This window comes from Streptomyces sp. NPDC001153 (genome assembly GCF_053598315.1).
In genome coordinates this window covers 1-56,274 of the sequence record NZ_JBSFJZ010000050.1, presented here as the reverse complement: position 1 = coordinate 56,274, position 56,274 = coordinate 1, and the positions used below count along the sequence as shown (strand labels likewise).

50 protein-coding genes, 2 pseudogenes and 1 riboswitch (1 of these 53 only partly in view) are annotated in these 56,274 nt (G+C 72.1%); of the genes and pseudogenes, 10 read left to right on the top strand and 42 right to left on the bottom strand.

The window, feature by feature from the left end:
• The 3 genes in view from ACWDEN_RS39870 to ACWDEN_RS39860 are tightly spaced (each overlapping or abutting the next) and all read right to left on the bottom strand, a layout consistent with a single transcriptional unit that may run on beyond the window.
• Nucleotides 1-1,102 carry the 5' portion of a bifunctional 3,4-dihydroxy-2-butanone-4-phosphate synthase/GTP cyclohydrolase II gene (locus ACWDEN_RS39870; RefSeq protein ID WP_351609229.1) on the bottom strand. It extends 203 nt beyond the left edge of the window, so 1,102 of the gene's 1,305 nt are visible here — the first part of the coding sequence; the start codon lies at nt 1,100-1,102; its stop codon lies off the left edge, out of view.
• Nucleotides 1,099-1,740, bottom strand: coding sequence for a nicotinamide riboside transporter PnuC (gene pnuC, locus ACWDEN_RS39865; protein WP_351609232.1), 642 nt, complete (start codon nt 1,738-1,740; stop codon nt 1,099-1,101). Before pnuC ends, ACWDEN_RS39870 begins: the two co-directional genes overlap by 4 nt.
• Complete coding sequence (locus ACWDEN_RS39860; protein WP_351609234.1) at nt 1,737-2,345, bottom strand: riboflavin synthase; 609 nt, start codon at nt 2,343-2,345, stop codon at nt 1,737-1,739. The genes pnuC and ACWDEN_RS39860 overlap by 4 nt, the downstream gene beginning before the upstream one ends.
• 156 nt (nt 2,346-2,501) lie before the next feature.
• A riboswitch (FMN riboswitch) is annotated at nt 2,502-2,632 on the bottom strand.
• Between the two features lie 313 nt (nt 2,633-2,945).
• Between ACWDEN_RS39860 and ACWDEN_RS39855 the strand changes: the two genes are divergently transcribed.
• Nucleotides 2,946-3,836, top strand: coding sequence for an RNA polymerase sigma-70 factor (locus ACWDEN_RS39855; RefSeq protein WP_450862840.1), 891 nt, complete (start codon nt 2,946-2,948; stop codon nt 3,834-3,836).
• A 105-nt stretch (nt 3,837-3,941) separates the two neighbouring features.
• The gene (locus ACWDEN_RS39850) at nt 3,942-4,694 is read left to right on the top strand and encodes an SDR family oxidoreductase (protein WP_450862838.1); all 753 of its coding nucleotides are present in this window, start codon (nt 3,942-3,944) and stop codon (nt 4,692-4,694) included.
• Nucleotides 4,695-4,745: 51 nt separating this feature from the next.
• On the opposite strand, the gene ACWDEN_RS39845 is transcribed toward ACWDEN_RS39850, so the two are convergent.
• Together ACWDEN_RS39845 and ACWDEN_RS39840 are read right to left on the bottom strand one after the other, a co-directional pair.
• On the bottom strand, nt 4,746-5,435 hold the full coding sequence (locus ACWDEN_RS39845; RefSeq protein WP_450862836.1) for a methyltransferase domain-containing protein: 690 nt from the start codon (nt 5,433-5,435) through the stop codon (nt 4,746-4,748).
• A gap of 173 nt (nt 5,436-5,608) precedes the next feature.
• Nucleotides 5,609-6,859: an ROK family transcriptional regulator gene (locus ACWDEN_RS39840; protein WP_450862834.1), complete on the bottom strand. Its 1,251-nt coding sequence runs from the start codon at nt 6,857-6,859 to the stop codon at nt 5,609-5,611.
• Between the two features lie 142 nt (nt 6,860-7,001).
• Between ACWDEN_RS39840 and ACWDEN_RS39835 the strand changes: the two genes are divergently transcribed.
• Entirely contained in the window at nt 7,002-8,216 is a 1,215-nt protein-coding gene (locus ACWDEN_RS39835; RefSeq protein ID WP_450862832.1) for an MFS transporter, read from the top strand.
• On the opposite strand, the gene ACWDEN_RS39830 is transcribed toward ACWDEN_RS39835, so the two are convergent.
• Nucleotides 8,176-8,634, bottom strand: a complete 459-nt coding sequence (locus ACWDEN_RS39830; protein WP_450862830.1) for an acyl-CoA thioesterase — start codon at nt 8,632-8,634, stop codon at nt 8,176-8,178. The genes ACWDEN_RS39835 and ACWDEN_RS39830 overlap by 41 nt on opposite strands.
• Nucleotides 8,635-8,739: 105 nt before the next feature.
• On the bottom strand, nt 8,740-10,011 hold the full coding sequence (locus ACWDEN_RS39825) for an alginate lyase family protein (RefSeq protein ID WP_450862828.1): 1,272 nt from the start codon (nt 10,009-10,011) through the stop codon (nt 8,740-8,742).
• Nucleotides 10,012-10,155: 144 nt separating this feature from the next.
• Here ACWDEN_RS39825 and ACWDEN_RS39820 point away from each other — a divergent pair.
• Nucleotides 10,156-11,563, top strand: a pseudogene (locus tag ACWDEN_RS39820) (uracil-xanthine permease family protein).
• Here ACWDEN_RS39820 and ACWDEN_RS39815 read toward each other — a convergent pair.
• Nucleotides 11,515-11,679 (bottom strand): annotated as a pseudogene (locus tag ACWDEN_RS39815) (glycoside hydrolase family 6 protein); the annotation flags it as partial. The pseudogenes ACWDEN_RS39820 and ACWDEN_RS39815 overlap by 49 nt on opposite strands.
• A 205-nt stretch (nt 11,680-11,884) precedes the next feature.
• On the opposite strand from ACWDEN_RS39815, the gene ACWDEN_RS39810 reads away from it, so the two are divergent.
• Nucleotides 11,885-12,571: a DUF5995 family protein gene (locus tag ACWDEN_RS39810; protein WP_351609257.1), complete on the top strand. Its 687-nt coding sequence runs from the start codon at nt 11,885-11,887 to the stop codon at nt 12,569-12,571.
• A 98-nt stretch (nt 12,572-12,669) separates the two neighbouring features.
• Nucleotides 12,670-13,599 (top strand): LLM class F420-dependent oxidoreductase, encoded by a 930-nt coding sequence (locus ACWDEN_RS39805; RefSeq protein ID WP_450862826.1) that lies wholly within the window; start codon nt 12,670-12,672, stop codon nt 13,597-13,599.
• A 40-nt stretch (nt 13,600-13,639) separates the two neighbouring features.
• On the opposite strand, the gene ACWDEN_RS39800 is transcribed toward ACWDEN_RS39805, so the two are convergent.
• The 11 genes from ACWDEN_RS39800 to ACWDEN_RS39750 all read right to left on the bottom strand — a co-directional run bounded on the left by ACWDEN_RS39800 (nt 13,640) and on the right by ACWDEN_RS39750 (nt 26,521).
• Nucleotides 13,640-15,337 carry a flavin monoamine oxidase family protein gene (locus tag ACWDEN_RS39800; protein ID WP_450862824.1) on the bottom strand — a complete coding sequence of 566 codons (1,698 nt, stop codon included), beginning with the start codon at nt 15,335-15,337 and terminating at the stop codon, nt 13,640-13,642.
• A gap of 54 nt (nt 15,338-15,391) precedes the next feature.
• Nucleotides 15,392-16,180, bottom strand: coding sequence for a carbon-nitrogen hydrolase family protein (locus ACWDEN_RS39795; protein WP_450862822.1), 789 nt, complete (start codon nt 16,178-16,180; stop codon nt 15,392-15,394).
• 518 nt (nt 16,181-16,698) lie between these two features.
• Complete coding sequence (locus ACWDEN_RS39790; protein ID WP_450862820.1) at nt 16,699-17,343, bottom strand: DUF4232 domain-containing protein; 645 nt, start codon at nt 17,341-17,343, stop codon at nt 16,699-16,701.
• Between the two features lie 102 nt (nt 17,344-17,445).
• A complete protein-coding gene (locus tag ACWDEN_RS39785) occupies nt 17,446-17,826 on the bottom strand; it encodes a DUF742 domain-containing protein (protein ID WP_450862819.1) in 381 nt (126 codons plus the stop codon).
• Between the two features lie 7 nt (nt 17,827-17,833).
• Nucleotides 17,834-18,271 (bottom strand): roadblock/LC7 domain-containing protein, encoded by a 438-nt coding sequence (locus ACWDEN_RS39780; protein ID WP_450862817.1) that lies wholly within the window; start codon nt 18,269-18,271, stop codon nt 17,834-17,836.
• Nucleotides 18,261-20,990 (bottom strand): nitrate- and nitrite sensing domain-containing protein, encoded by a 2,730-nt coding sequence (locus ACWDEN_RS39775; protein ID WP_450862815.1) that lies wholly within the window; start codon nt 20,988-20,990, stop codon nt 18,261-18,263. The genes ACWDEN_RS39780 and ACWDEN_RS39775 overlap by 11 nt, the downstream gene beginning before the upstream one ends.
• A 101-nt stretch (nt 20,991-21,091) precedes the next feature.
• A complete protein-coding gene (locus ACWDEN_RS39770) occupies nt 21,092-22,558 on the bottom strand; it encodes an HAD-IA family hydrolase (protein WP_450862813.1) in 1,467 nt (488 codons plus the stop codon).
• A gap of 14 nt (nt 22,559-22,572) precedes the next feature.
• Nucleotides 22,573-23,649 (bottom strand): ABC transporter ATP-binding protein, encoded by a 1,077-nt coding sequence (locus tag ACWDEN_RS39765; RefSeq protein WP_351609279.1) that lies wholly within the window; start codon nt 23,647-23,649, stop codon nt 22,573-22,575.
• Between the two features lie 9 nt (nt 23,650-23,658).
• On the bottom strand, nt 23,659-24,480 hold the full coding sequence (locus ACWDEN_RS39760; RefSeq protein ID WP_351609282.1) for an ABC transporter permease: 822 nt from the start codon (nt 24,478-24,480) through the stop codon (nt 23,659-23,661).
• On the bottom strand, nt 24,465-25,364 hold the full coding sequence (locus tag ACWDEN_RS39755) for an ABC transporter permease (RefSeq protein WP_450862811.1): 900 nt from the start codon (nt 25,362-25,364) through the stop codon (nt 24,465-24,467). The genes ACWDEN_RS39760 and ACWDEN_RS39755 overlap by 16 nt, the downstream gene beginning before the upstream one ends.
• Nucleotides 25,361-26,521 (bottom strand): ABC transporter substrate-binding protein, encoded by a 1,161-nt coding sequence (locus ACWDEN_RS39750; RefSeq protein ID WP_351609288.1) that lies wholly within the window; start codon nt 26,519-26,521, stop codon nt 25,361-25,363. The genes ACWDEN_RS39755 and ACWDEN_RS39750 overlap by 4 nt, the downstream gene beginning before the upstream one ends.
• Nucleotides 26,522-26,726: 205 nt before the next feature.
• Here ACWDEN_RS39750 and ACWDEN_RS39745 point away from each other — a divergent pair, with 205 nt between their 5' ends.
• Together ACWDEN_RS39745 and ACWDEN_RS39740 are read left to right on the top strand one after the other, a co-directional pair.
• Nucleotides 26,727-27,467: a GntR family transcriptional regulator gene (locus tag ACWDEN_RS39745; protein WP_351609291.1), complete on the top strand. Its 741-nt coding sequence runs from the start codon at nt 26,727-26,729 to the stop codon at nt 27,465-27,467.
• A gap of 22 nt (nt 27,468-27,489) precedes the next feature.
• A complete protein-coding gene (locus ACWDEN_RS39740) occupies nt 27,490-27,942 on the top strand; it encodes a hypothetical protein (protein ID WP_450862808.1) in 453 nt (150 codons plus the stop codon).
• 94 nt (nt 27,943-28,036) lie between these two features.
• Here ACWDEN_RS39740 and ACWDEN_RS39735 read toward each other — a convergent pair whose 3' ends face one another.
• From ACWDEN_RS39735 to fmt, 9 genes are all read right to left on the bottom strand, one after another.
• Nucleotides 28,037-28,489 carry an Lrp/AsnC family transcriptional regulator gene (locus ACWDEN_RS39735; RefSeq protein WP_351609297.1) on the bottom strand — a complete coding sequence of 151 codons (453 nt, stop codon included), beginning with the start codon at nt 28,487-28,489 and terminating at the stop codon, nt 28,037-28,039.
• A gap of 27 nt (nt 28,490-28,516) precedes the next feature.
• The gene (locus ACWDEN_RS39730; RefSeq protein ID WP_351609299.1) at nt 28,517-30,004 is read right to left on the bottom strand and encodes an amino acid permease; all 1,488 of its coding nucleotides are present in this window, start codon (nt 30,002-30,004) and stop codon (nt 28,517-28,519) included.
• Between the two features lie 365 nt (nt 30,005-30,369).
• Nucleotides 30,370-31,812 (bottom strand): GuaB1 family IMP dehydrogenase-related protein, encoded by a 1,443-nt coding sequence (locus ACWDEN_RS39725; protein WP_450862806.1) that lies wholly within the window; start codon nt 31,810-31,812, stop codon nt 30,370-30,372.
• Nucleotides 31,813-31,944: 132 nt separating this feature from the next.
• The gene (locus ACWDEN_RS39720; RefSeq protein ID WP_450862804.1) at nt 31,945-32,259 is read right to left on the bottom strand and encodes a barstar family protein; all 315 of its coding nucleotides are present in this window, start codon (nt 32,257-32,259) and stop codon (nt 31,945-31,947) included.
• On the bottom strand, nt 32,256-32,651 hold the full coding sequence (locus tag ACWDEN_RS39715; protein WP_351609314.1) for a ribonuclease: 396 nt from the start codon (nt 32,649-32,651) through the stop codon (nt 32,256-32,258). Before ACWDEN_RS39715 ends, ACWDEN_RS39720 begins: the two co-directional genes overlap by 4 nt.
• A 602-nt stretch (nt 32,652-33,253) precedes the next feature.
• Nucleotides 33,254-34,297, bottom strand: a complete 1,044-nt coding sequence (locus ACWDEN_RS39710; protein WP_069781990.1) for a sugar-binding transcriptional regulator — start codon at nt 34,295-34,297, stop codon at nt 33,254-33,256.
• Between the two features lie 90 nt (nt 34,298-34,387).
• Entirely contained in the window at nt 34,388-35,074 is a 687-nt protein-coding gene (gene rpe, locus ACWDEN_RS39705; protein ID WP_351620410.1) for a ribulose-phosphate 3-epimerase, read from the bottom strand.
• A 133-nt stretch (nt 35,075-35,207) separates the two neighbouring features.
• Nucleotides 35,208-36,626 (bottom strand): RsmB/NOP family class I SAM-dependent RNA methyltransferase, encoded by a 1,419-nt coding sequence (locus ACWDEN_RS39700; RefSeq protein WP_450862801.1) that lies wholly within the window; start codon nt 36,624-36,626, stop codon nt 35,208-35,210.
• Nucleotides 36,627-36,705: 79 nt separating this feature from the next.
• Nucleotides 36,706-37,638 (bottom strand): methionyl-tRNA formyltransferase, encoded by a 933-nt coding sequence (gene fmt / locus ACWDEN_RS39695; protein ID WP_351620404.1) that lies wholly within the window; start codon nt 37,636-37,638, stop codon nt 36,706-36,708.
• Nucleotides 37,639-37,931: 293 nt separating this feature from the next.
• On the opposite strand from fmt, the gene ACWDEN_RS39690 reads away from it, so the two are divergent.
• Complete coding sequence (locus tag ACWDEN_RS39690) at nt 37,932-38,480, top strand: hypothetical protein (protein ID WP_351620402.1); 549 nt, start codon at nt 37,932-37,934, stop codon at nt 38,478-38,480.
• A gap of 99 nt (nt 38,481-38,579) precedes the next feature.
• Here ACWDEN_RS39690 and ACWDEN_RS39685 read toward each other — a convergent pair whose 3' ends face one another.
• The 14 genes from ACWDEN_RS39685 to pyrR all read right to left on the bottom strand — a co-directional run bounded on the left by ACWDEN_RS39685 (nt 38,580) and on the right by pyrR (nt 55,291).
• Nucleotides 38,580-40,739: a primosomal protein N' gene (locus ACWDEN_RS39685; protein WP_351620399.1), complete on the bottom strand. Its 2,160-nt coding sequence runs from the start codon at nt 40,737-40,739 to the stop codon at nt 38,580-38,582.
• A gap of 247 nt (nt 40,740-40,986) precedes the next feature.
• Nucleotides 40,987-42,195: a methionine adenosyltransferase gene (gene metK, locus ACWDEN_RS39680; protein ID WP_351620396.1), complete on the bottom strand. Its 1,209-nt coding sequence runs from the start codon at nt 42,193-42,195 to the stop codon at nt 40,987-40,989.
• A gap of 240 nt (nt 42,196-42,435) precedes the next feature.
• Nucleotides 42,436-43,638: a bifunctional phosphopantothenoylcysteine decarboxylase/phosphopantothenate--cysteine ligase CoaBC gene (coaBC, locus tag ACWDEN_RS39675; RefSeq protein WP_450862798.1), complete on the bottom strand. Its 1,203-nt coding sequence runs from the start codon at nt 43,636-43,638 to the stop codon at nt 42,436-42,438.
• 89 nt (nt 43,639-43,727) lie between these two features.
• Nucleotides 43,728-44,000: a DNA-directed RNA polymerase subunit omega gene (gene rpoZ, locus ACWDEN_RS39670; protein ID WP_003982715.1), complete on the bottom strand. Its 273-nt coding sequence runs from the start codon at nt 43,998-44,000 to the stop codon at nt 43,728-43,730.
• 52 nt (nt 44,001-44,052) lie between these two features.
• Nucleotides 44,053-44,610, bottom strand: a complete 558-nt coding sequence (gene gmk, locus ACWDEN_RS39665) for a guanylate kinase (protein ID WP_351620390.1) — start codon at nt 44,608-44,610, stop codon at nt 44,053-44,055.
• A 60-nt stretch (nt 44,611-44,670) separates the two neighbouring features.
• Nucleotides 44,671-44,994 carry an integration host factor gene (locus tag ACWDEN_RS39660; RefSeq protein WP_003977346.1) on the bottom strand — a complete coding sequence of 108 codons (324 nt, stop codon included), beginning with the start codon at nt 44,992-44,994 and terminating at the stop codon, nt 44,671-44,673.
• Between the two features lie 267 nt (nt 44,995-45,261).
• Nucleotides 45,262-46,164, bottom strand: a complete 903-nt coding sequence (gene pyrF, locus ACWDEN_RS39655) for an orotidine-5'-phosphate decarboxylase (RefSeq protein ID WP_450862796.1) — start codon at nt 46,162-46,164, stop codon at nt 45,262-45,264.
• The gene (locus ACWDEN_RS39650; protein ID WP_351620384.1) at nt 46,161-47,267 is read right to left on the bottom strand and encodes a quinone-dependent dihydroorotate dehydrogenase; all 1,107 of its coding nucleotides are present in this window, start codon (nt 47,265-47,267) and stop codon (nt 46,161-46,163) included. The genes pyrF and ACWDEN_RS39650 overlap by 4 nt, the downstream gene beginning before the upstream one ends.
• A gap of 76 nt (nt 47,268-47,343) precedes the next feature.
• Entirely contained in the window at nt 47,344-50,652 is a 3,309-nt protein-coding gene (carB, locus tag ACWDEN_RS39645) for a carbamoyl-phosphate synthase large subunit (protein ID WP_450862794.1), read from the bottom strand.
• Nucleotides 50,645-51,787: a glutamine-hydrolyzing carbamoyl-phosphate synthase small subunit gene (gene carA / locus ACWDEN_RS39640; protein ID WP_450862792.1), complete on the bottom strand. Its 1,143-nt coding sequence runs from the start codon at nt 51,785-51,787 to the stop codon at nt 50,645-50,647. The genes carB and carA overlap by 8 nt, the downstream gene beginning before the upstream one ends.
• A complete protein-coding gene (locus ACWDEN_RS39635) occupies nt 51,784-52,344 on the bottom strand; it encodes a PH-like domain-containing protein (RefSeq protein ID WP_351620375.1) in 561 nt (186 codons plus the stop codon). The genes carA and ACWDEN_RS39635 overlap by 4 nt, the downstream gene beginning before the upstream one ends.
• On the bottom strand, nt 52,341-53,627 hold the full coding sequence (locus ACWDEN_RS39630; protein ID WP_351620372.1) for a dihydroorotase: 1,287 nt from the start codon (nt 53,625-53,627) through the stop codon (nt 52,341-52,343). Before ACWDEN_RS39630 ends, ACWDEN_RS39635 begins: the two co-directional genes overlap by 4 nt.
• Before the next feature lie 5 nt (nt 53,628-53,632).
• On the bottom strand, nt 53,633-54,619 hold the full coding sequence (locus ACWDEN_RS39625) for an aspartate carbamoyltransferase catalytic subunit (RefSeq protein WP_351620369.1): 987 nt from the start codon (nt 54,617-54,619) through the stop codon (nt 53,633-53,635).
• A 90-nt stretch (nt 54,620-54,709) separates the two neighbouring features.
• Entirely contained in the window at nt 54,710-55,291 is a 582-nt protein-coding gene (pyrR, locus tag ACWDEN_RS39620) for a bifunctional pyr operon transcriptional regulator/uracil phosphoribosyltransferase PyrR (protein WP_351620366.1), read from the bottom strand.
• A 253-nt stretch (nt 55,292-55,544) separates the two neighbouring features.
• On the opposite strand from pyrR, the gene bldD reads away from it, so the two are divergent.
• Entirely contained in the window at nt 55,545-56,048 is a 504-nt protein-coding gene (gene bldD / locus ACWDEN_RS39615) for a transcriptional regulator BldD (protein ID WP_014671524.1), read from the top strand.
• Nucleotides 56,049-56,274: the final 226 nt, after the last annotated feature.

Here is a 56,274-nt window from a genome sequence, read left to right as displayed (position 1 = left end):
TCAGCCGGACGCTGCGCACGCCGAGGTCGGCGAGGATCCGGGCACCGGCGCCGTAGTCGCGGGCGTCGGCGGGAAGGCCGAGTTCGAGGTTGGCGTCCAGGGTGTCGCGGCCGCGTTCCTGCAGCTCGTACGCCCGGAGCTTGGACAGCAGGCCGATGCCGCGCCCCTCGTGGCCGCGCAGGTAGACCACGACCCCCCGGCCCTCCTGCTGGATGCGCTGCAGGGCGGTGTCCAGCTGGGGGCCGCAGTCGCAGCGCAGGGAGCCGAAGACGTCACCGGTGAGGCATTCGGAGTGGACGCGGACCAGGACGTCCTCGCCGTCGCCGAGCTCGCCGTGGACGAGGGCGACGTGTTCGACGCCGTCGGTGGAGCGGTAGCCGTAGGCGGTGAAGGTGCCGTGCCTGGTGGGCAGGCGGGTCTCGGCCTCGCGGCGGACGGTGGGCTCGCTGCTGCGGCGGTAGGCGATCAGGTCCTCGATGGAGATGATCGTCAGGCCGTGCTTGCGGGCGAACGGGATCAGCTCGGGCAGGCGGAGCATCCGGCCGTCCTCGCCGGCGATCTCCACGATGGCGCCGGCCGGGCGCAGGCCCGCGAGCCGGGCGAGGTCGACGGCGGCCTCGGTGTGGCCGTTGCGGACGAGGACGCCGCCGGACTTGGCGCGCAGCGGGAAGATGTGGCCGGGGCGGACGAAGTCCGTCGGCTCCGCCGTGCCGCTCGCGAGGAGCTGCAGCGTGGTCGCGCGGTCCGCGGCCGAGATGCCGGTGCTCACACCGTGAGCGGCCGAGGCGTCCACGGAGATGGTGAACGCGGTCTTCATCGACTCGGTGTTGTCCTCGACCATCTGCGGCAGCCGCAGCCGGTCCAGTTCCTCGCCCTCCATGGGGGCGCAGATCAGTCCCCGGCACTCGCTCATCATGAAGGCGACGATCTCGGGGGTGGCCTTCTCGGCGGCGACGACGAGGTCACCCTCGTTCTCCCGGTCCTCGTCGTCCACGACCACGACCGGGCGGCCGGCCGCTATGTCGGCGATGGCCTGCTCGACGGGGTCGAGGCCGAAGCTCTCGAAGGCGTCCGTGTCGTACAGCAGCGGTGCCGAGGTCATGCCGGGGCTCCTTCCAGGACGGGCTGCGGGCTCCTGCGGGAGCGCAGCCACCAGTCGCGCATGCCCCACAGGACGAGTGCGCCGTAGATGACGTAGACGAAACCGGAGAAGGCGTAGCCGTTGGCGAAGTTGAGCGGTACGCCGACGAGGTCGACCAGCAGCCACGCGATCCAGAACTCGACCATGCCCTTGGCCTGGGCGTACATGGCGACGACGGTGCCGACGAAGATGTAGGCGTCGGGCCAGGGGTCCCAGGACAGCGACGGGTAGGCCGTGAAGAGCAGGGCCACAGCGACCGTGCCGACGGCGGCCGCGCCGAGCATGGCCGCGCGCTCACGCCAACTGGCGAACCGGGGGGCGATGTGGCCGTCCTCGGCCCGGCCCTGGTTGCGTCGCCACTGCCACCAGCCGTACAGGGCGACCGCCATGACGACGACCTGCTTGCCGGCGCTGCCGGCCAGGTGGCCGTAGAAGGCGGTGAACAGGACGAGACCGGAGAGGAACTGCACGGGCCAGGTCATCAGCGAGCGGCGCCAGCCGAGGGCGAGGGTGATCAGGCCGAGGATGTTGCCGGTCATGTCCGACCAGATGATGCGCTGGCCGAGGAGGGTGAAGGCCTCGGAGTTCAGCCAGTTCACTTGGCGGCTCCCTGGGCACGGTCGCCGAGGAGCCGCTCGACGTACTTGGCGACGACGTCGACCTCGAGGTTGACCGGGTCGCCGGGCTGCTTCACGCCGAGCGTGGTCAGGGCGAGGGTGGTCGGGATGAGGCTGACGGTGAAGTGGTCGGGGCCGGCGTCCACGACCGTGAGGCTGATGCCGTCGACGGTGATGGAGCCCTTCTCCACGACGTAGCGGGAGAGGTCCGCCGGGAGGGAGATCTTCACGATCTCCCAGTTCTCGGAGGGCGTGCGCTCCAGCACCTCTCCGGTGCCGTCGACATGGCCCTGCACGATGTGCCCGCCGAGACGCGCGCCCACGGCCATGGGACGCTCGAGGTTGACGCGGGAGCCCACGGTGAGTGCGCCGAGGCTGGAACGGTTCAGGGTCTCCGCCATCACATCGGCGGTGAACTCGTCGCCTTCGTGCTCCACGACGGTGAGACAGACCCCGTTCACGGCGATGGAGTCGCCGTGCTGCGCGCCCTCGGTCACGACGGGGCCGCGGAGCCGGAAGCGGGAGGCGTCGCCGAGGTTCTCGACGGCGGTGACCTCACCCAGCTCTTCGACGATTCCGGTGAACACTTCCCGGGTCCTCCTGCCTCTTCGGGCACGGACTCCGGGGCCTGTCGATGACGACAGAATGTACGGGTGAGCACGCCGGGACGACGCCGAAAGAGGCTCGTCCGCGCACGGACAAGCCCAGATACGGCGACGCGCACAGCTGAATGTGCCCGCCCGCCGCGCACTGCCTCCCATCCGGACTTTAACCGTCGGTCCAGGAATTTCACCTGGTCAACCGGCCGCTGGAAGCGACCGGGTCGCGGACTGTAACCGCCGGTTCGGACTTTCACCGACCCCGGAGTGCGCTGCTTCTGGTACAGAGCCAGTGTGCCACGCCGGGCGGCCCTCCCGACAGGCGGAGCGTGTGGGCTCCCTCACAGCACGTGTCGCCCGCCTTGCGCGGTGCGGTCGGACGGCGCAACCTCCGGCCGTCCAGGGCGGGTTGCCCTTGGTCCGGACCCATTGACCCCTCTGGTCTAGTCCTTTTATCGTTCGGGCGGGTCCGGTGGCGGTGACGACGGCCCTTGCCCGCCGCCGGGCCGTCAGGACGCGGAGCCGCCGGGACGCCGGGACGCCGACGCCGCGATCGGTCGCCGCCGGGTGTCTGGCAGGGTGAGGCGCATGACGCCATCGCCGCCCTCCGACGAGTTCGAGTCCCACCGGCCCCGGCTGTTCGGCCTGGCCTACCGCCTGCTGGGCTCCGCCCACGAGGCTGAGGACGCGGTGCAGGACGCGTATCTGCGGTTCAGCGGCACCGACCGGGCGGCGGTCGAACATCCCGGGGCATGGCTCGCCAAAGCCGTCACCAACCTCTGCCTGACCCGGCTCACCTCGGCGCGGGCGCGGCGCGAGGAATACCCCGGGACCTGGCTGCCCGAGCCGGTGGTCACCTCCGACGGCGCGCTCGGGCCGCTGGAGTCGGCGGAGCGGCGCGAGCAGGTCTCCATGGCCCTGCTGGTCCTGCTGGAGCGGCTGACGCCGACCGAGCGGGCCGTGTACGTGCTGCGGGAGGCCTTCGGTTACGCCCACCGGGAGATCGCGGACGTCCTGGACCTGAGCGAGGCCAACTGCCGTCAGCTGTACCGGCGGGCGGTGGCCCGGGTCGCCGTACCGGAGGGCCGCTTCGAGCCGGCGCCGGAGCGGCAGGAGGCACTGCTCATGTCCTTCCTCACGGCGGCCCGCGAGGGCGACCTGGCCGGTCTGGAGAAGATGCTCGCGGCGGACGTCACCTACTGGGGCGACGGCGGTGGCCAGGTGTCCGCGGTCAGGCGGCCGGTCGAGGGACGCGAGAAGGTCGTGCGCTTCCTGGTGGGCGGGGCCGAGCGGTTCACGGGCGGCCTGGACTTCGCGGTGGCGGAGGTCAACGGCGCGAGCGCGCTGGTCGCGTGGGCGGGCGACGTGCTCGCCGGGGTGGCGTCCTTCGAGCTGCGGGACGGGCTGATCACCCATGTGCGGACCGTGATGAACCCGGACAAGCTGGCCTACATGCAACGGCAGCTCACACGGCCGTAGCGGAGCGGGTCCCCGGGCTTGTCACATTCGCCGGGGGCTGCGTGGTCTCAGCTGTCGAAGGTGCTCCGACCCGGGGCACGCGGAGTCCGGAGGGACGGGAACAGCATGACCACGATCCTGGTGACCGGCGGGACCGGCACGCTCGGCCGGTGTGTGACGGAGCGGCTGCGGGCGGAGGGGCACGAGGTGCGGGTGCTCAGCCGGCACACACCGCCGTACGCCGTCGATCTGCGCGTGGGCGGAAGCGGTCTCGACGCCGCGCTCGCCGGGGTGGAGACGGTGGTGCACTGCGCGAGCAGTCCGCGGGGCGGGGACGAGCAGGCGGCCGGGCATCTGATCGCGGCGGCACGGCGGGCCGGGGTGGGCCACCTGGTGTACATCTCCATCGTGGGGGTCGACCGGGTGCCGTTCGGCTACTACCGGTCCAAGCTCGCGGTGGAGCGGCGGATCGAGGAGTCGGGTCTCGGCTGGACCGTGCTGCGGGCCACGCAGTTCCACGACCTGCTGGTGACGCTGTTCCAGGGGTTGGCCAAGGCGCCCGTCATGCCGGTGCCGGCCGGGGTGCCGGACCAGCCGGTGGAGGTGGCCGAAGTGGCCGCTCGCCTCGTCGAGTTGGCCGTCTCGGAACCGGCCGGTCGGGTGCCGGACATGGGCGGTCCGGAGGTACGGTCGCTCGACTCGCTGGCCCGCGCCTATCTCCGGGCGACCGGACGGCGCCGGGCCGTGGCGAACATACCCCTCCTCGGCACGACCTATCGCGCCTTCCGCGCGGGCGGCCATCTGGCACCGGAGCAGGCGGTGGGCAAGGGCAGCTTCGAGGAGTACCTGGCACGACGGTTCGAGAACAGGACGGGCTGAGCACCCCGGCGCCTGCGCGACGACCTGATCGGACGCGCGGGCCCAGCCGCCTCAGCCTCTCGCCTTCGGCCGGCAGATCATGAAGCACTGCGAGCTCAACCACCAGGGCGCATGCCGCACCGGGCTCAGGTGCACGGCATCGATGTGAAACCGCTCGCGCACCACCTCTCGCAGTTCACGAAAGTCGAAACCCTTGTGCGTCGTGCGCGGGTTCTGCGGCCGGCTCACTCGCATTCCGACCATGGCCTTCAGCACGTCTGAAGGCCTGTATTCCGACCTGAGCGATCGGCTGCGAATCATCCAGTTCGACACCTTCGGCACGATCGCCAGGCCGTACATGATCGGTACAGAAATCACGAGCGCGCCATTCCGGTCGAGAATACGCGATGCGTCTTTCAGTAGCGTATCGACTTCCTCATCGTAAAGATGCTCGCAAACCTCGAACGCCGTCAGGACGTCGACACTGTGCGACGCGACGCTGTCCAGCGATTCCGCATATTTCAGTTCCGGAAACGTCGGCGCCATGTAGGGATCGTGTCCGACGAGCGTGGTGTCGGGGCGCACCTCGCCCAGCAGGTGCAGAAAAAGGCCCGGTCCTGCGCCAAAATCGAGAACGGTGCCGCTCTTCGCACACAGCTCGGCGACGAGATCGATTCCCATCCTCATGCGAGTGCGATGGGCGAAACGTGCCAGCGGATTGCCGGACCTGACCGTTTGTTCCTCGTATGAGATTTCGCGCATCGAGAATTCCCTCACCGTACGGCCAATTGGTCCCGAGTTTTGCCGACGGACAGTAACAAGGAGTCCGGACCATACGAAGAACAACGCGCCGCACCCGATGAGGGCCATCCTTCTGGGCCAATCGACATCGCCCCGGCGAGTCAGGGCGGCCGACGGGGCTTGTCCGACAGGCCCTAACGCTCCGGTGGGGCGAAGAGTTCGTCCTGGGCCCGCTCACGCGCGGTCAGCAGCGCCCCCCTCAGCACCGCCGCCCCACCGAAGCTGCTCGCCCGTACCTCGGTGGCCAACGGTGACATCCGCCGCAAGCGTTCCGCCACGAGTCCGGCGAGCACCACTCCCCCGGCCTGCCCCACCTCCCCGCCCAGGACCACGCACCCCGGATCGAGGACGGCGGCGACGGAGGCGGCCCCGATGGCGACCCGGTCGGCGAGGGCGTGCAGGAATCGGGCGGCCGAGGTGGGCGCTGCGCCGGTCTGCGGGCCGGCCGTCATCTCCCCCGCCGCAGCGCGCACCAGCCCCGCGATCCCCGGTCCGTCCATCACGGCCGGTACCGGCAGGCCGTGCTCCGCCGCCAGGGCGCCGATCGCCGCGGCGCCCGTCAGGGAGTGGAAGCCGCCGTCGCAGTCCCTGGCCGAGGGCAGTGAGTCGGTGCCCGGTACCGGCAGGAAGCCGATCTCGCCCGTGCCGCCCGAGGCGCCGCGGCGGAGGGTGCCGTCGAGGACCACCGCCGCGCCCACGCCATGGCCCAGCCAGAGCAGCACGAAGGTGTCCCGGTCCCGGGCGGCGCCCTCGCGCTGCTCGGCCAGGGCGGCGAGGTTGGTCTCGTTCTCCACGGTGACGCGGGCCCCGGGCAGCCGTTCCTGCAGCGCGGCGGCCAGGCTGCGGTGCCAGGCGGGCAGGCCGCCGGAGTCGCGCAGGTCGCCGGTGGCCGGGTCGATGAGGCCCGGCGCGCCGATGCCGACGGTGTGCAGCCTCCCCCACGCTCGAACGCCCTCGCGCGGTGGCGCCCCCATCGCCCCGGCCTCCTTCGCGGTCCGCTCCACGGCCGCCACCACCTGCTCCACGGCGGGCCCGGTCCCGGTGTCGCCGTCGATCGGCACGGACGCCTCGGCCAGCACCCGTCCGACGAGGTCGGAGACCAGCACGAAGACACCGCTGGTGCGGACGTCGAGCGCGGCCAGGTGGGCCCGGTCGGCGACGATGCCGTACAGGCGGGCGTTGGGGCCCCGGCGCTGCTCACCGGACTTGCCGACCACTGTGATCAGCCCGGCGGCGGTGAGCCGTTCCACGAGGTCGGCGACCGTCGGCCGGGACAGGCCCGTCAGCTGCTTCAACTGCCCGGCCGTGAGCGGGCCTTCCTGCTGCAGCAGACGCAGGGCCAGGCGGTCGTTGATGGCCCGGGCGGTGCTGGGTGATGCGGGCATGACGGGAATCCTTCCAGATCGCCGCACCGGGGGACGCCGATGGCGGCGCCGACGGCGGCTGTAGAACCGCCTATCTATCAGGCAGGCTCCCTGATAGTTTACGGCCCATGCCGCAGCGGCGACCCTGGGGAGGGACTGGGACATGAGTGACGTGGGTGACGCGCGCGACGAAGTGAGGCGCGCCCGGTACGCCGTGGCGGCCGTGTTCGCCGTGCACGGCGCCGTGACCGGTTCCTTCGCCACGCGGGTGCCGTGGATCCAGGTGCATGCCTCGCTCGGCGCGGGCCTGCTGGGGTTCGCGCTGGCCTTCACGGCGTTCGGTGCCTCGTGCGCGATGCCGCTGGCGGGCCGGATCAGCCATCGCTACGGCAGCCGTACGGCCCTGCGCGGACTGCTCGCGCTGTGGACGCTCTCCCTGGTCCTTCCGTCCCTCGCGCCGAACCTGTACACCCTGTGCCTGGCGATGTTCACCTACGGCGCGAGTGCGGGCATGGCCGACGTGGCCATGAACGCCCTCGGTGTCGAGGTCGAGCGGCTGCTGGACAGGTCGATCATGTCGGGGCTGCACGGCATGTGGAGCGCGGGCGCGCTGGTCGGCTCGGCGGCCGGCACACTGGCGGCGCACCTCGGCTCCGACGCCCGCCTGCACTTCTCACTCGCCTCGGCCGTCCTGACCGTGCTCGGCCTGGTGGCCTGCACCTGGGTGCTGGACCTGCAGCCGGCCGAGGACGAGGAGCCGCCACCGCGGTTCGCGCTGCCGCCCCGCTCGGCGCTGCTGATCGGCACGGTCGGCTTCTGCGCGGTGTTCGCGGAGGGCGCGAGCCTGGACTGGTCGGCGGTGTTCCTGCGGGACCGGCTGGACAGCTCGGCGGGAGTCGCCGCGGCCTGCACGACCGGGTTCATGCTGACGATGGCGGTGGCCCGGATCGCCGGGGACGCGGTGGTGAACCGGTTCGGCGCGGTCCGTACCGTCCGGGCCGGCGGCGTCCTGGCCGGGCTGGGTGGTCTGCTGATCGTGTTCGCCGGGTATCCGGCGGTGGCGATGGGCGGGTTCGCGCTGATGGGGCTCGGCATCGCGGTGGTCGTACCGCTGTGCTTCGCGGCGGCCGGGCATGCCGGGCCCAACCCGAGCCAGGCCATAGCCGGCGTGGCGACGATCACCTACACCTCGGGCCTGATCGCGCCGAGCCTGATCGGCGGGGTGGCCCAGGCGACCAGCCTGGTGGTGTCGTTCTGCGTGGTGACGGCGCTGGCGTGCGGACTCGCGGTGTGCGCGGGCGTGCTGCGCAGCGCCGAGCGCGGCGGCCGGACCGAGGTCAGCCGGCCGGCCGCAGCAGTTCCCGGCCCACGGCCCTGAAGGCGTCGGACCAGGGCGCCGGGCGCAGGGTCGTGGCGTCGAGCCGGACCAGCACCCGGGTGCCCTGGGCGTAGGTCCGCGTCCCGTCGGCCGAGCAGAAGCGGAAGCCGTAGGTCAGTCCGGTGGTGCCGAGCCGGTCCAGCCAGAGGTGGACGGCGTAGGTGCCGGGGCTGGTCACCGGCGCCTCGTAGCCGATGCGCAGTTCGCGGACCGCGTTGCAGGCGTCGCCGGCCGCGTGCCAGTCGCCGTCGAAGCGGACGCCGTGCTCGCTCCACAGCTCCGTCCAGGCGCGCTCGACCAGCAGGGGATAGCGGGCGTTGTGCAGGAGCCCGAGCGCGTCGAGGTCGTCGAAGTGCACGGTGACGGGGATCAGCCGGCCGTGGGAGACGACGGGCGCGATCGGGGCTTCGGCGGTCACGGGGGCGGCTCCTGAACATCGCTGCGGGGACGGTTCCCCAGGACGCTTCCCTGGGGCGGTTCCATACTAAGCGACCGCTCAGGAGCCCTGACCTGGCCCGGCCGGTCAGCCCGCTATGGAGTCCAGCTGCTCGGCGGCGGGCCGCAGCGCCCACAGGTCCCCGCCGGGCGGCGCCTCCAGCTTCGGCGCGGCCGCGGCGGCCGCGGCGTCCCCGGCGTCGGCCGCCGCGTGCACGACATCGGTGGCCGCGTACCGGTGGAACTCCAGCTCAGGATGCGACCACGCGGCGGCGCCGGTCGCGGCCGGCAGCAGATAGCCGACCGCCCTGAACAGGCTCTGGCCGTCCGGGCCCTGGTACGACCACAGGTTCACGCCCACGTGCCGGCCGATGGCCGCGAGCCGGGTGTAGGCGACCAGGTCGAAGGTGGAGTAGTGCCAGCTGCGGGTGCGGGCGAGCTCCTGGGGCTGGCTGCCGTCGGCGGCGATCTGCGGGTCGATCCGCTTGGCGCGCGCCTCGAGCACGGTCCGCCGGGCCAGCGCGGTGTCGCCGGTGGCGTAGGCGAGGGCGGCGAGCTGCATGTCGTAGAAGGTGCCGTGGTTGTTGGCGGCCGCGCCCTCCTGTTTGCCGAAGTCGCTGTTCCTCAGCCAGTTCAGGAAGTCGGCGTTCCACCTGCCCATCGCGGTGCGGTCCTCGGCGCTCCAGCCGGGGGCGCCGGCGGCCAGGATCGCCTGCGCGTCGAGGACGCCGGTGTACGACTGGGAGAAGTCGATGATGCCGATGGCCCGGCCGTCGTACGTGCACGGGATGAACTGGGCGTGCTCCAGGTCGGGGTTCATCCGGGTGGCCGGGTCGAGGAACCAGGTGCGCAGGATCTGCCCGGCCTTCGCGGCGTAGGCCGGCTTGCCGGTGTAGTACCAGGCGAGCGCGAGGTCGTACGTCGAGTCGAAGACCTTCTCCGCGTCCTGCCGGTCCGTTCCGCTGTCGACCTCGGGGTTGCGCTGCCCGTCGCGCTGGACGTACGGGCAGCCCCAGGGGTTGTCGGCGGTGGGAGTGGTCGTGGGCCACCAGTAGGGGGCCTGGCTCAGGTACTCGTGGACGTCACCGCCGGGTGCGGGCCTCGGCTTGTCGACGACCGTCCAGGGGCCCTGGTCCAGCCAGGCGTCGGCGCGGGTGGTCAAGTCCCGCAGTGCGCGCTGGAGTCGGGGGTCCCGGCCGAGGCGGGCGCGGGTCTGCTGGAGCCGGCCGCCGTCGAGGACGGCGGTCCTCGGGGCCTTCGGCACGGAGGGGGCGTGCGCGGCGTGCGCGGACGGGACGAGCGCGGCCCCGAACGTCACCACCGCGGCCAGCAGCACGGCCGCACGGGATCTTCCACTCATCGAGCACTCCGATCTGCCATCGATCAGCGCGAGTCATATACATGAACTCAATTCATGAGTAGGACCGTGCGAGCGTAGAACCGCTCGTCACCCCTGACAATGGCTCGGACCGTCTTCACGTACGTAAGAAAGCGAAACCCCACCGTGGACCTCGGCGTGCGCTGGAAGCTGCACGGTGACGGGCGCACGCCCGCGCCCGGAGCGGTGGTACGCCCCGACGAACGGCTCTCCTGGCCCCGCACGGTGGGCCTGGGCGCCCAGCACGTGGTCGCGATGTTCGGCGCGTCCTTCGTCGCGCCCGTCCTGATGGGCCTGGACCCGAACCTGGCCATCATGATGTCGGGCGCGGCGACCGCGATCTTCCTGCTCGCCACCCGCGGCCGCGTGCCGAGCTATCTGGGCTGCTCCCTGTCGTTCGTGGGCGTGGCCGCCGTCATCCGCGCACAGGGGGGTACGAGTGCCACGGTGACCGGCGCGGTGTTCGTCGTCGGTGTGGCGCTGTTCCTGGTGGGGCTCGCGGTGCAGCGCTTCGGGGCGCGGATCATCCACGCGGCCATGCCGCCGATCGTCACCGGCGCGGTCGTCATGCTGATCGGCCTCAACCTCGCCCCGGTGACCGCCTCCACCTACTGGCCGCAGGACCAGTGGACGGCCCTGCTGGTCATGCTGTTCACGGGGCTGGCCGTGGTCTGCCTGCGCGGCTTCTGGTCCCGTGTCGCGATCTTCCTCGGGCTGGTCTTCGGCTACGGCATCTCCTGGGCCTCCGACCGGATCTTCGGCAAGATCCACTCCATGAGCCCGAGCGGCAAGGTCACCGACCACTGGCGCCTCGACCTCTCCGGCGTCTCCAGGACCCACTGGATCGGACTGCCGCATTTCCACGGGCCGTCCTTCCAGTGGTCGGCGATCCTGGTCGCGCTGCCGGTCGTCATCGCCCTCGTCGCGGAGAACGCGGGCCACGTCAAGGCGGTCGGCGAGATGACCGGCGACCCGCTGGACGACAGGCTCGGTACGGCGATCTCGGCGGACGGCGTCGGGTCCATGCTGTCCACCGCGGTGGGGCGGCCCGCCGAACACCACCTACTCCGAGAACATCGGCGTGATGGCGGCGACCCGCGTCTACTCCACCGCCGCCTACTGGGCCGCGGCCGGCTTCGCCCTGCTCTTCGGCATCTGCCCGAAGTTCGGCGCGGTCGTGGCCGCGATCCCGGGCGGTGTGCTCGGCGGCATCACCGTGATCCTCTACGGCATGATCGGCCTGCTCGGCGCCCAGATCTGGCTGCACGCCAAGGTGGACCTGCGCAACCCGCTGAACCTGGTGCCGGCCGCCGCGGGCATCATCATCGGCGTCGGCAACGTCAGCCTGAAGTTCACCGGCACCTTCTCGCTCAGCGGCATCGCCCTCGGCACCCTGGTCGTCATCACCGGCTACCACGCGCTGCGCGCCTTCGCCCCGGCCCATCTGAAGCGGCAGGAGCCGCTGCTGGACGAGGGCACCTCCGCCTACGACACGGAGGCCGACAAGAAGGGGGCTCCGCGCGCCAAGTCGTAGGCGTACGACGGCGTGAACGTCCCGGCCGCACCCCGGCAGCCGTCGGACTCCCCCGGCGGCTTCACCCACAGCCAGGCGTCGATCCGGGCCTCGCCGGTGTCCAGGGCCGGCGAGCGCGTCGAGGATCCGGCGGTCGCAGGCGAGGCCTGCTTTTCCGGCGGGTTCCAGCCGGAGTGGCCTGGCGTCGGAGGCGCCGGGCACGTGAGCCCGACACCCTGCCACTCCCCTCGCATCCCGCACCGCGGCGGTCCGTTCCCCCGTTCCGGCGATGTCCCCGGCCGGTCGGTGTGCCGGGCGGGCCAGGGCTGGGACCCTTCCCCCATGGCGCAGTTGGAACACCTCACCACTCCCGTCGACGCGGTCGTCTCCCGGATGCGCGCGATCTCTGCGGCGCTGCCCGAGCGGGACGGTGTCGCCGTGTTCAACCGCGTCTACCTCACCGTCACCGAGGAGATCGACCGGCGCCTGGACACCGGGGAGTTCCCGGATCCACGGGCGGCGATCGCGCTGGACGTGCGGTTCGCCGAGCGCTATCTCGCGGCGGTCGACGCGGCGGCCGCCGACCGCCGTCCGCCCGCCTGCTGGCGTCCGCTGTTCCAGCTCCGCCGCCATCCCGGGGTACGTCCACTGCAGTTCGCGCTGGCGGGGATCAACGCGCACATCGGGCACGACCTGGCGCTCGCCGTGGTGGACGCCTGTCATACGCTCGGCTGCGAACCGCCCGACCTGGAGGACGAGTTCGACCGCGTGGGCGAGCTCCTCGTCGCGCTGGAGGAGCGCATCCGCGAGGATCTGATGCCGGGTCCCGATCTGCTGCAGATCGCCGACCCGCTCACCCATCTGCTGGGTTCCTGGAGCCTGGAGCGGGCCCGCGACGCGGCCTGGGTGGCGGCGCGGGCCCTGTGGGCGCTGCGCCACTGCGCCGACATGACCGAGGAGTTCGCCGAACGGCTGGACACGGCGGTGGGGTTCGCGGGGCGGATGCTGCTGACGCCGCTCGCCGACTGAACCTGGCCGGAATCCGCCCCTGCGCGAGCCGCCTTCGGAACACCGCGGTCGTCGCCGTACGTTGCCCGCCGAGTATCCGATCACAAAGGAGCAGCGGTATGGCGACCCGGCTCGGCCTGAGTCTTCCCCAGATGCGGCAGTACTCGATCGGCTCGGACGTGCCCGCGGTGGCACGCGCCGCCGAACGGATCGGCTACGACAGCCTGTGGGTCTTCGAGCGCGCTCTGTTCCCGGAGCCCGCCACCCAGGGTCTGTACGGCGTCGACGGCCTGCCCTGGCCCGACCAGTACCGGAACGTTGCGGACCCGCTGGTCACCCTCACCCTCGCCGCGGCGGCCACCGAGCGGGCGGAGCTGGGCTCCAGCGTCCTGGTGGCGCCGCTCCACGTGCCGTTCCAGCTCGCGAAGGCCCTGGCCTCGCTGGACACGGCGAGCGGGGGCCGGGTGATCGCGGGCTTCGGCACCGGCTGGTCCCTGGACGAGTACGCGGCCTCCTCCGTCCGGCCCTTCGAGGAGCGCGGCAGGGTGCTGGACGAGATCATCGAGGTGTGCCGGGCGGTGTGGGGTCCGGATCCGGTCGTCTACGAGGGCCAGTTGACCAGGATCGCCTCCGCCGTGGTCGGGCCCAAGCCCGCCCGGCCGATCCCGGTGATGCTGGCGGCGAGCAACGAGCGGGCCTTCCGCAGGCTCGTCGACCATGCCGACGGCTGGCTGCCCGCGGGGTTCAGCGCGGAGGGAGTCGGCGCACAGTGGCGGCGGTTGCGGGAGCTGGCCGAGGAGCGGGGCCGTACGAAGCCCATCCGGACCGTGCTGCGGGTCAACACCAGCCGCCAGGCGAAGCCGTACGACGGGGCGGACCGCCGGCCCTTCCAGGGCGATGTCGACCAGATCGTGACCGACCTCGTGGAGTACGCCGGCATCGGCCTGGACGAGATCCTCATCGACCTCCAGGGCACCGCGCGGGACGCGCAGGAGCTGACGGACGTCGCCGCGGAGGTGTTCGAGAAGGCGCGGGCGGCCGGAGTCTGAGTCCGGCCGCCCGCGCCTTGGTCCTTGCTCGTTGTTCTGGTCAGTCCTCGGGCAGCTCCACAGGGGCGATCTCGTCGTACACGTCACCCGGGCCGGGGTTGGCCGGGTCGGTCTCGCCGCCGAAGTGGTGCATGACGCCCCAGACCGCGTTCAGCGCGGTCTGGATCGCGCCCTCGGCCCAGCCGGCCGTCCAGGAGATGTCGTCGCCGGCGAGGAAGATGCCCCGCTTGTCCTCGGGCAGCCGGTCCTGCATGAAGTGGGTGAACAGGCGCCGCTGGTAGCGGTAGTGGCCGGGCAGGTTGGCCTTGAACGCGCCCATGAAGTAGGGCTCGTTCTCCCAGGAGACCGTCACCGGGTTGCCGATGATGTGCTTCCGGATGTCGACCTTCGGGTAGATCTCGCCGAGCGACTTCAGCATGACCTCCATCCGCTCGTTCGCGGACAGCGGCAGCCACTTCAGGCTGTCGTCGCACCAGGTGTACGACAGGCAGATGACGGCGGGCTGGTCCGGGCCGTTGTCGAGGAGGTAGGTGCCGCGGGTCATGCGGTCGGTCAGCGTCATCGACATGATGTCCCGGCCGGTCTCCTCGTCCTTGTCCAGCCAGAACGGCCGGTCGACCGGGACGAAGAGCTTGGAGCTCTCCATGTAGTGGGTGCGCTCGATCGCCGTCCAGTGGTCGATCGGGAAGAGCGAGTCGTCGCAGGCGATCTTGGACAGCAGCATCCAGGACTGGGCGGTGAAGATCGCCGCCTTGTAGGTGCGGATGTCGCCGTTCGCGTCGGTCACCGTGATCTGGTTGCCCGCGGTGCGGTGCAGCCGGGTCACGGCCGGGCGCGGCTCGCCGTCGACGTGCAGGGACTTCAGCGAGGTGCCGTACGGCCAGTGGACGATCTTCTCCGGCGCGCGCTCCCACAGGCGCAGCGGCAGCTGCTGGGAGCCGCCGACGATGCCGCGGTGGTGGTCGTCGGCCTCGGTGTAGACGACGCGCAGGATCTCCAGGATGGAGTTCGGGAAGTCGGTGTCCCAGCCGCCGGTGCCGAAGCCGACCTGGCCGAAGATCTCGCGGTGCCGGAAGGACTTGAAGGCCTCGGAGTCGCAGAGGAAGCCGTAGAAGGTCTGGTTGTCGAGCTTCTCGACCAGCTTCGACCAGATCTCGCGGATGCGCGGGACGTCCCGCTCGCGCATGGCGCGGTTCATGTCGGAGAAGTCGGCGCCCTCGTCGAGGCACCTGTTCCAGGCGTCGGCGACGTCCCGGTACACCTGGGGCAGGTCGTCGACGGTCTCGGCGTAGTGCGACTCGCCCTTGAGGTCCACGACGGTCGAGGGGGTGGCCTCGGCCAGCGGGTTCGGGAACGGCCTGGTCTCCAGCCCCACCATGTCGATGTAGTGCTGCAGGGCGGTGGAGGACGGCGGGAAGCGCATCGCGCCCATCTCGGCCGTCAGCGTCTCGTCGCAGCCCTCGAAGCCGACGGTGCGCAGCCGGCCGCCGATCTGGTCCGCCTCGTAGACGACGGGCTTGAGGCCCATCTTCATCAGCTCGTAGGCGGCGACGATGCCGGACAGGCCGCCGCCGATGACCGCGACCTCGGTGCCGTGCTCGGTCGCGGGTATCTGACCGAGGCCCGCCGGGTGGGCGAGGAAGTCGTCGTAGGCGTAGGGGAAGTCCGGGCCGAACATGGTGATCGGCGGCTGCTGCTCGTCGGTGTGCTCGACGGCGTTGGGCACCGTGGACGTCATGGGGTACGGACTCCTTGCACGAGGTGAAACAGGGGGGAGGCTTTTTGCGGCGGCTCAGCCGAGCGACCCGTACAGACCGGGGCGGCGGTCCTGCAGGTACGGGTTGGCCTCGCGGGAGGCGGCCAGGAAGGCGGGGTCGGCGTCGGCGAGCACCAGCTGCTCGGCGCGGCCGGCCCGGGTGCGGGCGACGCCGTCGGGACCGGCGAGGACGGAGAGGCCGACGAACTCGAACTCCCCTTCCCGGCCGACCCGGTTGACGTACGCGACGTACATCTGGTTCTCCCAGGCACGCACCGGCACCAGGGCCTCGGCGACGAACTGGAAGGGGTGCATCTGCGCGGTCGGGACGACGAGGAGGTCGGTTCCGGCCAGGGCGTGGGCGCGGACGTTCTCCGGGAACTCCACGTCGTAGCAGATCATCAGGCCGACGGTGAGGCCGTTCAGCTCGGCCTGGACGACCGGCTGCTCGCCGGGCGTGAAGTGGTCGCGCTCGAAGCAGCCGAAGAGGTGGGTCTTGCGGTAGTTCGCGAGCCGGGTGCCGTCCGCGGAGATCAGCTGGGCGGAGTTGTAGACGGTCTCGCCGTCGCGCTCCGGGTAGCCGTAGACGATCGCCAGGCCGTGCCGGTGGGCCAGCTCGGCGATCGCGTCCGCGCTGTCGCCGTCGGCGGGCTCGGCGAGGCGGGCGATGTCGTCGCCGATCGCGTACCCGGTGAGGAACATCTCCGGTGCGGCGAGCAGCGCGGCACCCGCGGCGGCGGCACGGCCCGCGGCCTCGTCCAGGACCTTGAGGTTCTCGGCGATCGAGCCGGGGCGGCCGGAGCTCTGGAGGAGGGCGGTGCGCATGCGTGTTCCTCACCGGACGCAGGGGGTTAGGGGGTCATTAAGAAGGTACGGTCGGCGCGCTCGGCCGGACAAGAAGGAGCCGTTGCGCGCCTGTGCGCGGTTCGTTGCGTGGAATGCGGGTCGGACGGCGATTCGTTGCGCCCACTCGGGGCCGCATCCCGTCCTCCCCGAGGCGCAGGTCACGGCCGGGGTTCCCCAGCGGACGGCGGAGGTGGGTTCCCGCCTGCGGAGCGATGTGTGCCCGTTCCGCCGCTCCTGCTGATCACCGCCGGCACGGCCGGGGCGGCACTGGCCTCGGCCGGCGGGGCGCACCCTCCCCGGCCGGCGGCGGAGCACGCACAGCGGGAGGCCGCCGCGCGGGTGACCGGCGGCGAGGTCGCTGCGGCTGGGCGGGGGTCGGCAGTCCCGCGGACACCGGGGACCTGCCGCCGTGCGTGTCTTCCACGCGCTTCGAGAAGGTGAAGCAGGGCACGGGTGACTTCGGGGTCGTGCCCTGGCAGCCGAAGCTCTGGGTCCGGCTACTTGCCGGTGCCGACGGGGTCGACGGTGACGGCGGGGCCGCTGCCGTCCGAGACCGGCACGTTGATGCTGACGGGCAGGGTGCGCGAGTGGGTCTCGTTCGGCGGGGTGACGACGAGACCGGTGAAGGTCTCACCGCTGCCGCCGGAGGTGTTCGGCGGGTAGTGCAGGGTGAAGCGGGTCTCCTCGCCCGGCTTGACGCTGACCGCGACCGGGGCGACCGTGCTCCGCTCGGCGCTGACCGTGCCGTCCTTGCTCTTGAGGTCGGCGCCGGGGAAGCCCTTGAGGGTGCAGGTGGCGGAGCCGGTGTTCTTCAGGTTGACGACGAGGGTGCCCTCGGCCATGCCGCCGGAGGTGCTGAAGGCGAGGTGGGAGGTCGGGCAGGCACCGGAGGCGCCGCCCGCGGCCGTGCCGCCGCCGCTCGCGCCGGACCGGCCGGTGGCGGTGCCCTTGCCGGAGGTGCCGGTGGAGGCCGCACTGCCGTCGGAGGCCTGGGTGCCGGAGCCCTGGGAGGCGGAGCTCTGCGAGCTCGGGGCGGAGGAGTCGCCGGAGCCGGACGAGCTCTTGCCGCTGCCCTGGCAGGCGGTGAGCGACAGGCCTGCGACGGCGACGACGGCGAGCAGCGAGAGCTTGTGGACGCGCATGGTTCCCCTTCGGGGTATCGGTGACGTGCCACCTCCTGAGATCCCCCACCGCCGCTGATGCGTTCCGGTCGGCACCGCTCTCGCACACAGCCGTGACAAACCCTAGATCTCCCGCAGCCGCTCCACGATCTCCCGCAGCAGCCCCGGGTCGGCCGCCGGGCCGCCGGCCGGGTGGCGGCGGGGCGCGTCGATACGGACCAGGCCCGCCTCGGCCAGGTCACCGAGCAGCACCCGGAGGACGGTCAGGGGCAGGTCGGCGTCCGCGGCCAGCTCCACCACGGGACGCGGGCCGCGCCGCACCAGGTCGAGCAGGGCGGCACGGGCGTGATCGACGTCGGCTCCCGGCGCGTCGGCGTCCACCGCGGTGACCCGGGACATCAGGTCGATGGCGTGCGCGCCCGAGGGCCGGGTGCGGCCGTGGGTCACCGTGTAGGGGCGCACCATGGACCCGGTCTCGTCCTCGTACCAGTGCTCGTCGCTCACCGCGGGATCATCTGGGGCTGCGGGCGGCCGCGTCCAGGCGGCGGCCGAGGCGGCGGACGAGCAGGGCCATCTCGTGGGCGAGCTGGCCGACGTCGGTGCCGGCCTCGCTGAGGACGGCGAGCCGGCTGCCGTGCCCGGCCGGGGTGATGAAGAGGTAGGCGTCGTCGAGCATCACCACGGTCTGCCGCACCGCGCCCACGGCGAACCGCTCACCCGCCGAGCGGGCCAGGCCGTGGAAGCCGGAGCAGACGGCGGCCAGATGCTCGATGTCCCGCCGGCGCATCCCGTCCGAGCTGCTGAGCGGGAGGCCGTCGGCGGTCAGCAGCACGGCCTGGCGGACGTGCTCGGTGCGCGCCACGAGGTCGTCCAGCAGCCAGCCCAGGTCCGTACCGGGCGCTCCGGCGGGCGGGTCCTGCGGCTCCGGGGTCTGGTCGTCACCGTTCATGACCGGTGTCGGTCCCTTCGTCGGCGTGGCTGGTCAGGGGGGCGGGGGCGGCGTCGGTGGGGGCGGCGTGGTCGGGGGCGGGTGCGCGTGCCTCGTCAGGAGCGGGTGCGCGTGCGTGGTCCGGCGCGGATGTGCGTGGGGGTGCGGGTGCGTGGGGGCTGGACGCGCTGTCTCCCGCGCCCCTGGGGAGCTGCCGTTCCGTCGGCTTCGCGGTTCCGGAGCTGCGGGCCGTCGGGTCGGTCGCCGGCAGGCCCTTTCGGCCGCGGTCGAGGCCGCGCTGGAAGGCGCCGAAGATCGCCCGCATCTCCTCGGCGTCGACCTCCCGCCCGGGTGCCGTCTCCGGCGGGGGCGGCGGGTCTTCCCGCAGCTCCCGGGCGAGGGAGGCCTGGCGGATCCGGGTGGGGAGGGCGGGGGCCTCCGGCTCGGGAGCCGACAGGTGTGCCGGTTCCCGCCCGGCAGGCGGCTCCGGGGCCATGGCACTCCCCTCGTCGCCGGAGGGCCGGGCCATGGGCCGCCTCCGCGTGGGCAACCCACCCGCGCCGGAAGCGGAACCGGCCCGCTTCCCCGACGGCGACTCGGCCACACCCGCAGACGCCCCGAACCCGCCCCCCGAGGGCAAGTCCCCCGCATCCGGAGCGACTGGGGGCCGGCCCCTCGACGGCAGCTCCCGTACGGTGGCGAGGCCGTCGGCGCGGCCGTGCGCGGGCAGCGTGCGGCCGTCCGGGGCACCCGCCCCAGGCCGCGCGTCCTCCGCCTCTCCGGTCTGCCGTAGGCCACTCCGCCCCGCCGCAACGGGCTCGACGGGGTCGGTCGGCTCCGCCAGCACCGCCTGCGGCAGCAGAACCACCGCCGTCGTGCCGCCGTACGGCGAGTCCCCCAGGCTCACCTCGATGCCGTGGTGGGCGGCGAGGCGGCCGACGACGTAGAGGCCGAGGCGGTCGTGGCGGGTGGGGTCGAAGGCGTCGGGGTCGGTGAGGGTGGCGTGGGCGTGGGTGCGTGCCTCGGCGTCGAGGCCGAGGCCCCGGTCGTCGATCTCGATCACGAACCCGCTGCCGACCCGCCCGGTGCGCAGGGTGACCCGGGTGTGCGGCGGCGAGAACACCGTGGCGTTCTCCAGGAGTTCGGCGACGAGATGGACGACGTCGGCGACCGCGTCCGCCGCGACGCCGATCTCCGGCATCGGCGGCACGACCACGCGGGCGTAGTCCTCGATCTCGCCGACGGCCGAGGCGACGACGTCCGCGATCGGCACGGGCCGGCGCCAGCGGCGGCCGGGCGCGGCGCCGGAGAGGATGATCAGGCTCTCCGCGTGCCGGCGCATGCGCGTGGTCAGGTGGTCGATGCGGAACAGCTCGCGCAGGACGTCGGGGTCCTCGGTGCGCCGTTCCAGGGTGTCGACGAGCTTCAACTGGCGGTGCACGAGTGCCTGGTTGCGGCGGGCGATGTTGAGCAGCACCGCGAACAGGCCGCGGCGCAGCGTCGCCTGTGTGACGGCCGCCTCGACGGCGGCGAGCCGCGCGGTGTTGAAGGACCGGCCGACCTGCCCGATCTCGTCGTCGCGCACCTCGTCGGCGGCCAGCGGCGGCGCCTCCGCCACCGCGTCGACCTCCTCGCCGGCACTCAGCTTCCGCATGACCTCGGGCAGCTGACGCTGAGTCAGGACGTCGGCCGCGTCCCGCAGGGTCTCCAGGCGCCGCGAGATGCGTCGCGCACCGCGCACCGCGAACCACAGCGACAGCGCCACGGCGGCGAGCCCCACCACGCCGACGACGGCCGACTTGGTCAGCTCCCGGTAGGCGAAGGCCCGCCCGCGTGCCGCGGAGTTCTCGGCGGACTGGGTGCACAGCTGCATGTACCGCTTCACGGCCCGGTCGGTGGTGGACCGCCAGGTGTCCGCCGCGACGGCCCGCCCGGCGCCCGCGGCCCCGGCCCGCAGCAGCGCGTCCTCGCCGCGCGCCAGCGAGCCGTACAGGTTCCCGCGCTGGAAGTCCTCGAACAGGGTGCGCGAGTCGGCGGGCAGGTCCGGCACGTACGTCCGCTGGAACACCCGCCGGTCCTCGATGGTCGCGGTCAGGGTGCCGTACTGCCCGTCCGTCAGCGTGCCGGCCGCCCGCGCCCCGGCGACCAGCGCGTCCTCCCGCGAGACGAACTCCCGTACCCGCACCAGCTCGATGACGACCTGCGCCTCGCGGGCGAGCTGTCCGGCCTGCAGGGAGGTGAGCGTGGACTGCACGTCGAAGCCGGGCTCGACCAGCGCGCTGTACTCGCCGACGGCCCGGTCCCAGCTGATGTGCCGGGACAGCACCTGCGAGCGCAGCCCGTCCAGTTGCCCGGTCGCCGCGTCCATGGCGTCCAGCGCCTGCCGCTGCCGGGCCGTGAGCCGGCTGCGGTCGCCGCCCCGGATCGCCTGCCGCATGGCGTCCACGGCCCGGTCGGTACGGCGCTGCTGTTCGAGCAGCTGGGCGGCCGTGGCCGTGTCGAGGCGGGCGCCCAGGTAGGCGGCGGACATCCGGCGCTCGATCTGGATCTGCCCGACCGCGGTGTCCACGGGGGTGCCGAAGTCCTCGTACACCCCCTGGAGCCGGATCAGCGCGCGCAGTTCGGCGGTGACGGACACCATCGCGAAGCTCCACAGCGCCATCAGCGCGACGGCCGGGGCGAGCGCGAGCGCCACGATCCGCGTGCGGACGGTGGTGGGACGGCCGAGGGGCCAGCGCATGGGTACCTGCCGGTGTTACCAGTCAGTAGCGGGCGATGAGCGCGGCACAACCTACGGGATGGTCACCCCGTACCGCAATGGTGACCTGGGGTAACCCGGAGTCACGTCCTGGTCAAGGAGAACGTGGTGACGACCGCCGCGTGGTCGGAGGGCCAGTCGTTGTCCGCGACGTCGGGCCAGGGCCGCGGGCTGCCGGTGACGAGGGTCCGCGCGTCCCGTACGGTCAGGCCCCGGTGCAGGACGTAGTCGATCCGGTCCTGCGGCTCGGGCCGTCCGCTGCCGTCCTCGTGCACCGGGTGGATCGGCGACCAGGTGTGGCCGGGCTCGGCGGCGGGGTCCGGGTGGGCCTCGCGGTAGGAGTCGGCGAAGCCCGCCTCCTCGGCGGCCCTCGTCACCGGCCAGGCCACGTCCGGCCAGTCCAGGTGGGAGGGGCAGTTGAAGTCGCCGACCAGGACGACCGGAACGCCCTCGCGCGAGGAGCCGGCGATACGCGCCAGCGCGTCCCGCATCTGGGTCAGCCGCAGCTCCTCGTGGGCGATCAGCTCCCGCGCCGGCAGCCCGTCGAAGGCGGACTCGTAGGGGCCGTACGGCGTGTAGTGCAGGTGCGCGGTCCAGACGTCCACCTCGCGGCCGGGGGCCACGGCGATCCGGACGCCCGCGGCGCCGTAGAAGCCGACGTCCGGGTCGCCGAAGCGGGCGGTGACGGGGTGGCGGCTGATGACACCGAGGTTCTCACCGGCCCGGTGGTGGTGCCAGCCGAGCGCCTCGGCCAGTTCCTGGGCGGCGGTTCCGCCCGTCTCCTGGAGTCCGACGACATCGGCGCCGCTCTCCAGGATGACCTTGAGCTGCTTGGCCCGGTGGTCGTCGACCTCGCTGCCGCCCAGCCACAGGTTCCAGCTCATGACCCGCAGTTCGGGCGTCACCATGCGCCGCAGCTCCTCGACCGTGACCCCGCTGAGGCTGTCCCGTACGGTCCGGCCGGGCGCGGTGCCGATCGGTGCGAGGGACGGCACGGCGAGGACGGCACAGCCGGCGGCCTCGGCGGAGGCGACGCCGGTCTCGGTGTCCTCGACGGCCACGCAGGCGGCGGGGTCGACGCCGAGGGCCCGGCAGGCGGCCCGGTAGGGGTCGGGGGCCGGCTTGGTGCGGGCGGTGTCGTCGGCGGTGACGGAGGCCGCGAACCGGTCGGCGCCGAGGGCGTCGAGGACGAGGTCGGCGACCGCCCGCGGGGACGCGGTGACCAGGGCGGCGGGGACGCCGGCGGCGGCCAGCGCGTCCAGCAGGTCCAGCGCGCCGGGCCGGGGCACGATCCCGGTGCGGACGCGGTCGGCGAACTCGCGGTGCAGCTCGGCCGCGAGGTCCGCCGCCGGCCGGCCGGTCGCCGTACCGAGCCAGGCGGCGGTGTGCTCGACCGGGCGGCCGAGCACGTCGGGCTGGTCGGCCTCGGTCAGCGGGCGCCCGGCGATCTGCTCGACCGCCTCCCACCACAGCCGCTCGGTGTCGACGAGCGTGCCGTCCATGTCGAACAGAACGGCCTGCAGCGGGTGTTGATGGGTGTGGGGGGTCACGTTCGGGAAATTCCTCACTTCTGGATACGTTCGGCCACGAGCACCGGCCGCTCGGGCAGCGACACGCCGACGGCGGTTCCGGCGCCGAGCCCGGTGGCCTCGTGGGCGGGCAGGTCGGCCTTGACCTCGGTGCCGTCGGCGAGCCGTACGGTGACCCGGACGACCGCGCCGAGGAAGGCGGTGGCGACGATGCGGGCGGTGCCCTGCTCGTCCGGACGCACCTGTACGGCCTCGGGCCGCACCAGCACGTCCACCTCGCCGTCGGGCACCTCGCCGTCGGCCGGCAGCCGCTGCCCGAGCACCTCGGCCGTGCCGTCCTTCAGCTCGCCCGGGATCCGGCTCATGGTGCCGACGAACTCGGCGACGAAGGCGGTGGCGGGACGGCCGTACAACTCGGCCGGTTCGGCGCACTGTTCGAGGCGGCCGGCGCGCATGACGGCGACCCGGTCGGCGACCGAGAGCGCCTCTTCCTGGTCGTGCGTCACGAACAGGGTGGTGATGCCGAGCTCCTGCTGGAGCCGGCGGATCTCCTCGCGCAGGGTGAGCCGCACCTTGGCGTCCAGCGCGGACAGCGGCTCGTCGAGCAGGAGCACGCGCGGGCGCAGGGCCAGGGCGCGGGCCAGCGCGATGCGCTGCTGCTGGCCGCCGGAGAGCTGGTGCGGGTAACGCTCGCCCTTGTCGGCGAGGCCGACCAGTTCCAGCAACTCCGCGGCCCGTGCGCGCCGTTCGGCCGTGCGGACGCCGCGCATGCGCAGTCCGAAGGCGACGTTGTCGACGGCGTTCAGGTGCGGGAAGAGGCTGTACGACTGGAATACCATGCCGGCGTCCCGGCGGTGGGCCGGGACGTGCGTGACGTCCTCGCCGTCCACCAGTACGGCGCCGGAGTCGGGGTGTTCGAAACCGGCGAGCATGCGCAGCGCGGTGGTCTTGCCGCAGCCGGAGGGGCCGAGCAGGGCCAGGAACTCCCCCGGGCGGACGGTCAGGTCGAGCCCGTCGAGGGCGACGGTGGCCCCGAACTCCCGTCGCAGTGAGCGGAATTCGACGGTGGCGGCCTTTTCGGCAACGGCCTTCTCAAGCGTGGTGGCGGTCATGGTGTGTGTTCATCCCCGGGAGTTGGCGGTTCGGTTGCGTCCGCCGCCGGCACCGGCGAGCGCGAGGAGCAGGGCCCAGGTGACGAGCAGGCTGAGCACGGAGACGGCGACGGACATCTGGGCCTGCTCGCCGCCGACGTTGTAGATCCACACGGCGAAGGGGGTGTAGCCGAGCAGATGGGAGACCGTGAACTCGCCGAGGACCAGGGCCAGGGTGAGGAAGGAGGCGTTCAGCAGGGCCCCGCGCAGATTGGGCAGGACGGCCCGGACGAGGGCCTTCGGCCAGGAGGCGCCACAGCTGCGGGCCGCCTCGACGAGGGTCCGCACGTCGATGGCGCGCAGGCCGGCGTCCAGGGCCCGGTAGACGAACGGCAGGGCCATCACGACGTAGGCGAGGACCAGCACGACGGGGAATCGGTCGTTCTGGATCACCACGAACGTCTCGAACAGCGGGGTCCGGGACAAATGCTCCGGCCCCCACTTGAGGACGGTGGCGATCCCGGCGACGAACGCGATGGGCGGCACCACCAGCGGCAGCGAGCACACCACCTCCACCACCGGCCGCAGCCGGGGCGAGCCGAGCCGGAGCGCGACCACGGCGGGCACCATCAGCAGCAGGACGACCGCGATGGTGGCGACCGCCAGCTCCAGCGAGAGCAGCAGGCTGGAGACGAAGCCGTCGGCGGAGAGGATCCTGGTGTAGGCGTCGAAGGTGAGGCCCTGGCCGGGCACGTCGACCGTGAAGATCGCGGAGGCGGCGAGCGGCACCAGGAAGTACAGGGCGGCGAGGCCGAGGACGACCCACCGCCAGAGGGTCAGGCGTCGAGCCATCGGGCACTCCGTCGCTGAAGGGGCAGGTACACGGCCATCACCAGGCCCGCCACCAGGACCATGTCGAGGCTGAGGGCGAGGGCGACGTTCTCCTGGCCGACCAGTACGTTGCCGGACAGGGCGTCGGCGATCTGCAGGGTGACCAGCGGGACCGCGCTGCCGACCATGGCGGCGGCGGTGGCGTAGGCGGCGAAGGCGCTGCCGAACAGCAGGACCAGGCCGCCGAGCAGCGAGGGCGCGAGCACGGGCAGGGCCACGTGCCGCCAGTACTGCGCACCGGTGGCGCCGTTGTTCAGGGCGGCCTCGCGCCACTGGGAGCGCAGGCCGTCCAGCGCCGGGGTGATGGTGAGGACCATGAGCGGGATGAGGAAGTACAGGTAGACCAGGATCAGGCCCCAGAAGCTGTAGAGGTCCCAGCCGGTGTCCTTCAGGCCCAGATGGACGGTGAGGACGCCCGCGTTGCCGAGGGTGGCGACGAAGGCGAAGGCCAGCGGGACACCGCCGAAGTTGGCGAGCACGCCGGAGGCGGTCAGCACGGCCTCGCGCAGCCAGCGGGAGCGGGAGCTGACCACGGCCTGGGCGAGCGGCAGCCCGAGCAGGGCGCCGAGCGCGGCGGAGATCGCGGACAGCTTGACGCTGCCGAGCAGGGCGGTGAGGAACGGGCCCTGCAGCGAGGCCGTCATGTTGGCGCCGGTGTAGTGGGTGGCGCCGGTGGTGGCGTCGTCGACCGAGAAGGCGCCGTTCGCGATGGCGACGGCGGGCAGGCCGAAGGCGATGGCGACGAAGACCAGCAGCGGTACGACCGCCAGCCAGCCGGGGGCGCGGCGCCGCCGCTTCGCCGAAGCGACGGGCGCCACGTCCGCGCGCGGGAGAGCGGCGGTCATCCGGAGACGGCCTTACCCCAGCCCTGGGCGATGACCGTCTTGGCCTTGCTCTGCTGGTCCTCGGTCGGGAAGGAGGGCGTGCCGGTGACCTTCGGCAGCTGGGCGGCGGCCGTCTTGTCGAGGGTGCCGGCCTTGTCCATGGTGGCCATCAGGGCCGGGCGGGCGTAGCCCTGGAGCCACAGGTTCTGGCCCTCGGTGCTGTAGAGGTACTCCTGCCACAGGCGGGCGGCCGCGGGGTGCGGGGCGTCCTTGTTGATGGCCTGGGAGTAGTACTGGGCGTACTGGCCGTCGCTCGGGATGACGACCTTCCAGTCGAGGCCCTTGGACTTGAACTCCTTGGCGTAGCCGGCGTTCAGGTAGTCCCAGTCGATGGAGAGGGGCGTCTCGCCCTTCTCGACGGTGGCCGGGGTGGACTCGACGGGCGTGTAGTTGCCGCTCTTCTTCAGCTTGGCGAAGAAGTCCAGGCCGGGCTGGATGCTGTCGAAGGAGCCGCCGTTCGCGAGGGCCGCCGCGTAGACGCCGCCGAAGGCGGAGCCGGACTTGGTGGGGTTGCCGTTGAGGGCGACCTGGCCCTTGTACTCGGGCTTGAGCAGGTCCTTGAAGCTGGTCGGGCACTCCTTGACGCGCTTGTCGTCGCAGCCGATGGAGATGTAGCCGCCGTAGTCGTTGTACCAGCGGGCCTGCGGGTCCTTCTGCGCCTCGGGGATGTCGGCGTAGGAGGCCACCTTGTAGGGCGCGAGCAGGCCCTGCTGGGCGGCGCTCAGGGCGAAGGAGGAGCCGAGGTCGAGGACGTCGGGGGCGCGGTCCTGGCCCTTGCGGGTGGTGACGGCGTTGATCTCGTCCTGGCTGGTGCCGTCGGGGCTCTCGTCCTGGATCTTGATGCCGTACTTCTTCTGGAAGCCGTCGATGATCGCGCCGTAGTTGGCCCAGTCGCGGGGCACCGCGATGATGTGCAGCGTGCCTTCCTTCTTGGCCGCCTTGACCAGGGCGTCCATGCCGCCGAAGTCGGCCGCGGAGGTGGCGGTGGCGGCGTTCTTGCCGTCCTTGGTGGTGGTCGACGCCTTGTCGGGGGCGGCGCCGCAGGCACTGAGCGCGAGCGCGGCGACGACGGCGAGGGAGCCGCCGAGGACGGCGTTTCTCGGCAGGGACACGGTCACGGTCTCTCCAGGGGGACGCATGAGGGTTGCGGAGAACTTGTCTGAACAAGTTGCGTCACAGTACGCCCGCTCGCGGTGTCCTGTCTGTAAACGGGAGCGAAACTTTGGCCCCTGGTTGGCTGCACAATCCAGACCGTTTCAGATCACGCTCAGGTCTCGATTAGGCTGGTCACGCTGTGCACAGTGACCCGAGCAGAGGGGAAGCATGACGGCGCGACACGAGGAGATCGCCGACGAGCTGCGGCGCGCGATCGACCGCGAGGAGTACACGGTCGGCAGCCGGCTGCCCTCGGAGTCGGAGCTCGCCGGGACATACGGCGTCTCGCGCGGCACGGTCCGCCAGGCCGTCGCGGCCCTGACCGCCGAGGGGCTCATCGGCTCCCGTCAGGGCGCCCGGCGCGTCGTGCTCGCCAGCCGCCGCAGCCAGAGCTTCGAGGAACTGCGCAGCTTCGCCCAGTGGGCCCGCGCGATGGGCCGCGAGGCCACGGGCAAGGTGGTGTCCCAGGAGTACCGCCCGGCGACGCACGAGGACGCCGTACGTCTCCAACTGCCCCTCGGCACACCGGTGTTGCACGTGCTGCGGGTGCGCGGCCTGGACGGCGAGCCGGTGCTGCTGGAGCGGACCGTGTACGCCGACTGGATATCCCCTGCGGTCGAGTCGATCGAGCCGGACTGTCCCTCGGTCACGCAACGGCTGTACGACACCACGGGGTTGGTCTTCGCCTACGGCGAGCACATCATCGACGCCGTCGCGGCGGGCGCACAGGACGCCGAGCTGCTGGGTGTCCGCCGTACGAGTCCGCTGCTGCGGGTGCGGCGGGTGACGACGACCCGCGAAGGGCGCCCGGTGGAGTGGTCGGACGACCGGTACCGCTCGGACGCGGTGAGCTTCAGTGTGCACAATTCCATCGGGAACAACGCCCTGGCCCGCAAGACCGCGGACTGAGGCCGGTGCGAAGGGGGAGCACATGACCTACGTCCGGACCGTGCCGCTGCCGTACGTGGACACGCACACGACCGTCGTCCCGGCGGGTGCGGACGTCGTCTGGCGGACGATCGGCGAGGTCATGGGCCGCTCCTTCGCGGGACGCGGCGGGGCCGCCTACACCCGGCTGGTCGGTGTCGCCGACCGGACCGCGTCCGGTCCGCGGCCGCTGTCCGTGGGCTCCACCGTCCGCGGTTTCCGCGTGACGGCGGCGGACCCGGAGCGGGAACTGACTCTCACCGGACGCCACCGCTTCTCGGCGTACACCCTGACCTTCCGCCTGACACCGGAAAGCCCGGGCCGCACGCGCGTGAGCGCGGAGACCCGGGCCGTGTTCCCCGGCCCGGCCGGGAGGCTGTACCGCTTGCTGGTGATCGGCACCGGCACCCACGCGGCGGTGATGCGCCGCATGCTGCGGGCGGTCGGCGCCCCGTAGGGGCGCGGGGAACTGCGCGACAAGCCATGGACCACCCGCACCCGGCATACGACAATGCGCCCCGGGCCGTGATCCGCCCTGTGCCGGATCCGCCCTATCCCGGCGCCCCGGAAGAGAACCGTCGCAGCAACGGGGACAGCACCAGCACCGACTTGGTCCGCTCCACGAACGGCTCCCCCGCGATCCGCTCCAGCACTCGCTCGAAGTGCCGCATGTCGGAAGCGAACACCTGGGCGATCGCGTCCGCGTCACCGGTGACGGTCGACGCGGCCACGACCTCCTGATAGCGCTCCAGACCGCGCTGGATGGTGTCCGGCGAGGTGTTGGGCCGGCAGTAGATCTCGATGTACCCCTCGGTCTCCCAGCCGAGCGCCGCCGGATCCACCCGCACGGTGAACCCGGTGATCGCTCCGGTGGCGCGCAGCCGGTCCACGCGCCGCTTCACCGCGGGCGCGGACAGGCCGACCATCTGCCCGATGTCCGCGTAGGAGCGGCGGGCGTCCTCGGCGAGGGCGTGCACGATGCGTTCGTCGAGCTCGTTCAGCACAGGGGGTGGTTCACTTCTTCGGTTCGGTCACTTCTCTGCCGTCACCGCGAGGTCGTCACCGGTCGCGAGACGGGAGCGGCGGTAGCCGTACACGAAGTAGAACACGAGCCCGACGGCCATCCAGACACCGAACACGATCCAGGTGACGGCCGACAGGCTGCCCATCATCCACACGCAGAACGCGAAGCCCAGCGCGGGCAGCACCGGCGACAGCGGCACCCGGAAGGTGCGGTGCATCGCCGGGCGGGTCCGGCGCAGCACCACGACGGCCACGTTGACCAGAGCGAAGGCGAACAGCGTGCCGATGCTGGTGGCGTCCGCGAGCTGGCCGAGCGGGATCGCGGCGGCGAGGACACCGCAGAACACCGACACGATGACCGTGTTGGCGCGCGGGGCGCCGGTCTTCGGGTGGACCCTGGCGAAGATCTTGGGCACCAGGCCGTCGCGGGACATGGCGAACAGGATGCGGGTCTGGCCGTAGAGCACGGTCAGGACGACACTCGCGATGGCGATGACCGCGCAGAACGCCAGCAGGGTGCCCCAGAAGCTCTGCCCGGTGACGTCCGTCATGATCTGCGCGAGCGCGGCCTCGGAGTCCTTGAACTTCCGCCACGGCCAGGCACCCACGGCCACGGCCGCGACGAGGACGTACAGCGCGGTCACGATGACCAGGGACAGCATGATCGCGCGGGGCAGGTCGCGCTGGGCGTCCTTGGCCTCCTCACCGGCGGTGGAGGCGGCGTCGAAGCCGATGTACGAGAAGAACAGCGTCGCACCGGCCGCGCTGACGCCCGCCATGCCGAGCGGCATGAAGTGGGAGTAGTTGCCGGACTTGAAGCCCATGAAGCCGATGGCGCAGAAGAGGATCAGCGCGGCGATCTTCACGGACACCATGACGGTGTTGGCCCGCGCGGACTCCTTGGCGCCGCCGAGCAGGAACACCATGCCGAGCAGGACGACGATCAGGGCGGGCAGGTTGAAGACACCGCCCTGGCCGGGCGGGGCCGACAGGACCGTCGGGATGGTCACGCCGATGGTGCCGTCCAGCAGCTCGTTCAGGTACTCGCCCCAGCCGACGGCCACGGCGGCCACCGAGACGCCGTACTCCAGGAGCAGGCACCAGCCGCAGACCCAGGCGATCAGTTCGCCCATCGTTGCGTATGCGTACGAGTACGAGGAGCCGGAGACCGGGATGGTGCCCGCCAGCTCGGCGTAGGACAGGGCGGAGAACAGCGCGGTGAGGCCGGCGATCACGAAGGACAGGGTGACCGCCGGGCCCGCCTTGGGGACGGCCTCGCCGAGGACGACGAAGATGCCGGTGCCGAGGGTGGCACCGATGCTGATCATGGTCAGCTGCCACAGGCCCAGGGAGCGCCGAAGCGAGCCCCCCTCGCCCTGGCCGCCCTCCGCGACCAGGCGTTCCACGGGCTTGCGCCGCATGAGGCGCGCGGCGAGGCCCTGGGTTGCGGGGGCGGTCGCTGTGCGGTCGTGCGGGGGTGCGCCTTGGTCGAGCACGCGCTGGCTCCTTAATCCTGCCGGTCATTGCGTCCGGGGAGCGGCGGAGCCCCGCGAGGGCAGGAACCCACCGAGCGGGGTCCCCGCCACGCCACGTACAGACGAGCACCCTATGAGGCGGGCCTTCACGGGCGTAATGCAGCAACCTTGCGCGTCCCCGGATGATCATTGCGTTGATCGCACCGGAATGACAAATCGTTGTGCGTGGGCTGCCGACCTTTGCGCAGCGCCCCTCATATGCGCCTTTGCCCCTACAAGTGAGTACCGGCCTTCCGAACCCGCGGAGGCGAAGCCTCCGGATATGCCGACGGCCCCCGCCCTCCCTGCGCGGGAAGGACGGGGGCCGTAGGGAAAGGTTTCGCCGGTCAGTTCCAGCTGGCGTGCAGCGGCTTGCCCTCGGCGTAGCCCGCGGCGCTCTGGATGCCGACGACGGCCTTCTCGGCGAACTCCTCCAGGGAGGCGGCACCGGCGTAGGTGCAGGAGGAGCGGACGCCCGCGATGATCGAGTCGATCAGGTCCTCGACGCCCGGGCGGGCCGGGTCGAGGAACATGCGGGAGGTCGAGATGCCCTCCTCGAACAGCCCCTTGCGGGCGCGGTCGTAGGCGGACTCCTCGGACGTGCGGTTGGCCACCGCACGCGCGGAGGCCATGCCGAAGGACTCCTTGTAGGCACGCCCGTTGGCGTCGTGCTGGAGGTCGCCCGGGGACTCGTAGGTCCCGGCGAACCAGGAGCCGATCATCACGTTGGACGCGCCGGCCGCGAGGGCCATGGCCACGTCGCGCGGGTGACGGACACCGCCGTCGGCCCACACGTGCTTGCCGTACTTCTTCGCCTCGGCGGCACACTCCAGGACGGCCGAGAACTGCGGCCGGCCCACACCGGTCATCATGCGGGTGGTGCACATGGCGCCCGGGCCCACACCGACCTTGACGATGTCCGCGCCGGCGTCGATCAGGTCCTTCACGCCCTCGGCGGAGACGATGTTGCCCGCGACGATCGGCACCTGCGGGTCGAGGGCGCGCACCAGCTTGATGGCGCTGATCATCGACTCCTGGTGGCCGTGCGCGGTGTCGATGACGAGCGTGTCCACGCCCGCGTCGAGCAGCTGCTTCGCCTTGCCCGCCACATCGCCGTTGATGCCGACTGCGGCGGCGATCCGCAGCTTGCCGTGCGCGTCGACGGCCGGCGTGTACAGGGTGGCGCGCAGGGCGCCCTTGCGGGTCAGGATGCCGGCCAGCTTGCCGTCCCTGTCGACGGCCGGGGCGTAGCGGCGGTTGGCCGCGTCCAGCCGGTTGAAGGCCTCGCGGGGGTCGATGTCCGCGTCGAGGAGCAGCAGGTCCTTGGACATGACCACTTCGAGCTGGGTGAAGCGGTCGACGCCGGTGAGGTCCGCGTCGGTGACGACGCCGACGGGCCGCTGCTCCTCGTCCACGACCACACCGGCGTTGTGCGCGCGCTTGGGCAGCAGCGCCAGCGCGTCGGCGACGGTCTGGTGCGGGGCCAGCACGATCGGCGTGTCGAGCACCAGGTGGCGGCTCTTCACCCAGGAGATGACGTCGGTGACGACGTCGATCGGGATGTCCTGCGGGATGACCACCAGACCGCCGCGGCGGGCCATCGTCTCGGCCATGCGGCGGCCGGCGATGGCGGTCATGTTGGCCACGACGAGCGGGATGGTGGTGCCCGTGCCGTCCGGCGCGGCGAGGTCCACGCCCTGACGCGAGCCCACCGCGGAGCGGCTCGGCACCATGAACACGTCGTCGTACGTCAGGTCGTACGCGGGCTGGATGTCATTGAGGAAACGCACGTGCTGCACATCCCAGTCGATCAGAGGTGACCCCCCGACGGGTGCGCCAGGGGGAAAGAGCACGTACCTCATTGTCCCATGTCGGCGCCGCTGTCATGCCCCCACGGAACATCCAGGGTGAGCGCCGATCACCTAGGAGGATCCTCCTAGGGCGAGGGCGACGGACAGGGCGGGTGTGTGGTCCGCGGCCTCGGCGAACACCTCCTGCGCGATCCGCCACTCCTCCGGGCGGGCCTCTGCGTACGGCCGCCAGTTCCGCACGACGATCAGCAGCCCCCTCTCGACCGCCTCCTCGGGCCACACGGTGTGGTCACCGAGGGAGTCGGCCAGGGCGTCCCAGTTACGGCCGAACCAGCCGGGCAGCGCCAGGGCACGTGCGGCACGGTCCATGAGACCGGCCTTCTCCGTGACCCCGTCGAGGTCCAGCGTGACCACGACCTCTGTCATCTCAGCACCGCCCGGAACGAGTTGTAGTGATCATCGGTGTAGTAGATCTCCCCGCCCTGACCCGTGACGATGCGCCGGGCCCCGCGATCGTTCGAGCCGGGCGTCCTGACCGTGTACTCGTGGTAGTAGCCGCGTTGGTGCCTCGGCAGCTGCCCCTCGAAGTTCCCGAAGACGACGCCGTCCTTGGCGTACGGGAACGGCCCGCCCTTGTCGATCAGCGCGAGCGTCCTGCGCGCCTCGGCCGGCAACTGGGACTCCCGGACGGTGCCCATGCCGTGCGCCCACGCCGGGCCGGACACACGCGTCCCGCCGCCGGAACCGGGACCCGAGCTCGCCCCGGACGCACATCCCGCCGACAGAACGGCGACGACGAAGGCCAGCAGCCCCACCAGAGCGCGAACCGCCGTGCGGGACCGCCCGCGGGCCGACGTGCGGGACTTGCGTGGCGTGCGGGACGACGCCGCGGGCCCTCCGGGCGTGCCGTCGGGCGTCGGCACGGGCTCCCCGGCCGTCTGGGGCACCGTCGATGACCGTGGCGTGTGGGACAGCGTTGAAGGCCGTCTGCGCGTGCGGGGCGGCGTCGGGGACGGTCCGGCGGTGTGGGGCGGCGCCGACGGCGGTCCGGCCGACCGGGACCGTGTCAGGGGCCCTCTGCGCATGTGGGGGACGAACCGCGGCGACATGCCGACGATGCTGCCACGGCCATCCCGCTCCGACGCTGCCGCGACCCGCCGCGGCACGCCCGGACGCGGCACGCGACGCCACGCCACGCCACGAGCAGCCGGTGCTCGCTCGTTCCGCACGAGAGGCGGGCGAGCCGGCGGCCGGCGATGCGCTGACGGACAGCGCCCGCCGGGTCCGCCCGCCGACGGCCACGACCGGCGCGCAGCGTGGTGCGACCCGCCCCGGGGACCCATCACGAGACCCGCACGCGGACCGCCGAGCCGCCCGGAGACCCCGCCGCGAGAACCCCCGCGCCCCGCTTGCGGAGCCTTCAGTGCCCGTCGGGGTCCGCGCGGCCGAGGGTCGGCTTCGGCGTCGGCCCGGCCGTCATCAGGTAGTCCGCGGCGGAGGTGTCCGTGACCAGGCTGGTGACCAGCCCGGATCGCAGCACCGCGTCGATCGCGGCCGCCTTGCGCTGACCGCCGGCGATCGCCACGACCTCCGGGATACGGCGCAGCTGGTCGGCCTTGACGGTGATGCACCGCTCCCCCAGGTCCCGCCCGATCCGGCGCCCCTCGGCGTCGAAGAGGTGCGCGGCCATCTCGGCGGCGACGCCGAGCGAGGCGTAGTGCGCCCGCTCCTCGTCGCTGAGCATGTCGTGCACGGTCGAGATGCCCGGCTCCCAGGAGCCGATGGAGACGCAGGCGACCGTGACCTTGTCGAAGTACTCGAAGGCTCGGGCGATCCCGGTCTGGTTGCGCAGCGCGGCCGCGGTGGCCGCGTCCGGCAGCAGCATCGGCGCGTAGATGGGGTGGGCGTCGCCGCCCGACACCTGGGCGGCGCGCCGCACGGCCTCGACCGAGCCACGCTCCGAGGTCCCGGCGTCGTACACCCCCGTCAGCTGCACCACCGTGCACGGCGGCAGCCGGTCCAGCGCCGCCGCCATGTGGATCGTGGACCGGCCCCAGGCCAGCCCGAGCACATCCCCCTCGTTGACCAGCTCGCCGAGCAGGTCGGCGGCCACTTCCCCCAGGTTCTCGGGGTCGGGGGTCTCCTCGGCCTCGGCCGGGGACTCGACCACGACAGCGTGCCTCAGGCCGTAGCGGGCGCGGAGCGCGTCGGAGCGCTCGGCGTCCAGCTCGGCCGGGACACGGATCTCGATGCGTACGAGATCCCGTTCGAGAGCGGTCTCCAGGACCCGGGCCACCTTGAAGCGGCTGACGCCGAACTCCTCCGCGATCTGGATCTTGGACTTGCCCTCGAGGTAGAAGCGGCGGGCCATGGCCGCCGCCTGCACCAGCTCAGCGGGTCCCATCCGCATGGCTGACCGGCCCGCCGACATACCCGACACGGCGATCTCCTCACTGCTGTTCACACTCTGGATTCGCCGTTCATCCTTGCAGATTCGGCGCGGCGGATCCGCCCTGAAGGGCGCCGTTCACTTAACCGTTCACGTACCTGTGGCTCAGTGGTCGCATGCCCAGGACGCCTTGGCGGTGGCCGACGCCGCCTGCGCGCGCAGGGCACGGACCGCCTCCTCGGGGTCCTTCGCCCCGTACACGGCCGAGCCGGCCACGAACACGTCCGCTCCCGCGTCCGCGCACCGCTCGATCGTCGAGGCCGAGACACCGCCGTCCACCTGGAGCCACAGCTGCAGGCCGTGCTTGCTGATCAGCTCACGGGTACGGCGGATCTTCGGCAGCATGATGTCGAGGAACGCCTGGCCGCCGAAGCCGGGCTCGACCGTCATGATCAGCAGCATGTCGAGTTCCGGCAGCAGGTCCTCGTACGGCTCGATCGGCGTCGCAGGCTTGAGCGCCATGGAGGCACGGGCCCCCTTGGCACGGATCTCCCGGGCGAGTCGCACCGGAGCGGCGGCCGCCTCCACGTGGAAGGTGACGGAGGAGGCGCCCGCCTCGACGTACTGGGGCGCCCAGCGGTCGGGGTCCTCGATCATCAGGTGGCAGTCCAGCGGGGTGTCCGTCGCTCGCGCCAGGGACTCCACGACCGGCACGCCGAGCGTGAGGTTCGGGACGAAGTGGTTGTCCATGACGTCGACGTGGAGCCAGTCGGCGCCTTGGACCGCCTTGGCCTCCTCCGCGAGGCGGGCGAAGTCGGCGGACAGGATGCTGGGGTTGATCTGCACGGCCATGCCCCAAGCCTGCCATGTCGCCGCGCTGGGCTGTAACGGCGGTCCGTTTCGGTTGTGGTTTGTCTGCGGGTCGGTGGGGGTTGATCGCGCAGTTCCCCGCGCCCCTTACGGGGCGCTGTGCCCCGGCGGTGTTTCAGCCCGTTCTGCGGATCAGGGCCAGGTACATCGCGTCCGTGCCGTGCAGGTGGGGCCAGAGCTGTACGTCCGGGCCCTGGCCCAGCGCCGGAACCCCCGGCAGCATCGGACGGGCGTCGATCAGTTCGGCGTCGGGGCGCTGCTTGAGGACGTCGGCGACGACCGCGCGGGTCTCGGCGAGATGCGGCGAGCAGGTCGCGTAGCCGACGATCCCGCCGACCCGCACCGAGTCCAGCGCCGTGCGCAGCAGGGCGCGCTGGAGGGGTGCGAAGTTGTCCAGGTCCTCCGGGCGCCGCCGCCAGCGGGCCTCGGGGCGCCGGCGGAGCGCGCCGAGCCCGGTGCACGGCACGTCCATCAGCACGCGGTCGAAGGTGCCGGGCCGCCACGGTGGCCGGGTGCCGTCGGCGGCGATCACCTGGTACGGCCCCGGGTTGCCGGCCAGCGCCTTGGCGACGAGACCGGCGCGGTGCGGCTGTTTCTCGGAGGCGAGCAGGGTGGCCCCGCGCTCGGCGGCGAGGGCGGCGAGCAACGCGGCCTTGCCGCCGGGCCCGGCGCACCCGTCGAGCCACTTGCCGTCGGATCCCTCCAGGGGCGCGCCCGCGAGCGCGAGGGCGACCAGCTGGCTGCCCTCGTCCTGCACTCCGGCCCGCCCCTCGTGCACGGCCTGCACGGCGCCCGGTTCCCCGCCCTCGGCGAGCCGCACGGCGTACGGCGACCAGCGCCCCGGCACGGCGGCGTCCTCGCGCAGCAGCTCCTCGGTGGTGGCCCGCCCCGGCCGCGCGACCAGGGTCACCTCGGGCCGTTCGTTGTCGGCCTCCAGCAGGTCCTCGATGCCGGCACGCCCGCCGCCGAGGGAGTCCCAGAGCGCGGAGACGACCCAGCGGGGATGCGAGTGCACGACGGCGAGGTGATCCTCCGGGTCCTCGTCGTACGGCGGCGCGACCTTCTCCAGCCACCCGTCGAGGTCGTCCTGGGCCACCTTCCGCAGCACGGCGTTGACGAACTTGGCGCGCCCGTCGCCGAGCACCACCCGCGCGAGCTCCACGGTGGAGGAGACGGCGGCGTGCGTCGGGATCCGCGTTCCGAGCAGCTGGTGCACACCGAGGCTGAGCACGTCGAGCACCGGCGGGTCGACCTCGCGGAGCGGCCGGTCGACGCAGGCGGCGATCACCGCGTCGTACGTGCCCTGCCGGCGGAGCGTGCCGTAGACCAGCTCGGTGGCGAGGGCGGCGTCGCGCGCGTCGAAGTCGCCCTGCCCGCGCGCCTTGCGGAGCAGCGGAGGCAGCACGAGGTTGGCGTATGCGTCCCGCTCGTCGACCGCGCGCAGGGCCTCGAAGGCCAGGATGCGGACGGGGTCCTTCTGGGGACGACGGTAGGGCTTGGCGGGCTTACGAGGCCGCCGGGACTGCTCGCTCACGAAAAAGGTGCTCCGGATGTGAAGGAGGGCTGCGGTGTCCAGCCTACGTCGGCGCACCGCCGCCCCCGCCGCCCGGGGCTCAGCCGCCGAGCGTCTCGCCCTCGGCGATGCGCACGCCGCGCGCCCAGTCGGCCGCCCGCATCGGCTTCTTGCCCTGTGCCTGCACCCAGAGCAGCTCGACGGCGTACGAACCGGTGCCCACGTGCACGCTGTTCTTGCCGACGGCCAGCCGCCCCGGCGCGAGGTCGGTGCGCCCGGGCACGGGGGTGACCTGGATGAGCTTGAGCCGCTCGCCGCGGAACGTGGTCCAGGCGCCGGGCGCCGGGGTGCAGCCGCGCACGACGCGGTCGACGCGCAGCGCGGGCGTGGCCCAGTCGACCTCGGCGTCCTCGACGGTGATCTTCGGCGCGAGGGTGATGCCCTCGCTCGGCTGCGGTACGGCCTTCAGGGTGCCGTCCTGGATGCCGTCCATGGTCGCGGCGAGCAGCCCCGCGCCCGCGAAGGCGAGCCGGGTGAGCAGGTCGCCGCTGGTGTCGGTGGGCCGGATCTCCTCAGTCACGGTGCCGTAGACGGGTCCCGAGTCGAGCCCCTCCTCGATGAGGAACGTCGACGCGCCGGTGATCTCGTCGCCGGCCATGATGGCGTGCTGCACGGGAGCGGCTCCGCGCCAGGCGGGCAGCAGCGAGAAGTGCAGGTTGACCCAGCCGTGGGCCGGGATGTCCAGGGCCACCCTGGGCAGCAGGGCGCCGTAGGCGACGACCGGGCAGCAGTCCGGGGCGATCTCCTTCAGCCGCTCCAGGAACTCCGGATCGCGCGGCCTGACGGGCTTCAGCACCTCGATCCCGGCCTCCTCCGCCCGCTCGGCCACGGGCGACGCGACCAGCCTTCGCCCGCGCCCGGCCGGCGCGTCGGGGCGCGTGACGACGGCGGCCACCTCGTGCCGACCGGAGGCGATCAGAGCGTCCAGAGCGGGAACGGCGACCTCGGGGGTACCGGCGAAGACGAGCTTCATGGGCGGGATCGGGCCTCTCGGGCGGGGGTTGGACGGGCAGCGCACCAGTCTATGACCAAGGAACCGCACACGAGCCATGCCCACGGACGCACGCCCGGACGGACGGCAAACGGGAAACGGACCTGAACCCGAACCACACACGGCGCACGCCCGGACAACCGGCGTAGGCATATGCCCGTACGCCCCCACCCCGTGACCAGCGGAGCGCACACGCGTTGGTCAAGAAAGAGTTGACCACAAAGGGCCGCTTAGGCGGCCCAATTCCTTTCAACGCCGGTTCGAGAGGCTTGTTCATGGCCGACCACGCAACCCACGACGCCCAGGCCCGGGCCAGCCTGCACTTGCTGGTGCGGGACATCGAGCGAGTCCGCCGGCAGGTGGACGCACTGCGCACGCTCACCGCCCAGCTGGGCAACGTCTACCGCCCGCGCCGCTCCGGCCCGTCCACGGGCTTCGTCGTCTACGGACGCGCCCCCGCCCCGACGGTGCGCCTTGCCCAGGAACTCCGGGACAGTGTCGAAACCCTGGTCACCGCCGCCGTGGACTTCGACCGCTCGCTCGGCTTCTCGTGGGACGCGGTGGGCTCGGCGCTCGGCGTCACCAAACAGGCCGTGCACCGCCGTTACGGCGCCCGCCGCGCCGCGGCCCAGGCGGCCGCCGAGGCCGAGCGGGCCACCGAGCCGTCCGGCACCCGTACGCTCAGTACGAACACCGGCCTGCCCGCGGTCCCCACGGTCCCCGCAGCGCGCTCGATGCCCACGCAGCCGACCGCGGGCAGCCCGGCCCTGCGCGACCGTGACGACGCCCGCCCGACGGCCTTCCCCGCCCCGCGCAACGGCTGAGCAACAGCTGAGCACGGGCTGACGCCTCCCCTGCCCTCCCGGTGCCGCCCGGGAGGGCATCCCCGCACCCGTCCGAACCGAACCAGTCGGACACCGCCGTCACCCGATGTCCGGCGGATCGATCCGTACCCGCACCGCCTCCCCGCTCCCCCGTGCCAGACGGGCGGCCTGGGCGGTCTTCAGCGCGGCAGCCAGCGCGGCCCCGCTGCCCGGCGGCACCCGGACCAGCGCCCGGTCCCAGTGCTCGCCCGGTGGCGGTGCTCCGGGTCTGCGGGGCCCGCCCGGCGGCGCCGACGGCATCGGCACCGGACCCAGCACCTCCGCGTCCGTCGGCAGCTCGACCGAGGCCAGGAACTCGGCGACGGCCGTGGGCGTCCCGGACACGGCCGCCATCCGCGACACCGGCGGGAAACCCAGCTCGGCCCGCTCGGCCAGTTCCCGCACCGCGTGCCCGACGGGGTCCCAGCGCACCAGCGCCTGCACCGGCCGCAGGGTCGGCTCGGCCACCACGACCACGGTGCCCCCCTCGCTCTGCGGCCGTACCAGCGAGCCCGCCGCGATCCACCGGCGCAGCGCGTCCTCGCCGGCCCGCAGATCGGGTCGTACGAGCATGGCCCAGCCGTCCAGCAGGAGGGCCGCCGCGTAGCCGCCCTCGGCGACCGGTTCGGCCCCCGGCGTGCTCACGACCAGCGCGGGCGTGCCCGGCACCGTGTCCAGCACGTGTTCCCGCCCCGAGGTGCGCACCGGGACGGCGGGAAAGGCGCGCCCCAGCTCCTCGGCCGTCCGCCGGGCACCCACGACCTGGGCCCGCAGCCGGAATCCGCCGCACTCCGGGCAGTGCCAGGCGTTCTCCTCGCGTCCGCACCAGCCGCACCGCAGAACCCCGGCGTCCTGGCCCTGGAGCGGCCCGGAGCAGTGCCGGCACCGGGCGGGCGCCCGGCACCGGTCGCAGGCCATGCGCGGCGCGTAGCCGCGCCGCGGTACCTGTACGAGCACCGGTCCGTGCCGCAGCCCGTCGCGGACCGCCTGCCAGGCGAGCGTCGGCAGCCGGGCGGCGCGGGCGGCCTCGTCGCGGGCGAGGTCGTCGTCCCCGACCGTCCGGACCAGGGGGGCGGCCCGCCGCACCTGCTCCCGCCCGGCGACCAGCGGCCGGGCCCAGCCGCTCTCCACGAGCTGGGCGGCCTCCACGGTGCAGCTCCAACTCCCCAGCAGGAAGGCGCACTTGTCCAGGGCGGCCCGCAGCAACAGCACATCCCGGGCGTGCGGTTGCGGGGCGTGCTGCTCGCTGTGGCTGTCGTCGCCGTCGTCCCAGACGGCTACGAGCCCCAGGTCCTGAACGGGCGCGAACATGGCGGCCCGGGTCCCCACCACGGCCCGTACGGCACCCCGGCGCACCGCGAGCCACTGCGCGTACCGCTTCTCGGGCCCTGCCTCGGCCGTGAGCAGCGCGTGCCGGCCCGCGCCGAGCAGCGCGGTGAGGGCGGCGTCGACCCGCGCTGCCGCCCGCCCGTCCGGTACGACGACGAGGGCGCCGCGGCCCGAGGCGAGCGTGGCGGCGACGGCGCGGGCCAGTTCCTCGCTCCACAGCGGGCCCGGCAGGGCGTTCCAGACGGCCCTGGGCGACCCGCCGGAGGCCAGGGCGTGGAGGAATGCGTCCCCGTGCTCGTACCGCCCCCAGGAGGCCGTCTCCGGCGCGTTCGGCGGGGGCAGGGGGGCGGGTGACGGCCGCTGCTCGGCCCGGGCGCTGCGGGGCGGTACGGCCAGCTGGAGCACGTCGGCGAGGCTTCCGGCGTACCGGTCGGCCACGGCCCGCGCCAGGCCCAGCAGCTCCTCGCTCAGCACCGGCTCCGGCGACACGACCTGGGCGAGGGCGGCCAGCGGCCCGGAGTAGTCGGACTCGGCCCGCCGCTCGACGAGGAAGCCGTCGATGAGGCCGCCGCCCTCCCGGCGCCCTTCCCGCACCCGGCCCCGCCCGGCGCCGAACCGGACCCGGACCCGCACTCCGGGCTGCGCCTGCTCGTCCAGCTCCGCGGGCACGGCGTAGTCGAAGTACCGGTCGAGATGCAGCACACCCTTGTCGACCAGCACCCGGGCGACGGGCAGCTGCGGGGCGAGCTCGGCTCCCCGCCAGGTCCGCGGCTTGGCCCGCGGCACCTTCGCCTTGCGCACGCTCTCCCGGATGAGCGCGAGCTGCTCCGGCGGCGCCCCTTCGGCCCCGCCGTCCCCTTCTGCCGGGGGCGCCCCGTTCTCGCTGCTCACGCTTGCATTCTTACCAAACGGCACTGACAACCGACGCCCGCCCGAGATCCGGATCGGCAGCGGTACGGATTCAGCTTCACCGCACGCCCCGGAGGGCGCACTCCACGAAGTAACCGCGGCCTTCGCACCGGGCGGCGTCGACGGCGTCAGCGTGGACACCGCCCGCCCTGGCCCGCCAGTCGATTCGGTACGCCGAGGCCCGGCCCCAGGAAGGGAACCGGGCCTCGGCGAGAAGAGCGGTCGGGGCTTACAGGCCCACGGCGGCGCGCAGGGCGTCGACGCGGTCCGTGCGCTCCCAGGTGAAGTCGGGCAGCTCGCGGCCGAAGTGGCCGTAGGCCGCCGTCTGGGCGTAGATCGGGCGGAGCAGGTCGAGGTCGCGGATGATCGCGGCGGGGCGGAGGTCGAAGACCTCGTCGATCGCCTTCTCGATCTTCTCGGCGTCGACCTTGGCGGTGCCGAAGGTCTCCACGAACAGGCCCACCGGCTCGGCCTTGCCGATCGCGTAGGCGACCTGGACCTCGCAGCGGGAGGCCAGGCCCGCCGCCACGACGTTCTTGGCGACCCAGCGCATCGCGTACGCCGCCGAGCGGTCCACCTTGGACGGGTCCTTGCCGGAGAAGGCACCGCCGCCGTGGCGAGCCATGCCGCCGTAGGTGTCGATGATGATCTTGCGGCCGGTCAGGCCGGCGTCGCCCATCGGGCCGCCGATCTCGAAGCGGCCGGTCGGGTTGACCAGCAGCCGGTAGCCGTCGGTCTCCAGCTTGATGCCCTCCTCCAGCAGCGCCTTCAGTTCCGGCTCCACGACGAACTCGCGGATGTCGGGCGCGAGCAGCGACTCCAGGTCGATGTCGGAGGCGTGCTGCGAGGAGACGACCACCGTGTCGAGACGGACGGCCTTGTCGCCGTCGTACTCGATGGTGACCTGCGTCTTGCCGTCCGGGCGCAGGTAGGGGATGGTGCCGTTCTTGCGCACCTCGGACAGCCGCTTCGACAGGCGGTGCGCCAGGAAGATCGGCAGCGGCATCAGGGTCGGCGTCTCGTCGGACGCGTAGCCGAACATCAGGCCCTGGTCACCGGCGCCCTGCTTGTCCAGCTCGTCGTCGTCGCCCTCGACCCGGGACTCGTACGCCGTGTCGACGCCCTGCGCGATGTCCGGGGACTGCGCGCCGATGGACACGGACACGCCGCAGGAGGCGCCGTCGAAGCCCTTCTTGGAGGAGTCGTAGCCGATCTCCAGGACCTTGTTGCGGACCAGGGTCGCGATGTCCGCGTAGGCCTTGGTCGTCACCTCGCCGGCCACGTGCACCAGGCCGGTGGTGATCAGCGTCTCGACGGCGACCCGGGAGGTCGGGTCCTCGCGCAGAAGCGCGTCGAGAATGGTGTCGCTGATCTGGTCAGCGATCTTGTCGGGGTGACCCTCGGTCACGGACTCCGAGGTGAACAGGCGACGGGACACAACGCTCCCTGTGGTTGCAGCGGCTGCTGGCTGATCATTGGCGGCGACGCGCGGGGCTGCGCCCGGCGTCGACCGTGAACAGTTTATCGGTCGCACTCGGCCGATGGGGCACGTGTCTCGCCTCTCGGGAGCGCTGTGACCTGCGGCACGGGCATTCTGCACAATGTCGGGCGGCCTTGGCCAGGGACGCCACACCCGATTTCGGCGTGGCGTGAACCTGCCGTCGAGGTCGCCTGGACGTCAGCTCAAGCGCCGTACGACGAGGTCCCAGACGGTGTCGGCCAGGGCTTCCTTGGGGCCGTACGGCACGGGGGTCTCGCTGCCGTCGGCGCCCAGCACCACGGCCTCGTTCTCCTCCGAGCCGAAGGTCTTTCGCTCCCCCACCTCGTTGACCACGAGCAGGTCACAGCCCTTGCGGGCGAGCTTGGTACGGCCGTTGGCGAGGACGTCGTCGGTCTCGGCGGCGAAGCCGACGACCACCTGGCCGGGGCGGGCACGCTCGGCCGAGATCTCCGCGAGGATGTCGGGATTGCGCACCAGGACGATCGGGTCGGGGTCCCGGCCGTCCTTCTTCTTGATCTTGCCGGTGGCGTAGGCCGCCGGGCGGAAGTCGGCGACGGCGGCGGCCATGACGACGGCGTCGGCGTCCGCGGCCGCCTTCAGGACGGCCTCGCGCAGCTGGACGGCCGTGCCGACCGGCACGACGTCCACGCCTGCCGGGTCGGGCAGGCCGGAGTTGGCCGCGATCAGCGTGACCCGGGCACCGCGGGCGGCGGCGGTGCGGGCGAGGGCGTAGCCCTGCTTGCCGGAGGAGCGGTTGCCGAGGAAGCGGACCGGGTCGAGGGGCTCGCGGGTGCCGCCGGCGGAGACGACCACATGCCGCCCTGCGAGGTCGGGCTCGGTGACGCCGCGGGCCAGCACCCGGCGGCAGATATCGAAGATCTCCGCCGGCTCGGGCAGCCGGCCCTTGCCGGTGTCGACGCCGGTGAGCCGGCCGACCGCGGGCTCTACGACGACGGCGCCGCGGCGGCGCAGCGTGGCCACGTTCTCCTGGGTGGCCGGGTGCTCCCACATCTCGGTGTGCATGGCGGGCGCGAAGACGACCGGGCAGCGGGCGGTCAGGAGGGTGTTGGTCAGCAGGTCGTCGGCGAGGCCGTGGGCGGCCTTGGCGAGCGTGTCGGCCGTCGCGGGGGCCACCACGACGAGGTCGGCGTGCTGGCCGATGCGGACGTGCGGGACCTCGTGGACGTCGTCCCAGACCTCCGTGGAGACGGGGTTGCCGGACAGGGCGGACCAGGTGGCGGCGCCGACGAAGTGCAGCGCAGAGGCGGTGGGCACCACGCGGACGTCGTGGCCCGACTCCGTGAACCTTCTCAGCAGCTCACAGGCCTTGTAGGCGGCGATCCCGCCGCTGACACCCAGAACGACCCTCGGCTTGTCCACCGGGACTCCCCTTCGTTGAACCTACGTCTCCATGACACACCACAGGCCCGGCAGTCGCGCCGCCGGGCCTGTGGTGCGAAAACGAACGGTTACTGCGCGGGGCCCTCGACGGCCTCCGACGTCAGCAGACCCGCGTTGATCTCACGCAGGGCGATCGAGAGCGGCTTCTCGTGGACGTGGGTGTCGACGAGCGGACCGACGTACTCGAGCAGGCCCTCGCCGAGCTGCGAGTAGTACGCGTTGATCTGGCGGGCACGCTTGGCCGCGTAGATCACGAGGCTGTACTTCGAGTCGGTGGCCTCGAGGAGCTCGTCGATCGGCGGGTTGATGATGCCCTCGGGCGCGGTGATGGAAGAGGACACGCTCTACCTTCCGATGGGTGGGAAAAGATCAGTCGTGATCACATACTCGCGATCACACAACATCCATCAAGGCTAGCAGCTCGCGCGCCACGTCCTCGACGGAGGTGTTGACCAGGGTCGTGTCGAACTCCGGCTCGGCCGCCAGCTCGGTCCTGGCCGCCTCCAGGCGGCGCTCGATGACCTCGGGCGGCTCCGTGCCCCGGCCGGTCAGCCTGCGCACCAGCTCCTCCCAGGAGGGCGGAGCCAGGAACACCAGCCGGGCGTCAGACATCGACTCACGGACCTGCCTGGCGCCCTGCAGATCGATCTCCAGCAGGACCGGTTCGCCCTTCTCCAGCCGCTCCAGCACGGCCGCGCGGGGCGTGCCGTAGCGGTTGCCGGCGAACTCGGCCCACTCCAGGAGCTCGCCGTTGGCGATCAGCTTGTCCATCTCCTCGTCGGTGACGAAGAAGTAGTGGACTCCGTGCTTCTCGCCGGGGCGCGGCTTGCGGGTGGTGGCCGACACCGAGAGCCAGACCTCGGGGTGTTCCTTGCGCATATGGGCGACGACCGTGCTCTTGCCGACCCCCGAGGGGCCGGAGAGCACGGTCAGCCGCGGACGTTCACTCATGCAGCGATTATTCCAGCAATCCCGGAGTGCCCGGGACTCCCGGTCCGGCTGCGCCCGGACTCAGGAGCCGGTGCTGCCGAACTCACGCTCCAGGGAAGCGATCTGGTTGGACCCGAGACCGCGCACACGGCGGCTCTCGGAGATGCCCAGACGCTCCATGATCTGCTTGGCGCGGACCTTGCCCACGCCCGGCAGCGACTCGAGCAGTGCGGAGACCTTCATCTTGCCGATGACGTCGTTCTCCTGGCCCTGCTTGATGACCTCGTGCAGGGAGGCGCCGGAGTGCTTGAGTCGATTCTTGACCTCGGCCCGCTCCCGGCGAGCCGCGGCGGCCTTTTCGAGCGCGGCTGCGCGCTGTTCGGGGGTAAGGGGCGGAAGAGCCACGCCTACGTCACCTCGGATGTCGAACTGTCGGATACGGACCGGTGAGGAACCTAGTCGCCCCACACCTGGGGAGCTACGAGCAACACGCTTTGCCCGTTCACTCTGCTCGGAGACTAGCGGTCAAGGCCGCCAGAGTCAGCGAGAACAGCGGAAAAGTCCTGGTCAGCCTCCGCCAGGTCGGACATTTCAGACATAATGCCCCCGATTTGAGGATGTATTCACACTCAAGTCGTCGCGCCGCCGCTCTCCGAAGCCCTTCCGGGGGGCTCAGGCACCCGCGACGGCGGCCTGGATCTCCTCCGCGAAGCGCTCCGCGGACGCCCGCAGGGCCCCCACGTCGGGGCCGTGCCGCAGCACACCCCGGCTGACGTTCGGCACGACGTTGCGCAGCGCCGGTCCGAACACCTTCGGAAGGTCGGCCGGCGTCGCACCCTGTGCGCCGACTCCGGGCGCGAGGAGCGGACCGTTGACGGCGAGGTCGTACGACGACAGGTCGCCGACCGTGGCGCCGACGACGGCACCGAAGGAGCCCAGCGGCTCCTCTCCCGCGTTCTCGGCGGCCAGGTGGGCCAGCATGGTCGCGCCCACGGTGCGGCCGTCGGCACGGACCGCGTGCTGGACCTCGGGCCCCTCCGGGTTGGAGGTCAGCGCCAGCACGAACAGGCCGGCGCCGCTCTCCCGGGCCAGCGCGACGGCCGGGCTGAGCGAGCCGTAGCCGAGGTACGGCGAGACGGTCAGGGCGTCGGAGAAGAGCGGGGCGTCCTTGTGCAGGTAGGCCTCGGCGTACCCGGCCATGGTCGAGCCGATGTCGCCGCGCTTGGCGTCCATCACGACGAGGGTGCCGGCCGCGCGGGCCTCCCGGACGACCTGCTCCAGCACGGCGACGCCACGGGAGCCGAAGCGCTCGAAGAAGGCGCTCTGCGGCTTCATCACGGCGACCCGGTCGGCCACCGCCTCGACGACCGTGCGGCTGAACCGCTCCAGGCCGGCCACGTCGTCGTTCAGGCCCCACTCGGCGAGCAGGGAGGCGTGCGGGTCGATGCCGACGCACAGCGGGCCGCGCTCGTCCATGGCGCGGCGCAGCCGGGCGCCGAAGGGCTCTCCAGAAAATGTCTGCGGCCCGGAGGGCCTCGTTGAGGGGTGGTGGTCGGGCGACGGGTGGGCGGTCATGCGGGCTTCCTCACGTCGGCGCCGACCGCGTCGGCGAGGGTGGCGTACGGGCTCGTGCGCAGGCGCGCGGCGAGGCCCTTGTGGATGCTGCGGGACCAGAAGGGGCCCTCGTAGATGAAGGCGCTGTAGCCCTGCACCAGCGTGGCACCGGCCAGGATGCGCTGCCAGGCGTCCTCGGCGGTCTCGATGCCGCCCACGCCCACGAGCGTGATCCGGTCGCCCACGCGCGCGTACAGGCGGCGCAGCACCTCCAGGGAGCGCGCCTTGAGCGGGGCGCCGGACAGACCTCCGGTCTCCTTCACCACGGAGGGTTCGGATTTCAAACCGAGTCCGTCGCGCGCGATGGTGGTGTTGGTCGCGATGATGCCGTCCAGGCCCAGCTCCACGGCCAGGTCGGCCACGGCGTCGACGTCCTCGTCGGCGAGGTCGGGGGCGATCTTCACCAGCAGCGGGACGCGCCGGTTGGCCACCGTGCGGTCGGCCGCCTCGCGGACGGCGGTCAGCAGCGGGCGCAGGTGGTCCACCGCCTGGAGGTTGCGCAGTCCGGGCGTGTTCGGCGAGGAGACGTTGACGACCAGGTAGTCCGCGTACGGCGCGAGGCGCTCGGCCGACTTCACGTAGTCGCCGACGGCCTCCGCCTCCGGGACGACCTTGGTCTTGCCGATGTTGACGCCCACGACGGTCCTGAAGACCGGCTCACGGGTCGCCAGGCGGGCCGCGACGGCCAGCGAACCGTCGTTGTTGAAGCCCATGCGGTTGATCAGCGCGCGGTCCGCGACGAGGCGGAACAGCCGCTTCCTGGGGTTGCCGGGCTGCGGCTCGCCGGTGACCGTGCCGATCTCGACGTGGTCGAAGCCCAGCATCGACATGCCGTCGATCGCGACGGCGTTCTTGTCGAAGCCGGCGGCGAGCCCGAAGGGGCCGTGCATGCGCAGCCCGAAGGCCTCGGTGCGCAGCTCCTTGTAGCGGGGGGCGAGGGCGGCCGCGACGAAGGTGCGCAGCACCGGGATGCGGACGGCGAGCCGGATCCAGCGGAAGGCCAGGTGGTGGGCCTTCTCGGCGTCCATGCGTTTGAAAACCAGACGGAAGAAGAGCTTGTACATGTCCTGTGTCCTCTTGAAGCTTCAGGGAGCCTCATGAAGAGGGGGACACCGTTTCCGGTGTCCCCCTCAAGGGCTGCTAGTCGCGGGCCGCGGTCAGGTGTTCCGCGTGTTCCTGGAGCGAGCGGACGCCCACGTCACCGTGGTTGAGGGCGTCGATGCCCTGGACCGCCGCGGCGAGCGCCTGGACCGTGGTCAGACACGGCACGGAGCGGGCCACCGCGGCCGTACGGATGTCGTAGCCGTCGAGGCGGCCGCCGGTGCCGTACGGGGTGTTGACGATGAGGTCGACCTCGCCGTCATGGATCAGCTGGACGATCGTCTTCTCGCCGTTCGGGCCGGTGCCCTCCGACTGCTTGCGGACGACCGTGGCGTTGATGCCGTTGCGCTTGAGGACCTCGGCGGTGCCGGAGGTGGCGAACAGCTCGAAGCCGTGGGCGACCAGCTCGCGCGCCGGGAAGATCATCGAGCGCTTGTCCCGGTTGGCCACCGAGATGAACGCGCGGCCCTTGGTGGGCAGCGGGCCGTAGGCGCCCGCCTGCGACTTGGCGTACGCCGTGCCGAAGACGGAGTCGATGCCCATGACCTCGCCGGTGGAACGCATCTCCGGGCCGAGGACGGTGTCGACACCGCGGCCGTGGATGTCGCGGAAGCGCGACCACGGCATGACGGCCTCCTTGACCGAGATGGGCGCGTCCAGCGGCAGCTCGCCGCCGTCGCCCGTCCTCGGCAGCAGGCCCTCGGCGCGCAGCTCGGCGATGGTCGCGCCCAGCGAGATCCGGGCGGCGGCCTTGGCCAGCGGCACCGCGGTCGCCTTCGAGGTGAAGGGGACCGTACGGGAGGCGCGCGGGTTGGCCTCCAGGACGTAGAGGATGTCCCCGGCCATCGCGAACTGGATGTTGATCAGGCCGCGCACGCCGACGCCCTTGGCGATGGCCTCGGTGGAGGCGCGCAGGCGCTTGATGTCGAAGCCGCCGAGGGTGATCGGGGGCAGGGCACACGCCGAGTCGCCGGAGTGGATGCCGGCCTCCTCGATGTGCTCCATCACGCCGCCGAGGTACAGCTCCTCGCCGTCGTAGAGCGCGTCGACGTCGATCTCGATCGCGTCGTCCAGGAAGCGGTCGACCAGGACCGGCCGGGAGGGGCTGATCTCGGTCGACTCGGCGATGTAGGCGGCGAGGCGGGTCTCGTCGTAGACGATCTCCATGCCGCGCCCGCCGAGGACGTACGACGGCCGCACCAGGACCGGGTAGCCGATCTCGTCGGCGATGGCCTTGGCCCCCTCGAAGGTGGTGGCCGTGCCGTGCTTCGGGGCCGGCAGGCCCGCCTCGGCGAGGACGCGCCCGAACGCGCCGCGGTCCTCGGCCGCGTGGATGGCCTCGGGCGAGGTGCCCACGACCGGCACGCCGTTGTCCTTCAGGGCCTGCGCCAGGCCGAGCGGGGTCTGGCCGCCCAGCTGCACGATCACGCCCGCGACCGGCCCGGCCTGCTGCTCGGCGTGGACGATCTCCAGCACGTCCTCCAGCGTCAGCGGCTCGAAGTACAGCCGGTCGGAGGTGTCGTAGTCGGTGGAGACGGTCTCCGGGTTGCAGTTGACCATCACGGTCTCGTAGCCGGCGTCGGACAGCGCGAAGGAGGCGTGGACGCAGGAGTAGTCGAACTCGATGCCCTGGCCGATGCGGTTCGGGCCGGAGCCCAGAATGATGACGGCCGGCTTCTCGCGCCGGGCCACCTCCGTCTCCTCGTCGTAGGCGGAGTAGAAGTACGGCGTCCTCGCGGCGAACTCGGCGGCGCAGGTGTCGACCGTCTTGTAGACCGGGCGGATGCCGAGCGCGTGCCGGACCTCGCGGACGACGTCCTCGCGCAGGCCGCGGATCTCACCGATCTGCTGGTCGGAGAAGCCATGCCGCTTGGCCTCGGCGAGCAGCTCGCGGGTCAGCTCGGGGGCCTGGGCCAACTCGTCCGCGATCTCCTTGATCAGGAACAGCTGGTCCACGAACCACGGGTCGATCTTCGTGTACTCGAAGATCTCCTCGGGCGTGGCGCCCGCGCGGATGGCCTGCATGACCGTGTTGATCCGGCCGTCGGTGGGCCGTACGGCCTCTGCGAGAAGGCCGTACTTGTCTCCCGGGTCACCGGTGAAGGTGAACTGGCTGCCCTTCTTCTCCAGCGAGCGCAGCGCCTTCTGGAAGGCCTCGGGGAAGTTGCGGCCGATGGCCATGGCCTCGCCCACCGACTTCATGGTGGTGGTCAGCGTGGAGTCGGCCTGCGGGAACTTCTCGAAGGCGAACCGCGGGGCCTTGACGACCACGTAGTCGAGCGTGGGCTCGAAGGAGGCCGGGGTCTCCTGCGTGATGTCGTTCGGGATCTCGTCCAGCGTGTAGCCGACGGCCAGCTTGGCGGCGATCTTGGCGATCGGGAAGCCGGTGGCCTTGGACGCGAGCGCCGAGGAGCGCGACACGCGCGGGTTCATCTCGATGACGATCACGCGACCGTCCTCGGGGTTGACCGCGAACTGGATGTTGCAGCCGCCGGTGTCGACGCCGACCTCACGGATGACGGCGATGCCGATGTCGCGCAGGATCTGGTACTCGCGGTCGGTCAGCGTCATCGCGGGCGCGACGGTGATCGAGTCACCGGTGTGCACGCCCATGGGGTCGAAGTTCTCGATGGAGCAGACGACCACGACGTTGTCGTGCTTGTCGCGCATCAGCTCCAGCTCGTACTCCTTCCAGCCGAGGATGGACTCCTCCAGGAGCACCTCGGTGGTCGGGGAGAGCGTGAGGCCCTGCCCGGCGATGCGGCGCAGCTCCTCCTCGTCGTGCGCGAATCCGGAGCCGGCGCCGCCCATGGTGAAGGACGGGCGGACGACGACCGGGTAGCCGCCGAGGGTCTCGACGCCGCCCAGGACGTCGTCCATGGAGTGGCAGATCACCGAGCGGGCGGACTCGCCGTGCCCGGTCTTGCGCCGGACCTCCTCCACGACATCCTTGAACAGGTCGCGGTCCTCGCCCTTGTGGATCGCCTCCGGCTTGGCGCCGATCAGCTCGACGCCGTACTTGGCCAGGACGCCGTTCTCGTGCAGCGAGATGGCGGTGTTCAGGGCCGTCTGGCCGCCCAGGGTGGGCAGCAGGGCGTCGGGGCGCTCCTTGGCGATGATCTTCTCGACGAAGTCCGGGGTGATCGGCTCGACGTAGGTGGCGTCGGCGATCTCCGGGTCGGTCATGATCGTCGCCGGGTTGGAGTTGACGAGGACGACACGCAGGCCCTCGGCCTTGAGCACGCGGCACGCCTGGGTGCCGGAGTAGTCGAACTCGGCGGCCTGGCCGATGACGATCGGGCCGGAGCCGATGACCAGGACGGACTGGATATCGGTGCGCTTAGGCACGCTGGCCCTCCATCAGGGAGACGAAGCGGTCGAAGAGGTAGGCGGCGTCGTGCGGGCCCGCTGCCGCTTCGGGGTGGTACTGGACGGAGAAGGCCGGCTGGTCGAGCAGCTGCAGCCCCTCCACGACGTCGTCGTTCAGGCACACGTGCGAGACCTCGGCGCGGCCGAACCTGGTCTCGCTGACCTTGTCGAGCGGCGCGTCCACGGCGAAGCCGTGGTTGTGCGCGGTGACCTCGACCTTGCCGGTCGTACGGTCCTGGACCGGCTGGTTGATGCCCCGGTGGCCGTACTTCAGCTTGTAGGTGCCGAAGCCGAGGGCCCGGCCGAGGATCTGGTTGCCGAAGCAGATGCCGAACAGCGGCGTCTTCCGCTCCAGGACGGCGGTCATCAGCGCGACCGGGCCGTCGGCCGTGGCGGGGTCGCCGGGGCCGTTGGAGAAGAACACACCGTCCGGGCCGACCGCGTAGACCTCGTCGGGCGTGGCGGTCGCGGGCAGCACGTGCACCTCGATGCCGCGCTCGGCCATGCGGTGCGGGGTCATGCCCTTGATGCCGAGGTCGATCGCGGCGACGGTGAAGCGCTTCTCGCCGATCGCCGGGACGACGTACGCCTCCTTGGTCGCGACCTCCTCGTAGAGGCTCGCGCCCTTCATGTGCGGCTGGGCCAGCACGCGCGCGAGGAGCTCGGACTCGGCCGTGATCGCCTCGCCGGAGAAGATGCCGGCGCGCATCGAGCCGCGCTCGCGCAGGTGGCGGGTGAGGGCCCGGGTGTCGATGCCGGAGATGCCGACCACGCCCTGCCGCTCCAGTTCGTCGTCCAGGGAGCGCTTGGCGCGCCAGTTGGACGGCACGCGCGCGGGGTCGCGCACGACGTAGCCCGAGACCCAGATGCGGCCGGACTCGTCGTCCTCGTCGTTCCAGCCCGTGTTGCCGATCTGCGGGGCGGTGGCGACGACGATCTGCCGGTCGTACGACGGGTCGGTCAGGGTCTCCTGGTAGCCGGTCATACCGGTGGAGAACACGGCCTCGCCGAAGGTCTCCCCCACTGCCCCGTAGGCACGACCGCGGAAGAGGCGGCCGTCCTCCAGGACGAGTACGGCGGGAACCCGGGCGGCTCCCCTTGTGGAGGTCGTCATCGTGCGCCTTCCGTGTCGTTGATCATGTGGTTCAGGGTGTCGACCCACTCGGCGTGCTCGGCCGCGTGGTCGGAGCGGAAGCCGGAGTCGATCAGCTTGTCGCCGAGCTCCCAGGTCACCACCAGCAGTCCGCCCTCGGTGAGGACCTTGCCGGCGATGCCCTTGTCCAGCCGGGCCCCGCGCAGCGCGGCGGTCGGGACGAAGAAGTCGCTCGCTCCGGGACGCTCGACCTCCAGCCCCTGGTCGGTCAGGGTGAGCTCGGCCCGGCTGCGGGTGCCCAGGCCGTGGGCCACGATCCGGTCCAGCCACTGTCCTGCCGTGGTGGAGCCGTGGTAGCGGCCGCTCAGCTCAAGTTTCACCGGGCCGGTCTCCTCCGGCGCGCTGGGCGGCGCGGGCAGGTCGCTCTGGAGGGTGCCGCGCCACTTCCAGCCCTCGCGCATCAGCCAGTAGACGAGCGTGATGAACAGGGCGAGTCCGACGAGCCAGCCGATGCGGGCCGGCCAGTCGGTGACCGCGGCCGACCTCTTGGCCTCGGCCAGCAGGATTACAGGTGTCACGAAAGCTTCCCGTCGACGAGCGTGGCCTTGCCCCGCAGCCACGTGTGCGTCACACGGCCCGGCAGCTCACGTCCCTGGTAGGGGGTGTTGCGGCTGCGCGAGGCGAAGCCCGCGGGGTCCACCTGGCCACGGTATTCCGTGTCGACGAGGGTGAGGTTGGCGGGCTCACCAGCCGAGACGGGACGGCCGTGCCCGGTGGCCTGTCCGATCTGCGCGGGCTTGACGGACATCCGGTCGGCGACGCCGGCCCAGTCCAGCAGGCCCGTGTCGACCATGGTCTCCTGGACCACTGACAACGCGGTCTCCAGACCCACCATGCCCATGGCGGCCGCGGCCCACTCGCAGTCCTTGTCCTCGTGCGGGTGCGGGGCGTGGTCGGTGGCGACGATGTCGATCGTGCCGTCCGCCAGGGCCTCGCGCAGGGCGTGCACATCGCGCTCGGTGCGCAGCGGCGGGTTGACCTTGTAGACCGGGTTGTAGGTGCGCACCAGTTCGTCGGTGAGGAGCAGGTGGTGCGGGGTGACCTCGGCGGTGACCTGGATGCCGCGGGACTTGGCCCAGCGGACGATCTCGACGGAGCCGGCGGTCGAGAGGTGGCAGATGTGGACGCGGGAGCCGACGTGCTCGGCGAGCAGCACGTCCCGCGCGATGATCGACTCCTCGGCGACGGCCGGCCAGCCGCCCAGGCCCAGCTCGGCGGAGACGACGCCCTCGTTCATCTGGGCGCCCTCGGTCAGGCGCGGCTCCTGGGCGTGCTGGGCGACGACACCGCCGAAGGCCTTCACGTACTCCAGCGCGCGGCGCATGATCACCGCGTCGTCCACGCACTTGCCGTCGTCGGAGAAGACGGTGACCCCGGCGGCCGACTCGTGCATGGCGCCCAGCTCGGCGAGCTTCTTGCCCTCCAGGCCGACGGTGACGGCACCGATGGGCTGCACGTCGCAGTAGCCGTGCTCCCTGCCGAGCCGCCAGACCTGCTCGACCACACCGGCGGTGTCGGCGACCGGGAAGGTGTTGGCCATGGCGAAGACGGCCGTGAAGCCGCCGGACGCGGCCGCGCGGGTGCCGGTCAGCACGGTCTCGGAGTCCTCGCGGCCCGGCTCGCGCAGGTGGGTGTGCAGGTCGACCAGGCCGGGGAGCAGCACCTTGCCGCCGGCCTCGACGACCTCCGCGCCCTCGGCGCTGAGACCGGTGCCCACCTCGGCGATCGTCTCGCCGTCGATCAGCACGTCCTGCGGCTCGCCGCCGAGCACCTTCGCACCACGGATCAGGATCTTGCTCATGGGTCTTACTTCTCCTCGGGACCGGTGGGGCGGGTGTGGGTGACGGCGGGCTCGTTGCCGCCGAGCAGCAGGTACAGGACGGCCATCCGGATGGAGACGCCGTTGGCGACCTGCTCGACGGCGGTGCAGCGGTCGGAGTCGGCGACCTCGGCGGTGATCTCCATGCCCCGCACCATGGGGCCGGGGTGCATCACGATGGCGTGCTCGGGCAGCCTGGCCATGCGGTCGCCGTCGAGGCCGTAGCGGCGGGAGTACTCGCGCTCGGTGGGGAAGAAGGCGGCGTTCATCCGCTCGCGCTGGACCCGGAGCATCATCACGGCGTCGCACTTGGGGAGCGTGCTGTCGAGGTCGTACGACACCTCGCACGGCCACGTCTCGACGCCGACCGGCACCAGGGTGGGCGGAGCGACCAGGGTGACCTCGGCACCGAGGGTGTGCAGCAGGTCCACGTTGGAGCGGGCGACCCGGCTGTGCAGGACGTCGCCGACGATGGTGATCCGCCTGCCGGACAGGTCCTGGCCGAGGCCGGTGTCCCGGCCGATCAGGCGGCGGCGCATGGTGAAGGCGTCCAGCAGGGCCTGGGTGGGGTGCTGGTGGGTGCCGTCGCCGGCGTTGATGACCGCCGCGTCGATCCAGCCGGAGTTCGCCAGGCGGTACGGGGCTCCGGAGGCGCCGTGCCGGATGACGACGGCGTCGACGCCCATGGCCTCCAGCGTCTGGGCGGTGTCCTTCAGGGACTCGCCCTTGGAGACGCTCGATCCCTTGGCGGAGAAGTTGATGACATCCGCGGACAGGCGCTTCTCGGCGGCCTCGAAGGAGATCCGCGTGCGCGTGGAGTCCTCGAAGAAGAGGTTGACGATCGTGCGGCCGCGCAGGGTCGGCAGCTTCTTGATCGGCCGGTCGGCGACCCGGGCCATCTCCTCGGCGGTGTCGAGGATCAGGACGGCGTCGTCGCGGGTGAGGTCGGCGGCCGAGATGAGATGACGCTGCATCTGTCAGGCTCCGTAAGGCAGTTCAATCGGGAGAATTCAGGCAATCCGCTGCGTATGCGGGCACGCCGAAGCGGCCGCGCGCCGGATCTGCTACTGGCCGGTCTGCTTCACACCGAGCAGCACGGTGTCGCGACCGTCCTCCTCGGCGAGCTGGACCTTGACCGTCTCCCGCAGCGACGTGGGGAGGTTCTTGCCGACGTAGTCGGCACGGATGGGCAGTTCGCGGTGCCCGCGGTCGACCAGGACCGCGAGCTGGACCGCACGGGGGCGCCCGATGTCGTTCAGGGCGTCGAGGGCGGCGCGGATGGTGCGACCGGAGAAGAGCACGTCGTCGACGAGGACGACCAGCTTGCCGTCGATGCCGTCACCGGGGATGTCGGTGCGGGCCAGCGCACGCGGCGGGTGCATGCGCAGGTCGTCGCGGTACATGGTGATGTCGAGCGAGCCGACCGGGATCTTGCGGTCGGTGATCTGCTCCAGCTTGACGGCGAGCCGCTGGGCGAGGAAGACGCCCCGGGTCGGAATGCCGAGGAGCACCACGTCGTCGGCGCCCTTGGCGCGCTCGACGACCTCGTGGGCGATACGGGTCAGCACCCGCGCGATGTCGGGGCCTTCGAGAACGGGCCGCGCATCGGACGCATGCGGGGTGGCGTGCGAGTCCTGCTTGTCCATACGAAGAGGACCTCCTTCTCCGCCTCACGGGACGGACCTTAAAGGACGTCTGATTTGCGCCATCCACCCTAGCAGGTCGCGGAGAGGCCCCCGATCACCCCCCTGGCCCAACGCGCCGCCACTACCACGGAAGAGTCGGTGTGGACCATTCGGCTTGACGCAGGAGAGTCACGCTGCGTAACCTCACAGTGAGTTACCAGCCGCGCGGCGGGAACCCAGTCCGACCGCGTCGACACAGTGTCCGGGGAGCTATATGTCCAGCGAATACGCCAAACAGCTCGGGGCCAAGCTCCGGGCCATCCGCACCCAGCAGGGCCTTTCCCTCCACGGTGTCGAGGAGAAGTCCCAGGGGCGCTGGAAGGCCGTGGTGGTCGGGTCGTACGAGCGGGGCGACCGTGCGGTGACCGTGCAGCGGCTTGCCGAGCTGGCCGATTTCTATGGCGTTCCGGTGCAGGAGCTGTTGCCGGGCACCACGCCGGGCGGCGCCGCCGAGCCGCCGCCGAAGCTGGTCCTGGACCTGGAGCGGCTGGCCACCGTGCCGGCCGAGAAGGCGGGCCCCCTGCAGCGCTACGCGGCCACCATCCAGTCCCAGCGTGGCGACTACAACGGCAAGGTGCTCTCCATCCGCCAGGATGACCTGCGCACACTCGCCGTCATCTACGACCAGTCCCCCTCGGTCCTGACCGAGCAGCTGATCAGCTGGGGTGTCCTGGACGCGGACGCGCGCCGCGCCGTGGCCACCCACGAAGAGGCGTAGCCGCCTCGACTACCTCAGCAGAAACGTGCCGCCGGGGTGGCTGGGACCATGCGGTTCCGGCCACCCCGGCGGCGTTTTCACGGTCATCCCAGGAAAGCCGGAGGGGCCCCCCCCCGATCGGGGGGGGGGCCCGCCCGCCCGTGGGGGTGGGGGGGGTGACCCCGGGGCCCGCGCGGGGGGCGGGGGGGGTGGGTGAGGCGGGCCCGCCCGGCCGGGGCCCACCGCC

Coding starts and splice junctions, on each gene's coding strand:
- pyrR (WP_351620366.1), bottom strand. CDS start 55,291: ATGGACAAGCAGGACTCGCACGCCACCCCGCATGCGTCCGATGCGCGG.
- ACWDEN_RS39845 (WP_450862836.1), bottom strand. CDS start 5,435: ATGCGCGAAATCTCATACGAGGAACAAACGGTCAGGTCCGGCAATCCG.
- rpe (WP_351620410.1), bottom strand. CDS start 35,074: ATGGCCGTGCAGATCAACCCCAGCATCCTGTCCGCCGACTTCGCCCGC.
- ACWDEN_RS39765 (WP_351609279.1), bottom strand. CDS start 23,649: ATGACCGCCACCACGCTTGAGAAGGCCGTTGCCGAAAAGGCCGCCACC.
- ACWDEN_RS39790 (WP_450862820.1), bottom strand. CDS start 17,343: ATGCGCGTCCACAAGCTCTCGCTGCTCGCCGTCGTCGCCGTCGCAGGC.
- ACWDEN_RS39760 (WP_351609282.1), bottom strand. CDS start 24,480: ATGGCTCGACGCCTGACCCTCTGGCGGTGGGTCGTCCTCGGCCTCGCC.
- ACWDEN_RS39855 (WP_450862840.1), top strand. CDS start 2,946: ATGACGCCATCGCCGCCCTCCGACGAGTTCGAGTCCCACCGGCCCCGG.
- gmk (WP_351620390.1), bottom strand. CDS start 44,610: ATGAGTGAACGTCCGCGGCTGACCGTGCTCTCCGGCCCCTCGGGGGTC.
- bldD (WP_014671524.1), top strand. CDS start 55,545: ATGTCCAGCGAATACGCCAAACAGCTCGGGGCCAAGCTCCGGGCCATC.
- ACWDEN_RS39720 (WP_450862804.1), bottom strand. CDS start 32,259: ATGACAGAGGTCGTGGTCACGCTGGACCTCGACGGGGTCACGGAGAAG.
- ACWDEN_RS39805 (WP_450862826.1), top strand. CDS start 12,670: ATGGCGACCCGGCTCGGCCTGAGTCTTCCCCAGATGCGGCAGTACTCG.
- ACWDEN_RS39800 (WP_450862824.1), bottom strand. CDS start 15,337: ATGACGTCCACGGTGCCCAACGCCGTCGAGCACACCGACGAGCAGCAG.
- ACWDEN_RS39690 (WP_351620402.1), top strand. CDS start 37,932: ATGGCCGACCACGCAACCCACGACGCCCAGGCCCGGGCCAGCCTGCAC.
- ACWDEN_RS39740 (WP_450862808.1), top strand. CDS start 27,490: ATGACCTACGTCCGGACCGTGCCGCTGCCGTACGTGGACACGCACACG.
- ACWDEN_RS39755 (WP_450862811.1), bottom strand. CDS start 25,364: ATGACCGCCGCTCTCCCGCGCGCGGACGTGGCGCCCGTCGCTTCGGCG.
- ACWDEN_RS39835 (WP_450862832.1), top strand. CDS start 7,002: ATGAGTGACGTGGGTGACGCGCGCGACGAAGTGAGGCGCGCCCGGTAC.
- ACWDEN_RS39840 (WP_450862834.1), bottom strand. CDS start 6,859: ATGCCCGCATCACCCAGCACCGCCCGGGCCATCAACGACCGCCTGGCC.
- ACWDEN_RS39780 (WP_450862817.1), bottom strand. CDS start 18,271: ATGAACGGTGACGACCAGACCCCGGAGCCGCAGGACCCGCCCGCCGGA.
- ACWDEN_RS39775 (WP_450862815.1), bottom strand. CDS start 20,990: ATGCGCTGGCCCCTCGGCCGTCCCACCACCGTCCGCACGCGGATCGTG.
- ACWDEN_RS39825 (WP_450862828.1), bottom strand. CDS start 10,011: ATGAGTGGAAGATCCCGTGCGGCCGTGCTGCTGGCCGCGGTGGTGACG.
- fmt (WP_351620404.1), bottom strand. CDS start 37,638: ATGAAGCTCGTCTTCGCCGGTACCCCCGAGGTCGCCGTTCCCGCTCTG.
- ACWDEN_RS39850 (WP_450862838.1), top strand. CDS start 3,942: ATGACCACGATCCTGGTGACCGGCGGGACCGGCACGCTCGGCCGGTGT.
- carA (WP_450862792.1), bottom strand. CDS start 51,787: ATGACGACCTCCACAAGGGGAGCCGCCCGGGTTCCCGCCGTACTCGTC.
- ACWDEN_RS39810 (WP_351609257.1), top strand. CDS start 11,885: ATGGCGCAGTTGGAACACCTCACCACTCCCGTCGACGCGGTCGTCTCC.
- ACWDEN_RS39795 (WP_450862822.1), bottom strand. CDS start 16,180: ATGCGCACCGCCCTCCTCCAGAGCTCCGGCCGCCCCGGCTCGATCGCC.
- pyrF (WP_450862796.1), bottom strand. CDS start 46,164: ATGACCGCCCACCCGTCGCCCGACCACCACCCCTCAACGAGGCCCTCC.
- ACWDEN_RS39625 (WP_351620369.1), bottom strand. CDS start 54,619: ATGCAGCGTCATCTCATCTCGGCCGCCGACCTCACCCGCGACGACGCC.
- ACWDEN_RS39650 (WP_351620384.1), bottom strand. CDS start 47,267: ATGTACAAGCTCTTCTTCCGTCTGGTTTTCAAACGCATGGACGCCGAG.
- ACWDEN_RS39745 (WP_351609291.1), top strand. CDS start 26,727: ATGACGGCGCGACACGAGGAGATCGCCGACGAGCTGCGGCGCGCGATC.
- ACWDEN_RS39630 (WP_351620372.1), bottom strand. CDS start 53,627: ATGAGCAAGATCCTGATCCGTGGTGCGAAGGTGCTCGGCGGCGAGCCG.